The 55,649-nt window shown below is 67.3% G+C and carries 50 protein-coding genes and 2 tRNA genes; 32 read left to right on the top strand and 20 right to left on the bottom strand.

Annotated features, from left to right (window positions below):
• Window positions 1-432 precede the first annotated feature (432 nt).
• The 4 genes from GU920_RS18725 to ypfJ all read right to left on the bottom strand — a co-directional run bounded on the left by GU920_RS18725 (window position 433) and on the right by ypfJ (window position 3,364).
• A complete protein-coding gene (locus tag GU920_RS18725; RefSeq protein WP_235933414.1) occupies window positions 433-720 on the bottom strand; it encodes a hypothetical protein in 288 nt (95 codons plus the stop codon).
• A gap of 179 nt (window positions 721-899) precedes the next feature.
• Entirely contained in the window at window positions 900-2,066 is a 1,167-nt protein-coding gene (locus GU920_RS18720; protein ID WP_161768633.1) for a DUF6538 domain-containing protein, read from the bottom strand.
• A 61-nt stretch (window positions 2,067-2,127) separates the two neighbouring features.
• A tRNA-Leu gene (locus GU920_RS18715) sits at window positions 2,128-2,211 on the bottom strand.
• 304 nt (window positions 2,212-2,515) lie between these two features.
• On the bottom strand, window positions 2,516-3,364 hold the full coding sequence (gene ypfJ, locus GU920_RS18710) for a KPN_02809 family neutral zinc metallopeptidase (RefSeq protein WP_161768632.1): 849 nt from the start codon (window positions 3,362-3,364) through the stop codon (window positions 2,516-2,518).
• Window positions 3,365-3,547: 183 nt separating this feature from the next.
• Between ypfJ and GU920_RS18705 the strand changes: the two genes are divergently transcribed.
• Entirely contained in the window at window positions 3,548-4,033 is a 486-nt protein-coding gene (locus GU920_RS18705) for a disulfide bond formation protein B (RefSeq protein WP_161768631.1), read from the top strand.
• Window positions 4,034-4,055: 22 nt separating this feature from the next.
• On the opposite strand, the gene GU920_RS18700 is transcribed toward GU920_RS18705, so the two are convergent.
• Window positions 4,056-5,231: a deoxyguanosinetriphosphate triphosphohydrolase gene (locus GU920_RS18700; RefSeq protein ID WP_161768630.1), complete on the bottom strand. Its 1,176-nt coding sequence runs from the start codon at window positions 5,229-5,231 to the stop codon at window positions 4,056-4,058.
• Window positions 5,232-5,314: 83 nt separating this feature from the next.
• Between GU920_RS18700 and erpA the strand changes: the two genes are divergently transcribed.
• The 4 genes from erpA to GU920_RS18680 all read left to right on the top strand — a co-directional run bounded on the left by erpA (window position 5,315) and on the right by GU920_RS18680 (window position 7,754).
• The gene (gene erpA, locus GU920_RS18695; protein ID WP_161768637.1) at window positions 5,315-5,641 is read left to right on the top strand and encodes an iron-sulfur cluster insertion protein ErpA; all 327 of its coding nucleotides are present in this window, start codon (window positions 5,315-5,317) and stop codon (window positions 5,639-5,641) included.
• 78 nt (window positions 5,642-5,719) lie between these two features.
• Window positions 5,720-6,436 carry a hypothetical protein gene (locus GU920_RS18690; protein WP_161768629.1) on the top strand — a complete coding sequence of 239 codons (717 nt, stop codon included), beginning with the start codon at window positions 5,720-5,722 and terminating at the stop codon, window positions 6,434-6,436.
• 68 nt (window positions 6,437-6,504) lie between these two features.
• Complete coding sequence (gene xth, locus GU920_RS18685) at window positions 6,505-7,287, top strand: exodeoxyribonuclease III (RefSeq protein WP_161768628.1); 783 nt, start codon at window positions 6,505-6,507, stop codon at window positions 7,285-7,287.
• A 140-nt stretch (window positions 7,288-7,427) separates the two neighbouring features.
• A complete protein-coding gene (locus GU920_RS18680; protein ID WP_161768627.1) occupies window positions 7,428-7,754 on the top strand; it encodes a hypothetical protein in 327 nt (108 codons plus the stop codon).
• A 78-nt stretch (window positions 7,755-7,832) separates the two neighbouring features.
• Here GU920_RS18680 and GU920_RS18675 read toward each other — a convergent pair whose 3' ends face one another.
• A complete protein-coding gene (locus GU920_RS18675) occupies window positions 7,833-9,149 on the bottom strand; it encodes an ATP-binding protein (protein ID WP_161768626.1) in 1,317 nt (438 codons plus the stop codon).
• A 49-nt stretch (window positions 9,150-9,198) separates the two neighbouring features.
• Here GU920_RS18675 and GU920_RS18670 point away from each other — a divergent pair, with 49 nt between their 5' ends.
• The 3 genes from GU920_RS18670 to GU920_RS18660 all read left to right on the top strand — a co-directional run bounded on the left by GU920_RS18670 (window position 9,199) and on the right by GU920_RS18660 (window position 12,439).
• Window positions 9,199-10,095, top strand: coding sequence for an MBL fold metallo-hydrolase (locus GU920_RS18670; RefSeq protein ID WP_161768625.1), 897 nt, complete (start codon window positions 9,199-9,201; stop codon window positions 10,093-10,095).
• A gap of 69 nt (window positions 10,096-10,164) precedes the next feature.
• Window positions 10,165-10,239, top strand: a tRNA-Asn gene (locus tag GU920_RS18665).
• A gap of 379 nt (window positions 10,240-10,618) precedes the next feature.
• Entirely contained in the window at window positions 10,619-12,439 is a 1,821-nt protein-coding gene (locus GU920_RS18660; RefSeq protein ID WP_161768624.1) for a hypothetical protein, read from the top strand.
• Window positions 12,440-12,511: 72 nt separating this feature from the next.
• Here GU920_RS18660 and GU920_RS18655 read toward each other — a convergent pair whose 3' ends face one another.
• The 4 genes from GU920_RS18655 to GU920_RS18640 are packed head-to-tail and all read right to left on the bottom strand — an operon-like array spanning window position 12,512 to window position 15,718.
• Window positions 12,512-13,231: a glycosyltransferase gene (locus tag GU920_RS18655; protein WP_161768623.1), complete on the bottom strand. Its 720-nt coding sequence runs from the start codon at window positions 13,229-13,231 to the stop codon at window positions 12,512-12,514.
• On the bottom strand, window positions 13,222-13,776 hold the full coding sequence (locus GU920_RS18650; RefSeq protein WP_161768622.1) for a DedA family protein: 555 nt from the start codon (window positions 13,774-13,776) through the stop codon (window positions 13,222-13,224). Before GU920_RS18650 ends, GU920_RS18655 begins: the two co-directional genes overlap by 10 nt.
• Window positions 13,777-13,781: 5 nt before the next feature.
• Complete coding sequence (locus tag GU920_RS18645) at window positions 13,782-14,885, bottom strand: ceramide glucosyltransferase (protein ID WP_161768621.1); 1,104 nt, start codon at window positions 14,883-14,885, stop codon at window positions 13,782-13,784.
• The gene (locus GU920_RS18640) at window positions 14,885-15,718 is read right to left on the bottom strand and encodes a UDP-2,3-diacylglucosamine diphosphatase (protein ID WP_161768620.1); all 834 of its coding nucleotides are present in this window, start codon (window positions 15,716-15,718) and stop codon (window positions 14,885-14,887) included. Before GU920_RS18640 ends, GU920_RS18645 begins: the two co-directional genes overlap by 1 nt.
• Window positions 15,719-15,949: 231 nt before the next feature.
• On the opposite strand from GU920_RS18640, the gene nanR reads away from it, so the two are divergent.
• Window positions 15,950-16,678 (top strand): transcriptional regulator NanR, encoded by a 729-nt coding sequence (nanR, locus tag GU920_RS18635; RefSeq protein ID WP_161768619.1) that lies wholly within the window; start codon window positions 15,950-15,952, stop codon window positions 16,676-16,678.
• A 10-nt stretch (window positions 16,679-16,688) separates the two neighbouring features.
• On the opposite strand, the gene GU920_RS18630 is transcribed toward nanR, so the two are convergent.
• Entirely contained in the window at window positions 16,689-18,056 is a 1,368-nt protein-coding gene (locus GU920_RS18630) for a four-carbon acid sugar kinase family protein (RefSeq protein ID WP_161768618.1), read from the bottom strand.
• Between the two features lie 85 nt (window positions 18,057-18,141).
• Between GU920_RS18630 and GU920_RS18625 the strand changes: the two genes are divergently transcribed.
• The 4 genes from GU920_RS18625 (at window position 18,142) to GU920_RS18610 (ending at window position 22,461) form a co-directional block, all read left to right on the top strand.
• On the top strand, window positions 18,142-18,972 hold the full coding sequence (locus tag GU920_RS18625) for a phosphogluconate dehydrogenase C-terminal domain-containing protein (RefSeq protein ID WP_161768617.1): 831 nt from the start codon (window positions 18,142-18,144) through the stop codon (window positions 18,970-18,972).
• A 176-nt stretch (window positions 18,973-19,148) separates the two neighbouring features.
• Window positions 19,149-20,783, top strand: a complete 1,635-nt coding sequence (locus GU920_RS18620) for a hypothetical protein (protein ID WP_161768616.1) — start codon at window positions 19,149-19,151, stop codon at window positions 20,781-20,783.
• Between the two features lie 26 nt (window positions 20,784-20,809).
• Entirely contained in the window at window positions 20,810-22,069 is a 1,260-nt protein-coding gene (locus tag GU920_RS18615; protein WP_161768615.1) for a ribulose-bisphosphate carboxylase large subunit family protein, read from the top strand.
• A gap of 125 nt (window positions 22,070-22,194) precedes the next feature.
• On the top strand, window positions 22,195-22,461 hold the full coding sequence (locus tag GU920_RS18610; protein WP_161768614.1) for a hypothetical protein: 267 nt from the start codon (window positions 22,195-22,197) through the stop codon (window positions 22,459-22,461).
• On the opposite strand, the gene GU920_RS18605 is transcribed toward GU920_RS18610, so the two are convergent.
• Entirely contained in the window at window positions 22,431-23,705 is a 1,275-nt protein-coding gene (locus tag GU920_RS18605) for a flavin-containing monooxygenase (protein ID WP_161768613.1), read from the bottom strand. The genes GU920_RS18610 and GU920_RS18605 overlap by 31 nt on opposite strands.
• 124 nt (window positions 23,706-23,829) lie before the next feature.
• Window positions 23,830-24,483: a TetR family transcriptional regulator C-terminal domain-containing protein gene (locus GU920_RS18600; protein ID WP_161768612.1), complete on the bottom strand. Its 654-nt coding sequence runs from the start codon at window positions 24,481-24,483 to the stop codon at window positions 23,830-23,832.
• Between the two features lie 152 nt (window positions 24,484-24,635).
• On the opposite strand from GU920_RS18600, the gene GU920_RS18595 reads away from it, so the two are divergent.
• From GU920_RS18595 to GU920_RS18555, 9 genes are all read left to right on the top strand, one after another.
• Window positions 24,636-25,859, top strand: a complete 1,224-nt coding sequence (locus tag GU920_RS18595; protein ID WP_161768611.1) for an aromatic ring-hydroxylating oxygenase subunit alpha — start codon at window positions 24,636-24,638, stop codon at window positions 25,857-25,859.
• 46 nt (window positions 25,860-25,905) lie between these two features.
• Window positions 25,906-27,009 carry a polyamine ABC transporter substrate-binding protein gene (locus tag GU920_RS18590; protein ID WP_161768610.1) on the top strand — a complete coding sequence of 368 codons (1,104 nt, stop codon included), beginning with the start codon at window positions 25,906-25,908 and terminating at the stop codon, window positions 27,007-27,009.
• A 2-nt stretch (window positions 27,010-27,011) separates the two neighbouring features.
• The gene (locus tag GU920_RS18585; protein ID WP_161768609.1) at window positions 27,012-28,109 is read left to right on the top strand and encodes an ABC transporter ATP-binding protein; all 1,098 of its coding nucleotides are present in this window, start codon (window positions 27,012-27,014) and stop codon (window positions 28,107-28,109) included.
• Between the two features lie 4 nt (window positions 28,110-28,113).
• Window positions 28,114-29,052: an ABC transporter permease gene (locus GU920_RS18580; protein WP_201744251.1), complete on the top strand. Its 939-nt coding sequence runs from the start codon at window positions 28,114-28,116 to the stop codon at window positions 29,050-29,052.
• Window positions 29,049-29,888 carry an ABC transporter permease subunit gene (locus tag GU920_RS18575; RefSeq protein WP_161768607.1) on the top strand — a complete coding sequence of 280 codons (840 nt, stop codon included), beginning with the start codon at window positions 29,049-29,051 and terminating at the stop codon, window positions 29,886-29,888. The genes GU920_RS18580 and GU920_RS18575 overlap by 4 nt, the downstream gene beginning before the upstream one ends.
• Window positions 29,881-30,750, top strand: coding sequence for a dimethylsulfonioproprionate lyase family protein (locus tag GU920_RS18570; RefSeq protein WP_161768606.1), 870 nt, complete (start codon window positions 29,881-29,883; stop codon window positions 30,748-30,750). Before GU920_RS18575 ends, GU920_RS18570 begins: the two co-directional genes overlap by 8 nt.
• Entirely contained in the window at window positions 30,747-32,372 is a 1,626-nt protein-coding gene (locus GU920_RS18565) for an amidohydrolase (protein WP_161768605.1), read from the top strand. Before GU920_RS18570 ends, GU920_RS18565 begins: the two co-directional genes overlap by 4 nt.
• A 15-nt stretch (window positions 32,373-32,387) precedes the next feature.
• Window positions 32,388-32,747, top strand: coding sequence for a cupin domain-containing protein (locus tag GU920_RS18560; RefSeq protein ID WP_161768604.1), 360 nt, complete (start codon window positions 32,388-32,390; stop codon window positions 32,745-32,747).
• Window positions 32,748-33,222: 475 nt separating this feature from the next.
• Entirely contained in the window at window positions 33,223-33,621 is a 399-nt protein-coding gene (locus GU920_RS18555; protein ID WP_235933413.1) for a hypothetical protein, read from the top strand.
• A 15-nt stretch (window positions 33,622-33,636) separates the two neighbouring features.
• On the opposite strand, the gene modA is transcribed toward GU920_RS18555, so the two are convergent.
• The 4 genes from modA to GU920_RS18535 all read right to left on the bottom strand — a co-directional run bounded on the left by modA (window position 33,637) and on the right by GU920_RS18535 (window position 38,686).
• Window positions 33,637-34,407, bottom strand: coding sequence for a molybdate ABC transporter substrate-binding protein (gene modA / locus GU920_RS18550; RefSeq protein WP_161768602.1), 771 nt, complete (start codon window positions 34,405-34,407; stop codon window positions 33,637-33,639).
• Between the two features lie 65 nt (window positions 34,408-34,472).
• Window positions 34,473-35,528: an S-methyl-5-thioribose-1-phosphate isomerase gene (gene mtnA / locus GU920_RS18545; protein WP_161768601.1), complete on the bottom strand. Its 1,056-nt coding sequence runs from the start codon at window positions 35,526-35,528 to the stop codon at window positions 34,473-34,475.
• Window positions 35,529-35,602: 74 nt separating this feature from the next.
• Entirely contained in the window at window positions 35,603-37,825 is a 2,223-nt protein-coding gene (locus tag GU920_RS18540) for an NADP-dependent isocitrate dehydrogenase (RefSeq protein ID WP_161768600.1), read from the bottom strand.
• A gap of 177 nt (window positions 37,826-38,002) precedes the next feature.
• Entirely contained in the window at window positions 38,003-38,686 is a 684-nt protein-coding gene (locus GU920_RS18535; RefSeq protein ID WP_161768599.1) for a fumarylacetoacetate hydrolase family protein, read from the bottom strand.
• A gap of 179 nt (window positions 38,687-38,865) precedes the next feature.
• Here GU920_RS18535 and GU920_RS18530 point away from each other — a divergent pair, with 179 nt between their 5' ends.
• The 9 genes from GU920_RS18530 to GU920_RS18490 all read left to right on the top strand — a co-directional run bounded on the left by GU920_RS18530 (window position 38,866) and on the right by GU920_RS18490 (window position 47,609).
• Window positions 38,866-39,540: a FadR/GntR family transcriptional regulator gene (locus tag GU920_RS18530; RefSeq protein ID WP_161768598.1), complete on the top strand. Its 675-nt coding sequence runs from the start codon at window positions 38,866-38,868 to the stop codon at window positions 39,538-39,540.
• Window positions 39,541-39,628: 88 nt separating this feature from the next.
• Complete coding sequence (locus GU920_RS18525) at window positions 39,629-40,591, top strand: ABC transporter substrate-binding protein (RefSeq protein WP_201744250.1); 963 nt, start codon at window positions 39,629-39,631, stop codon at window positions 40,589-40,591.
• Between the two features lie 78 nt (window positions 40,592-40,669).
• A complete protein-coding gene (locus GU920_RS18520) occupies window positions 40,670-41,431 on the top strand; it encodes an ABC transporter permease (protein WP_161768597.1) in 762 nt (253 codons plus the stop codon).
• Window positions 41,418-42,215 carry an ABC transporter ATP-binding protein gene (locus tag GU920_RS18515; protein WP_161768596.1) on the top strand — a complete coding sequence of 266 codons (798 nt, stop codon included), beginning with the start codon at window positions 41,418-41,420 and terminating at the stop codon, window positions 42,213-42,215. The genes GU920_RS18520 and GU920_RS18515 overlap by 14 nt, the downstream gene beginning before the upstream one ends.
• A 3-nt stretch (window positions 42,216-42,218) precedes the next feature.
• Window positions 42,219-42,974: an ABC transporter permease gene (locus GU920_RS18510; RefSeq protein ID WP_161768595.1), complete on the top strand. Its 756-nt coding sequence runs from the start codon at window positions 42,219-42,221 to the stop codon at window positions 42,972-42,974.
• Window positions 42,975-43,009: 35 nt separating this feature from the next.
• Window positions 43,010-44,542, top strand: coding sequence for an acyl--CoA ligase (locus GU920_RS18505; protein WP_161768594.1), 1,533 nt, complete (start codon window positions 43,010-43,012; stop codon window positions 44,540-44,542).
• 21 nt (window positions 44,543-44,563) lie between these two features.
• Window positions 44,564-45,541 (top strand): 2-dehydropantoate 2-reductase, encoded by a 978-nt coding sequence (locus GU920_RS18500; RefSeq protein ID WP_161768593.1) that lies wholly within the window; start codon window positions 44,564-44,566, stop codon window positions 45,539-45,541.
• 41 nt (window positions 45,542-45,582) lie between these two features.
• Window positions 45,583-46,488 (top strand): fumarylacetoacetate hydrolase family protein, encoded by a 906-nt coding sequence (locus GU920_RS18495; RefSeq protein WP_161768592.1) that lies wholly within the window; start codon window positions 45,583-45,585, stop codon window positions 46,486-46,488.
• 113 nt (window positions 46,489-46,601) lie between these two features.
• The gene (locus GU920_RS18490) at window positions 46,602-47,609 is read left to right on the top strand and encodes a serine hydrolase domain-containing protein (RefSeq protein ID WP_161768591.1); all 1,008 of its coding nucleotides are present in this window, start codon (window positions 46,602-46,604) and stop codon (window positions 47,607-47,609) included.
• A 21-nt stretch (window positions 47,610-47,630) separates the two neighbouring features.
• Here GU920_RS18490 and GU920_RS18485 read toward each other — a convergent pair whose 3' ends face one another.
• The 3 genes from GU920_RS18485 to GU920_RS18475 all read right to left on the bottom strand — a co-directional run bounded on the left by GU920_RS18485 (window position 47,631) and on the right by GU920_RS18475 (window position 53,888).
• The gene (locus GU920_RS18485) at window positions 47,631-50,771 is read right to left on the bottom strand and encodes an efflux RND transporter permease subunit (protein ID WP_161768590.1); all 3,141 of its coding nucleotides are present in this window, start codon (window positions 50,769-50,771) and stop codon (window positions 47,631-47,633) included.
• A gap of 11 nt (window positions 50,772-50,782) precedes the next feature.
• A complete protein-coding gene (locus GU920_RS18480; RefSeq protein WP_161768589.1) occupies window positions 50,783-51,955 on the bottom strand; it encodes an efflux RND transporter periplasmic adaptor subunit in 1,173 nt (390 codons plus the stop codon).
• A gap of 196 nt (window positions 51,956-52,151) precedes the next feature.
• Window positions 52,152-53,888: an alpha/beta hydrolase gene (locus GU920_RS18475; RefSeq protein ID WP_235933412.1), complete on the bottom strand. Its 1,737-nt coding sequence runs from the start codon at window positions 53,886-53,888 to the stop codon at window positions 52,152-52,154.
• Window positions 53,889-54,068: 180 nt separating this feature from the next.
• Between GU920_RS18475 and GU920_RS18470 the strand changes: the two genes are divergently transcribed.
• The gene (locus tag GU920_RS18470; RefSeq protein WP_161768588.1) at window positions 54,069-55,331 is read left to right on the top strand and encodes an imelysin family protein; all 1,263 of its coding nucleotides are present in this window, start codon (window positions 54,069-54,071) and stop codon (window positions 55,329-55,331) included.
• The last annotated feature ends 318 nt before the right edge of the window (window positions 55,332-55,649 follow it).

Genomic DNA, 55,649 nt, shown 5'->3' with positions numbered 1-55,649 from the left:
CAGGCCCCGTAGGACAAAACGTGCCTGTTGACCGTGACTCCAGCCCTTTGCTACCCCTTGTTTTACTGAGGCCATCAACGGCAGAGGTGCCCGTAACGGGAACATAACAACAGACCCTGGGCACCAGCTTAGCCGATATCCCATTGATACGCCTCGGTTTCTTGACGAAACTACGCGGGCGTAGGACATGGCGGGTTCTATCGAGGCTTGCCAGCCGCCGTCCCCGAGACAAGACGACTAAAGACGACGATTAGACTAAAGAAGACCGACGTTATCTGCGGAATAGGAGCCACGGAACTTCGCAATTTCATGAAGAGACGCAGGGGACTGCTAGCCGAAGACCTTGCTTCAGCATTCTCGCTGTCACCTATGGCAGCAAAGGAGAAACTGAACGAACTGGCCATGGCGGGATAAATCGAGTTCGACCGCACGCTACCGGACGGCAGAGAACTCTTTAGCCGCACGACAACAGGCAATGCGCTCGCTAAAGCCAAGTTCATAAAGCCAGTTTCTAGGGCAACGGCGGAGGTCCTGCTTAAAGGGGTGCTTGAGCGTGTGGCAGAGATAAACAGCAGCCCAGCCTTCATTCATTTCGTCGACCGAGTATCTGTTTTCGGCAGCTACCTCTCCGAGGCTTCGGAATAGGGCGATATCGACCTGATCGTTGAAGACAGCTTCAAGAGCGACCTCGGCGACCAGTGGGAAGTTACCGAAGAACATGCTAGAAGAAGCGGTCGGCAGTTTCGCCATTGGCTTGACGCAGGGATGTATCCCAGGCTTCAGATCGAAATGAAGCTACGGAAAAGGTCACCCTATCTCGACATTCAAACCGCTGATCAGGTCGAACTGCTGGGTCTCAAGCCGGTGACAGTATTCGAACGAAGCGCCTAGCTTTGCAGCTAGGCGATCCGGCGCATCCAATTAGCCTTAACGGACAGAGGGTATCCCCTGCCATAACCTTGGCCTACACCCTCTGTCTGCCAACCGCCGATCTGATCCACAATGTCAGATGGGCATTCAACCGCACGAAGGCGGTCCCGCATGGAGTGCCGGAAGCTATGCATCGAACAGCGTTCTGGCACCATGGGCTTCATCCATTTGTTCAGCGCCGCACTGGCGGAGTTGGAATTCGTCTCGTCTGACTTGTTGTAACGCGGAAACGCAAATGGGCTTGCGTCTGTCTGTGCGAGGATCCGTTTCGCAGCCCACAGAGCCGCTCCAACAAGCGGAACCTCCCAAGCACTGGTCGGCGTCTTCAGTCGCCGCCAAGGGTGCTCTTTGACTACAATTCGGGGCATCTGATCATCCAGGACAATGTCCTCCCGTAGAAGTCCGGCAGCTTCAGCGAGACGCAGTCCGGTATCCGAAACGAGGGCTACCAGCCATCTTAGGTCATCATCGATGCGCTTGCATTCGGCCTGAACTTTGCGAAGCACATCGTCAGGCAGCGGCACACGATCCTTAACGCCAGCTAGCCGGTCAAAGTAGACGTTCCCAAATGGGTTCGCCATGGTGACCTCCAGCTCACTTGCACCGAAGTTCACTACAGATCGAACAGTGCCGAAAACGCGCGTTATACTGCTCCCCGACAGACCACGCTCGATAAGGGAGTCCCGGAAACGGTTTGCATCGGCCTTCGAGTAGGCCTGAAGATCCTTGTCACCGCAGATATCGATCACGTAGCCGCAGGAACGCTCAGCGGCCCTCTTGAAGGTTGCGGGACGTCCCTTGCCCTTGAGCTTCAGATAGATCCCAACTGCCTCGGAGAGCTTCACGGTCTCCTGCAAAGGCTTAGTCGGCGGGTGTGATTGGTTGCTGGCGGCAATCCGCAGCCGATGCTTCCCTGGCAGGGCCGTGTCTTTGATCCGCAAGTGGTACCGGTACTCGTCCAGTTGATCTGCCGCCCGACGAGCTCGTGACGCAGCCACCGTCGCAGACCGCGTTCTCAACGAGTAGGCGATCTTCTGGGTGTCGTAGTGATGCTGAACGTCCCGAGGGATTCTGCGTTCGAAGTAAAAGACGCCGTCTTTAAGGAACGAAAAGGGGACCGATTGGTCATACGCCATGTCCTACGCCCGCGTAGTTTCGTCAAGAAACCGAGGCGTATCAATGGGATATCGGCTAAGCTGGTGCCCAAGGTCGGACTCGAACCGACATGCCTTGCGGCGACGGATTTTGAATCCGCTGCGTCTACCATTCCGCCACTCGGGCCACCTGCCTGCGGTCTATCCGCTGTGCGCTGCCGCGTCAACGGCGGGCGGACAGGCGGATGTCCCATAGATCCGTGCCCGACGGCGCATCGCCCACGCACGGCCCGTGCCGAAGATCCCCCGGACCCGCATAACCCTGCCCCGGGCCATCCTTACATCGGGCCAGTGCCGCACCGCTCCCAGATCGGGAAGCCGCCCGGATCCGCCAGACCCCGTTCCTGCGCCCCCCCCCGGCCAGACCCGCGCAGCAGACGCCCCGCCGAAAAGGCACCGCCGCGCGGCGGCAAGACCACGCGCTCCGCCCGCTACAGGCGGGCGGCCGCGAAGGTATCGCAGTTTTCGATCTGACCGCTGTTCTGCCCCGCCAGGAACCAACGCATCCGCTGCTCGCTGGACCCGTGGGTAAAGCTGTCGGGCATCGGGCGGCGCCCGGCCTCGCGCTGCAGCGTATCATCGCCGATCTGGGCGGCGGCATTCATCGCCTCTTCGATATCGCCCCTCTCGATCGACCCGAACCGCGCCGCCGCCTCATGCGCCCAGACACCGGCAAGGCAATCCGCCATCAACTCCACCCGGACGGAGATTTCGTTCGACTCGACCTCCCCCACTTGCTGGCGCAGCCGCGTGGTTTCTCCAAGGATGCCAAGTTCATTCTGCACATGATGACCGATCTCATGGGCCACCACATAGGCAGCGGCAAAATCGCCGCCTGCCCCAAGCCGCTCTTCAAGCACCGTGAAAAACCCGGTATCGAGATAGACCTTGCGATCCGCGGGGCAGTAGAACGGCCCTGTCGCCTCGGACGCGCCGCCGCAACCGGACTGGGTATAGCCTTTGAACAGAACGAGTGTTGCGGGCCGGTATTCCCGGCCCAGCTGCGTGCGAAACAGCGCCGCCCACACCTCTTCCGTGTCGGCCAGAGTGACGGAAACGAACTCGCCCATCGCGCGATCCTCGGCCGTCATTTCGGTCGGCGCAACCGCCGACCCGCCCGGCTGACCCTGCAACAGCGGCGTCACGTCCACGCCGAGGAACCACCCCAGAAGCAGCACCACGATCACGCCCGCGCCGCCGATCCCCGCCCCGCGGCCACCGCCGCCCATGCCACGACGATCCTCGATGTTCCGGCTGCCCCGGCGACCGCGCCATTCCATCCGTGCCTCCTCCCTGTTCCACAGCGGAAGCTTAACACCCGCAAACCCTGCGGCCAAAGCCCATTCTTCCCTTCGCATCGCGCAGCACCCAAACCGCACCGCCCCGCTTCACGATCCCGTAACGGCGGCTTGCCTTCCGCGCCGCGATGGTCATCCTGCCCGCGGCCAAGAAGGGAGACCGCCATGACCACCGACCGCCGCACCCTTGCCGTCCTGATCGCGGCGGGCGGCTCTGCGTCCGTTCTGGCCGCGGCCTTCGCCTTTCAGTATCTGGGCGGGCTTGCACCGTGCCAGCTTTGCCTCTGGCAGCGCTGGCCCCATGCCATCGCCGTTGCGATCGGCCTGCCCGCCCTCATGTTTGCCCGCGGTGTACTTGGGCGCCTTCTCCCACTGGCGGGCGCGCTGGCCGCACTGGCCAGCGCCGGGATCGGCGCCTTCCATGTCGGCGTCGAACAGAAATGGTGGGAAGGACTGGCCTCCTGCACCGCAGGATCCATCAGCGGCATCTCCACCGCCGATCTGCTGAACCCGGATGTCGATGTCGGCGCCGTCGTGCGCTGCGACGAGATCGCCTGGTCCATGTTCGGCCTGTCCATGGCAGGTTGGAACGTCGTCCTCTCGGCCCTGCTTGCCCTGGTCTGGATCACGGCCTATCGCCGCGCGTCCTGACCGCACCGCTGCGCCCGAAAGGTCAGGCCCCGCCCCCGCACAGGCGCGCATGTTCCTGAATGGCGAAACGGTCGGTCATCCCGGCCACGTAATCGGCCACGATCCGCGCCAGCGTCACCTCATCCCGCGCCGCCTCGATATCCGCGCGCCATTCGGCGGGCAGCAATTCCGGCCGCGCCAGAAACAGCGGGAACAGGTCATTGATCACCCGGGTGACCTTCGCCCGTTCGGCCATCACCGATGGCGCGCGATACATGCGGTGGAACAGGAAGGACCGGATCGCCTTCAACTCCTGATACAGCGGCTTGGAAAAGCGGATGATCGTCGTGCCCATGTGGCGGATGTCATCCACCGATTTCGGTTGCGCCGCCGTCAGCCGGTTCTGCGCGACCGCGATCACATCCTCCACCATCCGTCCGAACACCCGCCGCAGCGCCTCATGCCGCCGCCGCATCTTGTCCAGCCCCGGATAAAGGCGGTCAACCTCTTCAAAGGCAGGCCCCGTCACGGGCAGGCCCATCAGGTCCTCTTCGGAAAACAGCCCGGACCGCAACCCGTCATGCAGGTCATGATGCGAATAGGCCACGTCGTCGGCAATCGCCGCCACTTGCGCCTCGGCGCTGGCATGGGTGGCCAGTTCCAGATCCCACGCCGCATTCACCTCGGCCAGCGCATAGGGCAGCGGCCCCTCGTGCTTCTTGTCGGCGTTGGGGCCGATAACAGGCCCATTATGCTTGGCGATCCCTTCCAGCGCCTCCCATGTCAGGTTCAGCCCGTCGAAATCGGCATAGTGCCGCTCCAGCCGCGTTACGATCCGCAGTGCCTGGGCATTGTGGTCGAACCCGCCATAGGGCTCCATCAGCAGGCCCAGCGCATCCTCCCCGGTGTGGCCGAATGGGGTATGCCCAAGGTCATGCGCCAGGGCTATGGCCTCTGCCAGATCGGTGTTCAGGCCAAGCACGCCCGAAATCGTGCGCGCCACCTGTGCCACCTCGATGGAATGGGTAAGCCGCGTGCGATAGTAATCGCCCTCATGTTCGACAAAGACCTGCGTTTTGTGCTTCAGCCGACGGAAGGCGCTGGAATGGATGATCCTGTCCCGGTCGCGCTGGAAGGGCGACCGGAAGGACGACATGCGTTCCGGGTGCAGCCGCCCGCGCGACGCATCGGGCTGGCAGGCATAGGGGGCAAGGGTCACGCGGTTCTGCCTGTTCTTGTTGAACCTTTGCCGCCATCCTATATGCTGCACGTCTGCCAAGGAAACCGGATTCCGTCATGGACCTGACCCTTCCCCCCAAAGTCACCGACCGCGCCTTCGCCCGGCTGAAAGAAATCTGCGAGGCGACGGGTGAACAAAAGGCCCTGCGCGTGGCGGTGGAGGGCGGCGGTTGCTCGGGCTTTCAGTATGACATCCGGCTCGATGATCCGGCGGGCGATGACCTGATCCTCGAACAGGACGGGGCGCAGGTGCTGGTGGATGCGGTGTCGTTGCCCTTCCTGCAGAACGCCGTCATCGACTATACCGAGGAACTGATCGGCGCGCGTTTCGTCATCCAGAACCCGAACGCCACTTCTTCGTGCGGTTGCGGCACGTCATTCTCGATCTGATCTGCATATTTGCATTTTTCCCTCGTCCTGCGGACGCACCGCCCTACCCTCCCCGTCAGCGATGGTGGAGAGATTTGAATGACCTGCGTCCTTATGCTGGGCTCCGGCCCATCGGTCACCGAGGCCGCCCAATGGCCCCGCGCCCCCTTTGACCATGTGGTCGCCATCAACAACGCCCATGCCGTGCGGCCGGACTGGACGCATCACATCTACCCGTGGGATTTTCCCCAAGACCGCCGCCCACAGCCGGGGCCGGGCCAGACGGCCGTGACAGAGACGGATTTCGTCCCCGCGCAGAATGCCTTTGGCGGGTTCGTCTATGCCGGCGGCACCATGGCCTTCACCGCCGCCTATTGGGCGCTTCATGCCCTGAAACCGCGCGTCCTTGCGGCCTTCGGCTGCGACATGCACTACCCCAAGGGCCAGACCCATTTCTACGGCGCAGGCACGGCCGATCCCTTGCGCCCCGACATCACGCTCCAGTCGCTCGAGGCGAAGTCCGCCCGCCTGATGATCCTCGCCGCGATGGAGGGTTGCGCGATGGTCAACCTCTCCTTCGGCCCCTCGCGCCTGATCTTCCCCCGCGTCACCCGCGACCGCGCCGCCCATGCCCGCCCGGCCCCCTTCGATCTGCGCCTTGCCGATGAAGCGATGAAACGCGAAGACGCGCTCGGCTATCACGTCCCCACAGGCCGCTACTGGGAAGAGGTCCATCGCTTCGATCCCGCCGAACTTCGCCGGCTTGACATGCTGTGGCTCACTGCCGCCCGCAGCGGCCTCGCCGCCACAGCCTGATCCTTGACGCCGCGACTTGTTTCCCCCCGCCCCTCCGGCCTAGAACGGAACCGGACAGGGAGACGCGCATGAAACTTGCCACCTTCAACATCAACGGCATCAAGGCCCGGATCGAGGCCCTGCCCGCATGGCTGGCGCAGGCAAAGCCCGATGTCGTCTGCCTGCAGGAAATCAAGTCGGTCGATGAGGCCTTCCCGCGCGAAGTCTTCGAAGACATGGGCTACCGCGTCGAAACCCATGGCCAGAAATCCTTCAACGGCGTGGCGATCCTGTCCCGCCTGCCGCTGGAGGACGTCTCGCGCGGCCTGCCGGGGGACGAGGCCGACGAACAGGCCCGCTGGATCGAGGCGACCGTGATCGGAGAGCAGCGCGCCATCCGCGTCTGCGGCCTCTACCTGCCCAACGGCAACCCCGCGCCGGGCCCGAAATACGATTACAAACTCGCCTGGATGGCGCGGATGGAGGCGCGGGTGAAGGCGCTCCTGGCCACCGAAGAGCCGCTCGCCTTCTGCGGGGATTACAACGTCATCCCCATGGCGCAGGACGCCGCCAAGCCCGACGCCTGGATGACGGACGCGCTCTTTTTGCCCGAAACCCGCGCTGCCTTCCGCCGCATCGTCAATCTCGGCCTGACCGATGCCTTCCGCGCCCGCGATCCGCGCCCCGGCCAATACTCCTTCTGGGATTATCAGGCGGGTGCTTGGGAGCGGAACAACGGCATCCGTATCGACCACCTGCTTCTCTCGCCGCAATGCGCCGACCTCTTGCGCGAGGCCGGGATCGACAAGGATACGCGGGCCGGCGAAAAACCCTCTGACCATGTCCCTGTCTGGGTGGAACTGGCCGCCTGACCACGCCCCGATCACGCATCCGTGATGCCTGCAGACCACAGGTCGAACATAACACATTCCATTTCGCTGATCTTTCTAGGCTCCTGCCCGGCCTGCGCCTAGCCTCCCTGTCGGTCTCAACCGCTGCCAAGGATGTTGCCATGCGCCTCTTCCCCGCCCTCAGCCTTTCCGCCGCGTTGGCCTTGGCCAGCGCCGCCCCAGCCCTGTCGCTCGACCGCCGGGTGACGATCATCAACAATACCGGTTTCACCATCGTCCGCTTCTACGGGTCCAACACCGGCTCCGACAGTTGGCAGGAAGACATCCTCGGCCAGGATGTCCTTCCCTCCGGCTCCTCTGTCGTCATCAACTTCGATGATGCCACCGGTTACTGCATGTTCGACTTCCGCGCCGAGTTCGAGGATGGCGATGTGCTTGAACGCGGCGGGGTGAATGTCTGCGAAACCGCGACCTTCACCTACGAATAGCCCCGTCGCGGCACTGAGGCGGGTACCGGCCCGCAGCAGTGCCGCACCCCCAGAACCCGTCCCCAGAAGCTGTCCGCGTCACCGCGCCAGCAGCAGTTCCGCCTTAAGCCCGCCCAACGTTTCGCTGCGCCCCAGCCGCAATTCGCCGCCATGGCTGCGCGCGATATCGGCAGCGATCGACAAGCCCAGCCCCACGCCCCCGCCCCGGTTCGGATCGCGGGCCGCATCCAGACGGCTGAACGGCACCACCGCCTCGGCCCGCCGCGCCTCGGGGATGCCCGGACCGTCATCCTCGACCGTATAGCGCAGCCAGTTGGCCCCCATTTCCAGCGCCACCTCCGCCCGCCGCCCATAGCGCAGGCCATTGTTCACCAGATTCTCCAGCGCCCGCGTCACCGCCTGCGGGCGCAGAGGCACGGCAGGCACGCGATCGGGCGCATGAAAGGCCACACGCCCCCCCACGCGCTGCGCATTCTCCACCACCCGCCGCGCCAGCGCGGCCGGGTCCACAGGCTCCACTGCCTCGGTCGCATCGCCCCGCGCAAAGGACAGAAACTCGTCCACCAGCCGCTCCATTTCGGCCACATCGCCCAGCAGGGCGCGCGTCTCCTCATCTTCGGGCAGCATCGCCAGGCCCAGCCGCAACCGCGTCAGCGGCGTGCGCAGGTCGTGGCTGACGCCTGACAGCATCAGCGTGCGCTGTTCGATCTGCCGCTCGATCCGCGCCCGCATGTCCAGAAAGGCATGCCCCGCCGCCCGCACCTCTGTCGCCCCACGCGGATGGTAGGGGATCACCTGACCCTTGCCGAACGCCTCGGCCACCCGCGCCAGCCGCGCGATGGGCCGCAGCTGATTGGACAGGAACAGATAGGCAATCACCGTCATCAGCACGGAGGTCACGATCATCAGCACCAAAAGCTGATGCGGATTGGTCGCCGACATCCTCGCCCGGTTGATCGTCACCACCATCTCGCCCCAGCGCGTCGGGTGATGCAGGCGCACCATCCCGTCGCCCTCCACCAGATCGACCGGCTCCAGCGCGGGAAACTCCTCCCGCAAGGTGCGGATCACCACACGCCCCGAAAGATCCAGCCATTCGGTGCGATCCGCCGCAGGCGCCGCGCTGCGCGCAGGCAGCACCACCTCCACCTCCAGCGGCCCCGCGATCTGGGCCAGCCGCGCCGCCGCCGCCCCCACCGTCGCCGCCGCCTCGGCCTCTTCCAGCAGCAGCCGAACCTCGGCCGCCACCCCACCCGTCAATTGCTGCGTCACCCGCTCGAAATGCCGCTGGATGAAGGTGACCGACACCACCAGCTGGATCGTGACGATCGGCACGATCAGGATCAGCGCGGCGCGGCCGAAAAGACCACGGGGGAGGAAGGACTTGCGGGCCATGGGGCCAGAGCCTAGCCTGCCCCCGCCCCGGAGGAAAGAGGACGTCGCCATGCCCCCGCCCCACCCCGCCCGCCTCCCATCCAACCCGCCGCGCCTGCGCAGCCTTCTGGCCCCGAACCCCTCCCCCCTCACCTTTCGCGGGACGAACACCTACCTTCTGGGCAGCGGCAATGTCGCCGTCATTGATCCCGGCCCCGACGATGCTGCCCATCTGGCGGCAATCCGCGCCGCACTCGACCCGGACGAGCGCATCAGCCACATCATCGTGACCCACGCCCATCGCGACCATTCCGCTTTGGCGCCAACCCTTGGCGCCGCGACGGGCGCCCCCATCCTCGCCTACGGTCTGGCCGACGACGGACGCTCACCCATGATGCAAAGGCTCGCGGATGATGGCCTCACCGCCGGGGGCGACGGGCTTGACCGCGCCTTCACCCCAGACCTGCGACTGGCAGATGGCGAAAGCCTGTCCGGCCCGGACTGGCAGATCACGGCCCTGCACACCCCCGGCCATCTGGGGGGCCATCTCTGCCTCTCCGCGGGGGATTGGCTGTTCTCGGGCGATCACGTGATGGGATGGAGCACCTCCGTCATCTCTCCCCCCGACGGGGACATGCAGGCCTACATGGCCTCCCTCGCCCGGCTCGACCGCCCCGACTGGTCGCTTTTCCTGCCCGGCCACGGTGACCCGATCCCAGACCCGCAAACCCGCGTCCGGGCGCTGATCACCCATCGCGAAGCGCGCGCCGATCAGATCCGCGCCGCACTGGCCCAAGGCCCCGCCGACGCGGCCACCCTTGCCCAGCGGCTCTATCCAGACCTCGCCCCGCCGCTTCTCCCTGCAGCACGGCAGAACGTGCTTGCCCACCTCCTTGATCTTCTTGAAAAAAAGGAAGTCAGCACTCAGGGTCCTGTCTCTGCCCAAGCCCGCTTTCACCAGATCTGACCCTACCGCAACTTTTCTGCGACTATCCCCTTGCCGCCCCCAAACACCCTTGCTATACGGCCCCCGTGTTCCGGCGTAGCTCAGCGGTAGAGCAGTTGACTGTTAATCAATTGGTCGTAGGTTCGATCCCTACCGCCGGAGCCAAAAATCCCCAAACCTGAAGCGACAACAGTCCGCGCGCGGGATTTCGTGCCGCTTGACCGGTCTCGCCACAAACGCCCTCCACCCGATGCCACGCGCCGCACGCGCGGTCGGCTGTCGCCTACCTGCCCGGGGAAGGGCCCTGCTGGTCAGGCCGCGCTCGCCTCAAAGTTGCCACAGTGATTCGATCCGCGCGCCCCTTTCGCACCGGCATCCGGCACGATCATCACGCAAACGTAAACAATCGTTAACGCTGGGAAGCATAGGTTCCAGAACACGCCTAAACATCCGTAATTTGGGCGAAAATTTGACAGCATTAAGGCTGGTTAATATCCGAAAGCGGCAACACAAAGGCACCCCCGCCACATCCAAAAGGCTAGCCATGTCCCGTTCCGCTGCCCCCCTTTCGGCCCTTCTCCTCGCCTGTCTCCTTCCCGTTGGCGCCCAAGCTGCCACTGGTGCGGGAGGGCTCTGCGCTGATGCAGAGCGGGATCCCCTCGCCTTCATCGCGGCGCCGAACTTCGCCGATCGCATCCTGCGCATGTCCACCCGCTGCCCGGAACTGGCGCTGGCCTTGACCAACACCGCCACGAACTCCGTCGTCGCCACAACGGGCACCGACAAGAAAAGCAAGGAAAGACCCACCGCCGATTTCAGCGATCTGATCGACCGGCTGCACACGGCAACGCGCAATCTCGGCGTGGCCACCGCAAATGTGCAAAAGGCACAGGTTGCGCTGGATCGCAGCATCCGCCGGGCCACGCGCACCGGCCTTTCCGAGGCCGAACTGCAGGCGCTCTACGCGATGGAGCCGGACACCGCCGAAACGCTGCTGCCCGACTTCAACACCGCCAAGCGCAAGGCCCTCGAATCCTATGTCGAAGCCCGCGACCGTCTGGCCGAAGCCGAGGAAAAGCTTGATCAGGCCAACGAAAAGGCCAAACCGCTGGTGGAGCGCGCGCTGGAACTGGCCGGCAAGGCCGACATCGCCGAAGCCGAACTCGGCGCCGCGCTGGGTGGGCTGACCAAGGATGAAAAGCAGGCCCTGCTCGACAAGGCGCTCAACGATGCTAAGGCGTCGCTGGCCGAACTCGAGGGCCGCATCGCCGCGGCCGAGGCCGCCTTCGACGCCGCGACGAAGGCGCTCAACTCCGCGATGGACGACAAGCGTTACAAACGCGCCGCACGGGAAGTCGAGGAAGAGACCAAAGACTACGCCCGCGCCGCCAAGAACCTCAGCGAGGCCGAAGAGAAGTTCGCCGCCGCCGAAGCGCGTTTCAAGGAACAGCTCGCCAAGGATGACAAGTGCAAGGGCAGCGATTGCCGCAACGCCAAGCTCGACGCCTTCCGCGCCGGCGGTCAACTCGCCGCCGCAAAGCACGAAATGGAACAGCAGACCGACGATCTGGAAGACGCGCAAAAGGATCTGGCCAAGATCGAAAAGGCGCTCGGCCTTGCAAAGCTGAACGAGGACTACACCACGCAGGCCGCCGCACTCGCCGCAGCACAGGCGGCCGAGGCCATCGCCCGCGAACTGGCCGATGCCACCTCGCGCCAGTCGCAGGAACTGGCGGATCTGCTGTCCTCAGCCGCCAAGGCGCTGGCCGAGGCGCAGGCCGCATCGGATGAGGCCAAGGCCGCCACCGCCGCCGAAGAGGCCGAGGTCGCCGCTGCAAGCCTTGCGCTGGAAAAGGCCCTTGCCGATGCCAAGGCCGCCCTCGCCGGCAGCCCCGAGGAATGGGCGGCGGTCGAAGCCGTGAACGATGCCAAGGTCGAACTGCAAAAGGCGCTCGCGGCGCTCGGCGTGGCGCAGGAAGAGGCCGACGCCCTGGCCGAAGAAGTGGCCGCCCTGCCCGACGTTCCCGCCGAGGTGCAAGACGCCGCCGACGACATGTCCGATGCGGCCGATGCGGCGGAAACCGCCGCCGCTGGCACCGATGAAAGCCTGCATGCGGCGGGCGAGGCGCTGAACGAAAACTGGAACGCGGGCGGTGATCTGCACGACGCGCTGGCCGCCGATGGCCACACCGACACGTCCGCTGCCGACACCGACGGCACCTCCGAAGGTGAAAGCGCCGATGGAGATCAATCCGCCGAAGCGGCAGGCGACGCAGGCAGCGAAAGCGATGCCGGGGGCCAGGACGGACAGGGCGATGGCGCCGATGGCGGCGCCGACGGTGGCGAAGGCCAGGCCAACAGCTGATCCTGTCGCATCGCAAATGCATCACGGCAAGGGGCGCGGTTCCAAACCGCGCCCCTTACCCATCCGCCAGCGTCACTCGCCCTCGGCCCATGCGGCCACCGGCCGCCCTGCGCGTTCGTGCAGGCGCAGCCGCCGCAGGCCGATGATCTGGCGCAGCACCTGCATCCCGCCGACCGTCGCCCCGATATCGCGCAGCATCCCGACATCCGCACGCAAGCCCCGCCAAAGCCCCTGCTTGGCCGCCTTCGACGGGCTCGCCGCAGCCAGCCCGACCACCGCCAGCCGCACACGCTGTGCCAGCCAGAGGCGGTTGAGGAACACTTCCAGACCAAATCCCTTCAGCCCGGCCATCCGGTCCAGATAGGGCAGAAGCATCGCGCGCGGCATCACCCGCTCGCCCGAGATGTAGTCAAGCCCGATCCACCGCCACAGCCATGGCGCATTCTGGCGCAGGCTGATCGCCGCATCCGCCCGCCCCGACCGGACCGGCAGCAGCAGGTCCATCACCGCCATTGGCGTCAGCCCGATCAGATCGGCATCCAGAAGCAGCACCAGATCGCCCCGCGCCGCCGCGACGCCCGCCGCCACCGCCGCCGATTTCCCGCGATTGCGCTCCTGCCGCAGCACCGCAGCCCCCAGCGACCGCGCCACCGCGGCGGTGTCATCGGTCGATCCGTCATCCACCACGATCACCTCGTCGATGGCCGGATGGCCCAGCACCGCCCGCAGGACCACGGGGAGACGTGCCGCCTCGTTCCAGGCCGGGATGATGCAACTCACGCTCACGCGCATCTTCGCCTCCACATCGTCAGACCCAGCGCCGCGATCCCCGCCGCCGCGATCACGCCCATCAGGATCAGCCCCAGATCCCCCGCCCCGACCGACATCCCGAACACCCAGCCCAGTGCCGCCAGCGCGGCCACCTTGGGCAGGCTCGCCATGACCGAGAACAGGACGAACCGCCCCACCGCCATCCGCGCAAAGCCCGCCGTCAGGATCACCGCAAAGCCCGCGACATGGGTCAGCTTGCCGATCAGCAGCAGCCATCCGCCACGCCGGGCGAACATGGCCTGCAACCCCGCGGGTTGCAGCGGCATCCGCCCCGGAAACAGCCGCTGCGCCAGACCGGGGCAGAACCGGCCAAGCGCATAAAGCAGGATATCCCCCACCAGATCGCCCGCCAGCGCCACCGCCAGCACGGCCAGCGGATCAAACAGCCCCGCCGCCGCCAGCGCCCCCGCGACCACGGTCGCAACCGGCCCCTCGATCACGGCCAGCACGAACAGCACGGCCAATCCCTGCTCCTGCAACAGCGCGCGGATCGCTTCCGTCTCCATCCGGATCAGCCCGCCATCTTGCGCAGGGCACCGGGCGCCATCGCATTGCCCCGCCATTCAAAGGTGGTGTTGCCATAGCTCGCCACCCACAGCGCGGGCAGCATCAGATCGCGCAGGGGCAGCATCACCAACGCTCGCCCCGGCCGCACCCAGCCGCAGGCCAGCGCCAGCGCCATCTCGGCCCCGTACCAGACCACCGCCACACCCGCCGCAACCCCCGCGCCGCCCCCGGCCAGCGCCGCCACCAGCGCCACCAGCGACCCGTTCAGCACCTCGCCCGGAAACAGCAGCGGAAACCCCTCGCGCCGCACCTTGGCCCAGCGCAGCTGCCGCGCCCAGACCTGCCGCAATGTCCGCCGCCCGATGGGCTGGGCAAAGGGCCGCTGCGTCAGCGCCACCCGCTTGCCCGCCCCCCGCACCAGCCGCGTGGACGCCACATCCTCGGCCAGCCTCTGCCCCAGCGGCGCCAGCCCGCCCCGCGCGGCGAGAAACGCCCGCTCCCACATCAGCGTCTTGCCCTGCGCAAAGCCAAAGCCCAGACTGTCGGCCAAAAGTTGCAATCGCGCCTGATTGCTGTTCAGGAAGGCACATTCCAGTTCGGCCCAGGCGCCCTCGGGCCGCACGCCCACCGGGGGCGAAGAGACCAGCCCCACCTCCGGCCCGCGGGCGGCCAGCAACTGCCACAGATAATCGCGCCGCAACAACAGGTTGCTATCGGCCATCACCACCCACGCGCCCCGCGCCGCCTGCCAGCCCTTTTCCAGATTGTTCAGCTTGGGGTTCGCGCTCACCCGCGCCTCCCCGATCAAAAGCCGCGCCGCCACGCCGGGATGGGCCGCGATCAGCCCCTCCACCAGAGGCACCACCGGATCATCGGCATCGGCCACGCAGAAGATCACCTCGAAGGCCGGATAATCCAGCGCAAAGCTCGATCCCAGCGTTTCGGCATCCAGCGGGTCCAACCCGCAGACCGGGCGCAGCAGGGTCACGAACGGCGCCGCGTCCACGCGCGGCGGCAAGGGGCGGCGCAGGCGCCATCCCACCACCGCACAGGACAGAAGATGCAGGCCCAAAAGAACCCCGGCCAGCCCGATCAGCGCCAGTTCCATCACAAAACCTCCGCAATGGCGGGCGGACGCGCCGGCTGCATCTCCGGGGCCGCAGCCACCCCTTCCCCGCCCCAAGACAACAGGCGCAACCGCCCGTCATGGCCTTCCACCACGGCGGTGCAACTGTCCGTCCAATCACCGCAATTCACATAGCGCCGCCGCAGATCGTCATGCAGCGCCGCCAGATGGAAATGCCCGCAGACGATGCCATCGCACTCCGCCGCCTCGGCCAGCGCCACCAGCCGCCGCTCATGGGCATGGCTGCGGTAAAACACGCCGTTCAACCCGCGCAGAAGCATTTCGATCGGCCCCCGCGCCTCGCGGCCAAAGCGCAGGCGCAGCGCCCGCAGCCCGCTGTCGATCAGCCGCAGGATCCCGTCGATCCGGCTGCCCACCCGCGTGCAGATGTGGAACCGCAACAGCCGCGCATCGCAGACATCGCCATGCAGCACCAGATAGCGCATCCCGTCCGCCGCCCGATGCACCGCCTGCCGCAGCGGCTCCACCGGCAGGCGCACCCGCGCGGGCCAATTCGCGGCCGGCAGACGCATCAGCGCCCGGTCGTGATTGCCCACCAGATAGACCAGCCGCCGCCCCGCCGCGGCCCGCGCGCGCAGGATCTCGACCACCCGCTCCTGCCGCGCCCCCCAATGCAGGATCAACGGATCCCAGATGTCGAAGATATCGCCCACCAGATAGATCGTCTCGGCATCGTTGCGCTCCAGAAAGCCCAGGATCGCCTCTGCCCGGCACCCATGGGCACCCAGATGCAGATCCGACAGGAACATCGTGCGATGCACCTCCGGCGCTGCCTGTCCCGCCTCTGCCTGCATGCTTCGCCTCCTGCGCCGCCCAGACCTGTGCCGCGCGCAAGCCGCGCCGCGTCGCGCATACTCTGCCGCCGCGCGGTGACGCCTGTTTGAAGGTCTTGAAACATTTCGGTAAAATCACCCCGCCCGTAGCGGAACGGAATGTGACAGCCACAGCACCTAGTTGCCGCGCCCTGCCCGTGCTATAGCGTGCCGTGCAACGGTCCCGCACGACGGGGGGCCACGGGGGCAAAGGTGGACGTCCGGCACTCACGACAGCAGAACCCCGATCGCATCATCCGGCGAAAGCTTTCCGATCAGGTGCTTGACCGGCTGCGCGACATGATCCGCGCGGGCGAATTCCGCCCCGGTGACGCCCTGCCCTCGGAACGTGCCCTGATGGATCGCTTCGGCGTGGGCCGCCCCGCCGTGCGCGAAGCGCTGCAGGCCCTGCATCAGACCGGCCTCATCTCCATCGCACAGGGTGAACGCAGCCGCGTGAATGCCGTGGATGCCGGCACCTTCTTTGACCAGAGCGACGACATCGCCCGCCTCGTCCTCAACATCGCGCCCGCCAACCTGCAGCACCTCAAAGAGGTGCGCCAGATGTTCGAACTTGGCCTCACCCGCATCGCCGCCGACCGCGCGACCGATGCCGACATCGCCGATCTGCGCGCCGCCGTGGCCCATCAGGCCGCCCAGCGCGGCGGCGATCCCCTGCCCTTCATCCAGGCCGACATGGCCTTTCACACCCGCCTTGCGGCGATCTCGGGCAATCCCATCATCATCGCCGCGTCACAGGCCATGCTGCGCTGGCTGTTCGAATATCACACCGCGCTTTTGCACTGGTCCGGGCACGAGGATGTGACGCTCGCCGAACACGCGGCCATCGTCGATGCCATCGCCGCGCATGATGCCCCCGCCGCCGTGGCGCGGATGCGCGCCCATCTCGACCGCGCCCGCGATCTTTACGCCCGGCCCTGACAGCCGCGCCTCAGGCGGCCGGGCGCGGCCCGCCCCCCGCGCGGATCCAGCCAAAATAGTCCTCCGTCCCCATCTGCCCGCCCTTCAGCGCGATCTCCAACCCGTCATGCTGCACCGCGCCATGGGCGCGGCACAGCGCCGCCCCCGGCACGGTGGGCGCCAGCGCCACCAGCGCCTGCAAACCCAGCGCCTCCATCCCGTGGCCGGATGTATCGCCCCCCGATATCACCGCCCGCCGCAGCCCCGTCGCCGCCAGAACCCGGTCCAGCACCCGCCCCAGCGCCGCGCCGATCCGCCGGTTCGCCGCGCCCGCCTCCAGCCCGCAGCCCGACAGCGCCGCGCGAAACCGCGCCACGCCCGGATCATCCGGCCCCGCCGCCGAATGGACAAGCGGGCTCATCCCCGCTGACGCCGCCCGCAGGGCAAGGTCCACCACCCGCGCCTCCTCTGCCGCCAACCCATCCTCGGGCCCGCAGACCGCCGCCGCGTCAAAACCGATCCGCGCAAAGCCGTGCGCGCCCGCCCACCCCAACTGCCCCGCCGTCACGGGCGATACCGATCCCGACACAGCCGCGATCTGCGCCACCGCCCCGGCCGACCCCACCTCCGGCGCAGGCCCGATCAGGCCCGTCTCCCGCCAATGGCGCACCAGCGCATATTCCACACCCTGGCTGCCCAGAACGACCGGCATCTCCCCCCGGTTCTGCCAGATCAGCCGCCCCGCCGCCGCCTCGGTCACCGCATCCATGCTATCCACCGACAGCACCCGCGCGCCCCCCGCCACCAGCGCCGCCAGCCGCGCCTGCCCGTCCCCCGCCAGATGCTCCAGCGAGATCAACCCCCCAGGCAGATTCGTCTGCCCCGCCAGATGCCGCAGCAGATCGGCCTCCGCCATCGGCGTCACCGGGTGGCGCGCCATCACCGGATGCCGGTCCAGCCGGAACACGCCCTCCGCCATCCCCGCAAACAGATGCCCGAACACCTGATAGCGCCGCATCACCGGCGCCGCCGTCAGCATCAGCGCCGCCCGCGCCGCCCGCGCCTCCAACAGCACCTCCGCCGCACAGCCGATGCTGCCCATCTCCGGCGCGGAATCGAAGGTCGAGCAGATCTTGTAATGCAGCAAACCCGCCCCCAGCGCCTCCAGCCATGCCACCAAAGGCGGCAGCGCCGCGCGCATCTCTGCAGGTGCCTGACTGCGCAGCGTCGTGGCGATCCCCACCCCGCGCAGGCCAGCAAAGCGCTGCGCCAGCGCCGCATCCGGCAGGCCCGTGAACAGCACCGAGGGCAGGCCCGCGAAGGCCAGCACCTCCATCACCGCCGCCGACCCGGTGAAATCATCCCCGATCCACGTCAACCAAGGGCCGTCACCCGCCATCCCTGCCGCTCCCGTCACTGCTTGACGCCCATCTTATCAACATGTCATACCAGTTACCACCCACTTCCCAGGAAAGGACGGCCCCATGACCAAGATCGCCCTCTTCGGTGCTGGCGGAAAGATGGGCGTCCGCTGCGCCACCAATCTTCTGCGCACCGACTTCATCACCGCCCCGGTCGAGGTGAGCGAAGCCGGCCGCACCCGCCTGAAAGAGGCGACAGGTCTGGATTGCCTCCCCGCCGAACAGGCGCTGGACGGCGCCACCGCCGTCATCCTTGCCGTGCCCGATACCCATATCGGCCGCGTCGCCGCCGAGGTCGTCCCCAAGGTCGCCCCCGGCACCATCATCGTGATCCTCGACGCCGCCGCCCCCTATGCGGGCCACCTGCCCGAACGCGCCGACATCACCTATTTCATCACCCATCCCTGCCACCCGCCCATCTACAACGATGAGGTGACACCCGAGGCAAAGGCCGACCATTTCGGCGGCATCGCCGCCAAACAGGCCATCGTCTGCGCCCTGATGCAGGGGCCACGCGACCATTACGCCACGGGCGAACAGATCGCCCGCGCCATCTACGCCCCCGTCATGCGCAGCCACGAGGTGACGGTCGCCCAGATGGCCATGCTGGAACCGGGCCTGTCCGAAACCGTCGCCGCCTCGCTGATGACAGTGATGCGCGAGGCGATGGATGAATGTGTCCGCCGCTCGGGCGTCAGCCACGACTGCGCCCGCGACTTCCTTCTGGGCCATATGAACATCCTCGGCGCGGTCATCTTCGAGGAACGCGTCGGCGTCTTTTCGGATGCCTGCAACAAGGCCATCCAGTATGGCATCCCCGTGCTGATGAAGGATGACTGGAAGCGCGTCTTCGACTGGGACGAAATCACCGCCTCCATCAAGCGCATCACCTGATCCGGGGGCGGCAGGGGAAGGGGGACGACCGATGATCAACCACGGCTCTTTCCGCGCCGTCAGCCATCCCCACGCGTCCGGCAGGCCGACCGCGCCCCCGACTGCGCCCCCGACCGCGCCCCTTACCCGCGCCCATCCCCGCCCGGCCATCGCGGCCACACCCCCCGGCACCCGCCATGCCTGACGGTCACATCCTCACCCTCGGCCCCCTCACCGCTGCCCTGCGCGATGGCGGTCTCGGCGCCGTCACCTGTCAGGGGGTCGAGGTGCTGCGCGCCCTCACCTATCCCGTCCGCAACCGCGACTGGGGCACCTTCCTCACCCAAACGCTGGCCGAGGAAACCACCCCCACCACCTATCGCCGCCAGTTCCGCGATCCGGGCGACGCCTTCCACGGCACCTTCGAGGCCCGCCTCACCACCCCCGCAACGCTCGCGGCCGAGGTCACCTTCACCTTCCGCCGCGCTGCCCAGATCAATCGCGCGGGCTTCACCCTGCTCCACCCGATCCGGGGTGTGGCAGGCCAACCCCTCACCCTGCACCACCCCGATGGCAGCACGACCGCCACCACATTTCCCGCGCGCATCAGCCCCGCCCAGCCTGCCCGCACCCTTGCAGGCCTTGCCCACAGCATCGACGGCCTCGCCCTGCACATCACCCTCTCGGGCGACGTGTTCGAGATGGAGGATCAGCGCAACTGGTCCGACGCTTCGTTCAAGACCTACTGCCGCCCCCTTGCGCTGCCCTTCCCCTTCGCCGTGGCGGAAGGCGAGGTCATCCGCCAGCACGTCACCCTGAAGCTCACCCCCGGCACGGCCAGCGCCGCCGCCCCGTCCGCCGCCACAACCACACGCGCCCGCCTGCCGCAGGTCCTGCTGGCCCATGAACACGGGCCCTGCACCCCCGCCAGCCCCGCGCACCCCGCCGCCCTGCCGCTCCTTTTCCGCCTCACCCCGGAAACACCCGACGTCACCCTCACCGCCATGGCCCGGCACGCCCCCCCGGCGATCGAGATCGTCTGCGACGACCTGCCCGACCTTCACCGCCAGATCGCCCGCATCCAGCGCGCGGGCATCCAACCCGCCCGCGTCACCGCCCTGCCCCGCCCCTTCCTGAAAAGCCATCAGCCCGATGGTCCATGGCCGACCGGCCTGCAACCCGCCGACATTCCCCCCCATCTCCGCAGGGCCTTTCCCGCCGCCCTGATCGGCGGGGGCAGCCTGACCAACTTCACCGAATTGAACCGCCACCGCCCCGATCCCGCAGAGGTGGATTTCATCACCTTCGGCAACACGGCCATCGTCCATGCCGCCGATGATCTCTCTGTCCGCCAGACGATCGAGGCGCTGCCCGACATCTTCGCCACCGCCCGCACCATCGCGGCGGGCAGGCCCCTGCACCTGGGCCTCTTCTCCATAGGCATGCGCTCCAACCCCTATGGCGATGCCACGGCCCCCAACCCGGACGGCCTGCGCCTGCCCATGGCCATGGCCGATCCGCGCCAGCCCACCGCCTTTGCCGCCGCCTATGCCGTGGCCATCCTCGCCGAAGCGGCCTGCGCCGGTGTCGCCAGCCTTGCACTCGCCATGACCGACGGCCCCCTCGGCCCCACCGGGCCGCTGAGCGATGTCCTCCGCGTGGCCCATGCGCTGGCCGGGGCCGAGGCGACGATCACCGCGCAGGCCGGCCATATCCTGATCACCACCGATCACGGCGGTCTGGCCGCCAACCTCACGCCAGACCCAGCCCCGCCTCCAAAACGCGGCCAGCCCAGCCCCGCCCCAGACAGCGCCCTCGTCTGGCTGCGCTGACCGCCCCGCCCCCGGAAAGGAACCCCATGTCCCCGCGCCTTGAGGCCGACTACATCCTCGAAACCCCCGTCGCGCTGGAAAAGGCGGCAGCCACCATCGCGGGGGAACAGTCATCCGGCACCTTCCGCCCCGTCCCGGGCGAGACCGCGGAACTCAAGGCGCGCTCCGCCGCCCGCATCGAGGCGATCACCGATCTTGGCCCCATCCCCGGCCCCGCCCTGCCCGGCGCCGCCACGCCCCACGCCCCCCACCGCCGCGCCCGCCTCACCCTGTCCTGGCCGCTGGCCAATACCGGCCCCAGCCTGCCCAACATCCTCGCCACCGTCGCGGGCAACCTGTTCGAACTGAACTGCGTCGCCGCCCTCCGCCTCACCGCGCTGCGCTTTCCGCCCGAACTCGTCGCCGCCTGCCCCGGCCCCGCCTTCGGCACGACAGGCACCCGCACGCTGGCCGGCGTGCAGGGCCGCCCCCTGATCGGCACCATCATCAAACCCTCCATCGGCCTCTCACCCGATGAGACCGCCGCCATGGTGGCCACCCTCTGCCAAGCGGGCATCGACTTCATAAAGGATGATGAATTGCAGGCCGACGGCGCCGTCTGCCCCTTCGACGCCCGCGCCCGCGCCGTGATGGCCGTCATCAACGCCCATGCCGACCGCACCGGAAAAAAGGTGATGTATGCCTTCAACCTGACGGGCGAGGTCGATGAGATGCGCGCCCGCCACGATCTGATCCTGTCCCTGGGCGGGACCTGCATCATGGCCAGCGCCAATTCCATCGGCCTGACGGGCATGCTGGCCCTGCGCCGCCACGCCCAGCTTCCCATCCACACCCATCGCAATGGCTGGGGTTACCTGTCCCGCCATCCCGGTCTTGGCTTCGACTATGCCGCATGGTCGGCGCTCTGGCGGCTGGCGGGGGCCGATCATCTGCATGTCAACGGGCTCGCCAACAAGTTCTGCGAAGCCGACGGCAGCGTGATCGCCTCGGCCCGCGCGCTGGCCACACCGCTTTCGCCCGGCCGCCCCGCCACCGCGATGCCGGTCTTCTCGTCGGGCCAGACGGCGCTGCAGGTCCATGGCACATGGGCCGCGCTGCACACGCCCGACCTCATCTTCGCCGCAGGCGGCGGCATCATGGCCCATCCCGACGGCCCCGCCGCCGGGGTCCGCGCCCTGCAGGATGCGTGGGCCGCGGCCATGTCTGGCATCCCCCTCGACCTTGCCGCCAAAGACAGCCCCGCCCTTGCCGCGGCGGTGCGCGCCTACGGACCGGGCGGCGCCTGACGCGAAATGCCGGAGGGGGCGGTATGGCTCAGACCTTCGCCACCCCCTGCCATCCCTAAGGATGGATAAATCCATCCTCGCCCCCGTCGTTTTCTCCAGTACCCAGACAACAGGAGGATAGCGCGATGAACGATCAGAAATGTGATTGCGAAACCTTCGGCCGCCTGCTTGGCGTGGCCTTCCTCGGCCTCCACCTGCCGCTTCTCACGATCGGCCTTGCCCATTTCCTCGGCGGCGTCTCTGAAACCGGCGACCTCATCCTCGCCGCCCTGACCGGCACGCTCGGCGCGGCCGTGATCACCCTCGGGATGATGTGGCGCATCATCGGCCCCCGCGTGATCGCCCAGTTCGGCCAGAACGGCTACAAGCCCGGCCTGCTCTCCCCGAACTGAGCTTCGGCCAGCGCATCCTCCCGACGGCGGGCGATCTGCCCGGCCAGATGCTGCGCGTCCGTCCAAACCCCCCAGATGAAGGCTGACGCGCGGCGCGACAGCCACGGCAGGCCCAGGAAATACAGCCCCGGCACCGCCGACACCCCCCGCTGATGGCGCGGGCGCCCTTGCGCGTCGAAGACGTCGATCTTCATCCAGCCGTAATCCAGCACATAGCCCGTGGCCCAGATCACCGCCGCCACGCCCTCTGCCGCCAGATCCAGCGACAGGACAGGATCGGTCATGCAGGCGGGATCCGGCCCGATCACACGCGCCTCCGGCTCTTCGGGCAACGTCAGCCCTTCGCGCGCCACAAAGGCATCGGCCTCATCCAGCACAGAAAGGTAATTCGCATCCCCCCGCGCGATGTTCGCCGCCAGATCGGGGGCAAAGCGCAGACGCCCTGCCGCGAACCCCTCCGTCCGCCCCACCAGCACCATCCCCCGCGCCGCCATGCGCCGGAAATCCACCGTCTGCCCGCCCTCGGCCCCGCTAACGGCAATCGTCACATGCTCCATCCCCGGCGTGATGGCGCGGGCATCCCACTTGCCCAGGGCCCCCAGCCACCAGACGAAATCCCGCCCCCGATAGGCGCGCGGCGGCCGGTCATGCGGCCCGACGGACAAAAACACCTTCCGCCCCGCCCGCAGCAGCTCATCCGCGATCTGCGCGCCCGATGACCCCGCCCCCACCACCAGAACCGCCCCCTCGGGCAATTGGCCCGGGTTGCGATAGGCGCTGGAATGGATCTGCATCACCCCCGCATCCGCGGGGATCATCCAGGGGAATACCGGCTTCTGGAACGGCCCCGTGGCCGACACCACGTTGCGCGCCACGATCACCCCGCCCGCCGATGTTTCGGCCCGGAACTGCCCGTCCGGCATCCGCTCCAGCCGCCGCACGTCCACCCCGCAGCGGATGGGTGATCCGTTCTGCGCGGCATAGGTCTCGAAATACCGCACGATCCGATCCTTCGGCGCAAAGGCATCGCCGTCGATGTCATCAAAGGTCAGATCGGGGAAACGGTCATGCCAGGCCGGGCCATTGGCCACCAGCGAATCCCACCGCTCCGTGCGCCAGCGCTCGGCGATGCGGTGGCGTTCCAGCACCAGATGCGGCAGGCCCAGCCGCCCCAGATGCGCGCTCATGGCAAGCCCCGCCTGCCCGCCCCCGATCACCAGCGTCTCGACCGTCTCCACCGCCATCACCGCCCCCTGCCGCCTGCCGCCTGCGGGCCAGCCCCGCCCCCTTGGTCTAGGCGACAACACCCCCCGGCAGAAACACGCATTTCGCTCGGCCCTGATTAGGCATGGCCTAACCAACCGCGCATCAGACAGTCAGCCGCCCCTCGGGGCCAAAATGGCGCGGAAAGAACGCCGCCGCCACCGCCCAGACGGTGGCCAGCGCCTCGTCCCGGTCATAGGGCGCCTGCATCGTCATCAGATCGAGCCAAACACCCTCGGTCGTCACCCGCAGCACCCGCGCCATCCGCACCGCATCGCCGGGATACCCCCCAAGGGCCAGCAACTCCCGACACAGCCCATCCAGAAGCCGCTGATACTCCGCGTCATTCGATCCGCAATGCGCCTGATAAAGCGGACGGCTCTGCGCCTCGCCCCAAAACGCGCACCACGCCGCCAGCCGGTCCGGCGTGCAGATCACCGGGGCGAAATCCGCTGCAATCAGCGCGGCAATCCGGTCTGCCGGATGCGGCCCCGCCACGGCCAGCGCCGCCTGCCAATTGGCGCGGTACTCGTCCGACAGATGATCCAGTGTCGCCGCCAGCAGCTTTTCCTTCGACTCGAAATGGAAATTCGCCAACCCATGCGACAGCCCCGCCCGCCGCGCCACCTCGCCCAGCGTGGTGCGCGCAAACCCGTTCTCGGCAATCACCGAAATCGTCGCCTCGATCAGTTGCAAACGCCGCTCCTCGCGGCTCAGCTTGCGGCGCGGCAGGTTTGCCGGATCGGTGATATCGTCCATCGGAACTCCCTGCAGGGGGCGTCGTCGGCCCGGTCGATAGCCGATCCCATCTGGAAAACAAGGCCTTTCCCCCAGCTTCATCATTTTGATTGACAGTTCAATCAGAATCTTGCGACCATCCGCCCCACCGCCCCAGCACGAAGGCATGTCGCATGACCACCCATCCGCTGTCCTCACTCCCGATCCCGAACGACTGGGATCGCCGTGGCCTGCCGGGTTGGACGTACCACTCCCCCGCCCTGTTCGATCTGGAAAAGACCCATGTCTTCCTGACCCATTGGCAGGTCGCGGGGCATGAATGTGACCTGCCCGCCCCTGGCGACTGGATCACCTTCGACATGCTGGGCGAACGCGCCGTCCTCATGCGCGGCGCCGATGGCATCGTGCGCGCCTTCCACAACCTGTGCCGCCACCGGGGCGCGCGCGTCGTCGATGGCGCGCGCGGCCAATGCCGGGGCGCCATCATCTGCCCCTTCCATGGCTGGGTCTACAACCTCGACGGCACGCTGCGCGGGCCTGCCCAACCGGGCAGCTTCGGCGATATGGACCGCACGAAGTTCGGCCTGAAACCCATTGAACTGCAATCCTTCCACGGCTTTCTCTTCATCCGCTTCCAGCCCGGCCCGCAGCCCGATATCGCCGATCTTCTGGCCCCCTATGATGCCGACTTCGCCGCCTATCGCACGGCCGACATCCTGCCTGTCGCCACCCCCTACTGGTCCACTGACCTGCCGGTGAACTGGAAATCCGTCCGCGACGTTGACAACGAAGGCTATCACGTCCCCCTCGCCCATCCTGGCCTGCAGGATCTCTACGGCCGCGACTACCGCGACATCTTCCTTCCAAACGGCCTGAACATCTCGGTCGGCCGCTACGGGGACACCCCGGGTCGGCTCTGGTCGGTGCGCCAGTACAACCGCCTGTCACAGGCGCGCGACCACCTGCCACCGCACCTTGCCGGGGCATGGACGTACTACGGCGTCTTTCCCCAAATCGTCTTCTCCTTCACCCCGGAAAGCATTCAATTCTATCACGAAATCCCGCTCGCCCCCGGCCGCACGTGCCTCACCGGACGCCTCTACCGCAACCCGGAAGAGACGCGCCGCGAACGGCTCGCCCGCTACCTCGCCATGCGGATCGACCGCGACACCTCGGCCGAAGACCAGCAGCTTTCCATCTGGTCAAACGAATCCATGCGCTCCTCGGCCTTTGACGGCTTCCACCTGTCCGATCTCGAATGGGGCCTGCGCCGCCATCACGACGACCTGCGCGCCCTTCTGCCTGTCCTCACCCTCGATACAGCCCCGCCCGAAGACCGCATCGCCGCCCTCAATCAGGAAATGCTTGTCGCCCAAGGACAAGCAGGCATAGCCTGAATCCCACAGACCGGATCAACCGGCCAGACACCACAGGGAGACCGCCATGAAACTGACCCGCCGGAACGCCCTTCTCACCCTCGGCAGCACCTTGGCGATCCCCTATGTCCGCCCCTCCTGGGCGCAGGCCGGCACGGTGAATGTCTACAACTGGTCCGATTACATCGGCGAAACCACGCTCGCGGATTTCGAGGCCGAAACCGGCATCGGCGTGGTCTACGACCTCTACGCCAGCGCCGAGGAAATGCAGGCCAAGATGCTGACCGGCTCCACCGGCTATGACGTGGTGGTGATGGCAGGCCTCAGCCTGCCGCAATTCGTGGCCGCAGGCGTCTATCAGAAACTTGACCGCGCGCGCTTGTCGGGCTGGTCCAATCTCGATCCGCAAATACTGAAAATCGTTGAAGGTTTCGACCCCGGCAACGCCTACAGTGTGCCTTACATGTGGGGCTCTGTCGGCATCACCTACAATCTCGACATGGTGCGCGAACGCCTGCCCGATGCCGATCTCGACTCGCTCGACACGCTGTTCAAACCCGAAAACGCCGCCGCGCTCGCCGATTGCGGGATCTCCATCCTCGACAGCCCCACCGACATCGGCTTCATGGTCCTCAGCTATCTGGGAATAGACCCCAACACCGCAGGCCCCGCCGAATACGCCAAGATGGCCGAGGCCTTCGCCCCGATCCGCGACTACATCGCCACCTTCGACAATTCCAACTACCTCCCCGCCATCCCGAATGGCGAGCTTTGCGCCATAAACAACTGGTCGGGCGATTACGGCGTGGCCAAGGCCCGCGCCGCCGAGGCGGGGATCGAGATGAACCTCTCCTACCACGTCCCAAAGACCGGGGCGCCGGCCTGGTTCGATCTGCTGTGCCTGCCCTCCGACGCGCCGAACCTGGACAATGCCTATGCCTTCGTCGATTACCTCCTGCGCCCCGAGGTGATCGCCGCCTGCACCAACTTCACGGGCTATGCCAATGCCAACAAGGCGGCGACGCCCTTCGTCGATCCCGCCATCGCCGCCGATCCCGCCGTCTATCCCGATGCCGAAACGCTGGCGCGGATGTACACCCCCACCCCCCAGACCGAAGAACAGGACCGCGAGATCACGCGGATCTGGACCACCATCAAATCCGGCGGCTGATCATGCCCGCATCTCCGGCGCCGTTCCTGCGGATCGAAGGCGTTTCCAAGAATTTCGGCACCTTTCAGGCCGTGCGTGACGTCTCTCTCACCATCGACCGGGGCGAAATCTTCGCCCTGCTCGGCGGCTCCGGCTGCGGCAAGACCACGCTCCTGCGCATGCTGGCAGGGTTCGAAGACCCCTCCGCAGGCCGCATCTTCCTCGATGGGCAGGACATGACCGGCGTCCCGCCTTGGGAACGGCCCGTCCATATGATGTTCCAAAGCTATGCGCTCTTTCCCCATATGACGGTGGAAAAGAACGTGGGCTACGGCCTGAAACACGACGCCATGTCGGCGGCCGAACGGGCCGACCGCGTCCGCGCCATGCTCGATCTGGTCCAGCTTGCCCCCTTCGCCCAGCGCAAGCCGCATCAGATCTCGGGCGGCCAGCGCCAGCGCGTGGCGCTGGCCCGCGCCCTGGCCCGGCAGCCGAAACTCCTCCTGCTCGACGAACCGCTCGCCGCGCTGGACAAGAAGCTGCGCGAACAGACGCAGTTCGAACTGATGTCGATCCAGGAACGCACCGGCGTCACCTTCATCGTCGTCACCCATGATCAGGAAGAGGCGATGACACTGGCCGACCGCATCGCCGTGATGGATCGGGGCCAGGTGCAGCAGATCGGCCCCCCGGCCGAGGTCTACGAACACCCCGCCACCCGCTTCGTCGCCAATTTCCTGGGCTCCATCACCCAGTTTCCGGCCACCGTCACCGCCGTCTCCGGCCCCCGCGCGCGCCTCACCGTGCCCGCCTTCGGCACCGAGGTCGAGACCATCGCCCTGCCCGGCCTTGCCCCCGGCGAAAGCCTCACCCTCGGCCTGCGCCCCGAAAAGGTGGCACTCCACCGCGACCGCCCCGACGGCCCCAACGTGATCTCGGGCGAGGTGAAGGATCTGGCCTATTTCGGCAAGGACAGCCTCTATCGCATCACCCTGCCCGGCGGCAGCTTGATGGCCGTGCATGCCGTCAACGCCCGCCGCGATGGCGAGGCCCGCCCCGACTGGTATGATCGCGTCTGGCTCAGCTTCGAGCCGGCCTCCGCCATCCTCCTGCGGGATTGACCGGATGCGCGCCCGCCTGACGCACTGGCTGAACGGCAGGGGCTTTGCAGGCATCCTGATCGGGTTGCCCTATCTCTGGCTCCTGATCCTCTTCCTGCTGCCCTTCCTGATCGTCGTCGCCATGAGCGTGGCCACCCGCACCCCCACCGCCCCGCCCTTCGGCTTTGGCGGTGAAAATCCGCTCGTGAATCTCGATGGTTACGCGCGGCTCTTCACAGATGATCTCTACATCCGCGCCTTCACCACATCGCTTCTGAACGCCGGGGTCGCCACGCTTTTGTGCCTCCTGCTCGGCTATCCCATGGCGCTTGGGCTGACGCGGGTCTCCAAGGGGTGGCGCAACATCCTGCTGATGCTCGTCATCCTGCCGTTCTGGACGTCCTTCCTGCTGCGCGTCTACGCTTGGATGGGGATGATGGGCCGCAACAGCTGGTTCAACCAGATGCTCACCGATGCATGGAACTGGCTCACCCCGGAAGGCTGGGCCGTCACCTCGCTGCCGCTCATGCATTCGAACTTCGCGGTCGTGCTGGTGATGGTCTACACCTACCTCCCCTTCATGATCCTGCCGCTTTACGCCAGCCTCGAACGGCTCGACCCCGCGCTGGACGAGGCGGCGATGGATCTCGGCTCCCGCCCCTTCCGGGTGTTCCTCGATGTGACCCTGCCGCAATCCATCCCCGGCATCGTGGCGGGCGCGCTTCTGGTCTTCATCCCGGCGGCGGGCGAACTGGTCATCCCCACGCTGGTGGGCGATGCCGCCAGCCCGATGATCGGCCGCGTGATCTCGGACGAGTTCTTCTCCGCCCGCGATTGGCCCATGGCCTCTTCCGTCGCCGTGGCGCTCCTTCTGCTGATGGTGGTGCCCACCATGCTCTACAGCCGCGCTCAGGCCCGCGCCGACGGGGCCGAGGCGAAACCGGGGGGGCAGACACAGCCATGAAGCGCCGCCCTTGGTTCCTCTTCACCACCCTCGTCTTCGGCTTTGCCTTCTTCTACGTGCCGATCCTGTCGATGATCGTCTACTCCTTCAACGAAAGCCGCCTCGCCACGGTCTGGGGCGGGTTCTCGACGAAATGGTATGTCTCGCTCCTGTCCAACCGTCAGGTTGGCGCCGCGCTGATGCTGTCGCTGCAGATCGCCGTCATCTCGGCCAGCGTGGCCACCATCCTCGGCACCATGGCGGGCATCGCGCTCGCGCGCTACACCCGTTTCAAGGGGCGGCTCCTCTTCTCCGGCCTCGTCACCGCGCCCCTTGTGATGCCCGAGGTGATCACCGGCATCTCCGCGCTCATGCTCTTCATCCTGATGGCCGATTGGATCGGCTGGCCCGGCCAGCGCGGCTTCACCACCATTACGCTGGCGCATATCACCTTCTCCATGGTCTTTGTCACGACCATCGTGCAGGCCCGCATGATGCAGGCCGATCGCGCCATCGAAGAGGCGGCGATGGATCTCGGCTCGCGGCCGTGGCAGGTGCTCTGGGACATCACCCTTCCCACCATCTTCCCTGCCATCCTGTCGGGCTGGCTCTTGGCCTTCACCATCTCGCTCGACGATGTGGTGATCACCTCCTTCACCACCGGCCCCGGCAACACCACCTTGCCGTTGCTGATCTGGTCCAAGGTGAAACTCGGCGTCACCCCCGATATCAACGCGCTGGCCACCCTGACCGTGCTTGTCGTGGGCACCGGCGTGGTGATCGCGGGCATCCTCTTGAACCGGGCCGAGGCGCGGCGCATCCGCGATGAACGCATGGCCTACCGCTCCCATGACTGACACGCCCGACACCCTGCTTCACCTGCCCCCCGGCACCCCCGGCGCCGGGCGCATCCGCTATGGCGCGGCCATGGCGCTCTATCAGCAGGGCAAGCTGTCCGCCGCCACGCTCGAGGCCTTCCGCATCGCCTCCGCCTCCGACACCCGCCCGGTGGACGAGGTGCTGGCCGCCCACGGCCTGCCGCCCCACTCGCTGGCTCCAACCTCCGCCACCACCGCAGGGCAGCGCCTGATGGATGAGGTGCGGGCCTACCTCGCCCCCCTCACCTGCCCCGGCGCCGCCGAACTGCGCCGCCTCATCGCGCAATCCGATGCAACCGCCACCCCGCCCGCACCCCAGCCGCAGCCCGTGGTCGCCACCCACCTTCCCGCGGCCCTCGCCGCGCTCGCCCCCACGCATCCCGCCCTTGCCAAAGCCATCGGCGCGGCGGCCCCGCATCTGCCATGGGCCAGCCATGACCCCGCCCCGCCCGATCACACCGGCCCCGCCTGCGCCGGCGGCCACGCCTTCTGCCCCCTGATCACGCCCGACACGGGCCTTGGCCGCAGAGACGCCGAATTCGGCCTCGTCCTGATGGCGCCGCACATCCTCTGCCGCGACCACAGCCATCCCGCGCCCGAGCTTTACCTTCCCCTCACCGGCCCGCATGGCTGGCGCTTCGGCCCCGCGCGCCCGCTGATCACGAAACCCGCCCATCGCTCCGTCTGGCACGACGCGCACCGCCCCCATCTCATCAAGGTCGGCCCCACCCCCTTCCTCGCCTTCGTCTTCCGGACGCGCGACAGCGCCGCCCCCGCCCGCATCCTGCCCGCGCCCGATTGGCCCGCGCTCGAGTCCCTGCGCCTGACGGCCACGCCATGACCCGCACCCTGCTCACCCATGCCCGCATCCAGACGATGAACCCCGCCCAGCCCGTGGCGCAGGCGCTGGTGATCGAAGACGCGCGCATCCTCGCGCTGGGGGACCACCCCGCCATGGCCGCCCTTGCCGGATCCGGCGCCAAGGTGATCGACGCCCAAGGCCACCTCGTCCTGCCGGGCTTTCAGGATGCCCATATCCACCTCTTGAACGGCGGCACGGATCTGGTGGAAACCGCGCCCCTCTACGACTGCACCACCACGGCCGAGATTTCCGCCGCCATGGCCGCCCATGCCGCCCGCCATGATGGCCCCATGCTCTGGGGTGCGGGCTGGCAATGCGGCTTTTTCGGCGATGAGAACCTCACCCATGCGGTGCTTGATCCGGTCACCCCGGATCGCCCCTGCCTGATCTATGACGGCAACTTCCACAATGCCTGCCTCAACGCCCGCGCGATCCGCATGATCGGGCTGACCGACGACACCCCCGATCCGCCCAATGGCCATTTCGTCCGCGATGCCGCAGGCCGCGCCACCGGGATGCTGCACGAAGACGCGATCTACTGGGCGCTCGACCGCCTGCCAAAGACGACCGAGGCCACCTTCCGCGCGGGCCTGCGCGCCGGTCAGGCCCATGCCAACCGCCACGGCATCACCGGCGTGCTGGACCCCTTCATCCAGTCCCACCATGTGGGCATCTACGCCCATGCCGCCGCCACCGATGCCCTGACCCTGCGCGTGGCGGGCGCCATGTCGGTCACCGCCGCCGACACGGTGGACAGCGCGCTGTCCCGCCTAACCGCGCTGCGCGATGCCCATCGCGGCGACGGCTTCCACCTCCACTCCGCCAAGTTCTTCCTCGACGGCGGGCTGGAGAACCGCACCGCCGCCCTTATCGACGATTACGCCGATGCCCCCGGGGGCAATGCCCCCCTGATGTTCGCGCCCGACCAGATCGCCGCGCTCTTCACCGCGCTCGATGCCGCGCGCTTCCAGATCCATGTCCATTGCATCGGCGACCGCGCCACCCGCGCCGCGCTCGACGGTTTCGCCGCCGCCCGCGCCGCCAACGGCCCATGGCCCGCCCTGCACCAGATCGCCCATTGCCAGCTGGTCCACCCCGATGACCGCCCCCGCTTTGCCGCCCTGGGCGTGATGGCGAACCTTCAGCCGCTCTGGGCCTGCCACGATCCCGTCATTCCCGATGACACCATGGCCATGATCGGCCCCGCCCGCGCGGCCTGGACCTACCCCTTCCGCAGCCTGATCGACGCGGGCGCCCCGTGGTGCATCAATTCCGACTGGGCGGTGACCACGCTCAACCCGTTCGAAATCATCGGCACCGCCATCACCCGCGAACCGCCCCGCCACCGGGGCCGCGCAGCGCCCTTCTTTCCGGCCGAACGCATCACAAGGGCCGAGGCGATCCAGGGCTACACCACCCAGGCCGCCGCCGCCTGCTGGCGCAGCCACCACACCGGCACCCTGCGCCCCGGCTTTTCCGCCGATCTGATCGTGCTCGACCGCGACATCCTCACCTGCGACCCCTATGCCATCGCTGAAACGCAGGTCCTGCTCACCCTCTTCCAAGGCCGCGCCGTCCACCGCGCCGCCCCCTTCACCTGACAGAAAGGCCATCCCATGACCGACACCGCCCCGACCCGCCGCATCGCCAACATCCACAAGGCGCCCTTCACCCCCTTCGTCTATCCCGATGGCGTGGCGCTCGGGGATGCCATCCTGCAGCTTGATGCCGACAAACCCTTGGGCGAGGGCTTCCACGTCTATCGCATGCCCGCCGGGATGCGCACCCGCCGCCACATCCACAACGGGCATGAACAGTTCCTGATCCTCGAAGGCCAGCTGATCGAAGATGACGGCACCGTGTTCAACCCCGGCGATCTGGTCTTCTACGCCGACGGGACCGAACACAATTCCTACACCCCCGACGGCTGCCTCCTCGCCGTCCATATCGTCGGCCCCGAAACCCCGACGGAATGATCCCAAGCGGCCGTCCTGCCGCCGAATCACATCGCATCCGGGGCGGAAACAGGCCGCGCCCGGATGGCGATAGGGCCAAAATCATTAACAATTATTGATTTTTCCACCCCCGCCGCGCGCATCGTTTCCAATCCGTGAAAAGCCGCGCGACACGGCCCAGGATTGACGCCCAACCCCAGCGGCGCCATTCCGATTTCCTTGCTTGGTGGCAGAAATGTGGTAACAATTTGACTAAAGGTATGGCCCTTCCCAATCAAAGGGTGGGCATGCGGTGGGGGCCGCATGATCGCCCGACGGAAAGCCAGCCTGTGACCGAACCCAAGCTGCCGGGGTGTGTAATGAGTGTCTGTTTGAACAAGGCCGCCGCGCGCGGCTCTGCCCTGGTCTGCCGATCCCCGCAGGCCCAGCACGGCGGGGCGCTGTGATGGGCATCCTGATCCCTCAATCCTCCCTGTCCGCACCATTGGCCTCGGCCATGCCCGTATCCGCCGCCCCGGCGGTCGAGGCGACGATGCTGTCGCAAGGGCTTCGCCTGCGGGTCGGCCCCCTGCCCGGCGACCTTTGCGCCGTGGAAGACATCTCCATCGGCGATCCGATCTGGGATCTGGCCACAAGCCGCCTGATCGACGTCGACGGCATGGCCTGCGCCACGCTGGTGCCGCATCTTCTCGATGACATGGGCCTGCGCGCCATGCCCGTGGAAACAGCCGTGGGCCATGGCTATCTCGCCCTCGCCTCCGCCCGCATCGTCACGCCCGTGCAGCGCCCGCAACCGGCCTTCGGACCGACGGTCTTCTTCCGCTTCTGGCCCGAATCCCGCCTCGTAGCCGAGGTCGAGGGTCGCCCCGTCCTGCTGCGCGGCACCCACGCCTGAGGCAGCCGCGCGCCCTCACTCCGGCACGACAAACCCCTGCGCGGCAAAGGCGGCATCCGCAGGCCCTGCCGTCAGCGCCTCCAGAAATTCCCGGTCCCCGTCATCCGCCGCCCCGGTCAGCAGTGCGGCCGGATAGATGATGGGCGGATGGCTGTCGGCGGGAAAGGTCGCCACCACGGTCACATTATCCTCGGCCACCGCATCGCTGCCATAGACGATCCCATAGGGCGCCTCGCCCGACGCTACCAAGGCCAGCGCCGCGCGCACATTTTCAGACTGCGCCACCGCCCCCTCGACCGAAGGCCAAAGCCCAAGGCTCTCCAGCGCCGCCTTGCCGTATTGCCCCGCCGGCACGGCATCCACCATCGCCATCGACAACCGCCCCCCGCCCAGCATCCCGGCCAGATCCGTCCCGGCCCCGATCTCCACCGGCGCCGCCCCCTTGCCATGCGCGATCAGCACCAGCGTATTGCCAAGGATATCTGCCCGCGTGCCGGGCACCACCAGTCCCGCCTTCTCCACCTCATCCATCCAGTTCACGGCGGCCGAGATGAAGATATCCGCAGGCGCCCCTTCGATGATCTGCTTGGCCAGCGCATTAGACCCGGCATAGCTGATCACCACCTGATGCCCCGTCGCCGCCTGAAATTCTGCCGCCACCTGATCCAGCGCCGTCTTCAAGGACGCGGCGGCAAAGACCACCACCTCATCGGCCATCGCCGGCAGCGGCAGGGAAAGGGCGCAGGCCAAGAGGGCCGCGCGGGGGGTGACAGGCGATCGGATCATGGGGGCCTCCCTCGGCGATATGTTCTACAAAACATATCACCCGGCCCCGCCAGACAAGGCAAGCGTTATTTCCCACAAGAAACAACGCGCCCATCCCGCCCCGCCAACAGCGCCCGCAGGTTCACATCAAACGGCGGCCGCACGATCCCGAACTCCGTGATCAGCCCCGCGATCAGGCGGTTCGGCGTCACGTCGAACGCCGGGTTGAAGGCCGGCGCGCCCTCGGGCGCAACCCTCTGCCCCCCGATCCGCAGCACCTCGTCCGCCTCGCGCTCCTCGATCTCGATCCCGTCGCCATCCGGCGTGGCCAGATCAATGGTAGAGGATGGGCAGGCCACATAGAACGGCACCCCGTTATCCTGCGCAGCCAGCGCAAGGTTATAGGTGCCGATCTTGTTCGCCGTATCGCCATTCGCGGCAACGCGGTCACAGCCCACCACGGCCATATCCACCCGCCGCCGCCGCATGATATGGGCCGATGCCCCATCCACCACGATGGCATGGGGCACGCCATATTCCATCAGTTCGAAGGATGACAGCTTCGCCCCCTGCAACCGGGGCCGCGTCTCATCCAGATAGGCAAAGACCTTCCGCCCCGCCTCATGCGCCCGCCGGATGATGCCCAGCGCGGTGCCAACCCCCACCGCCGCCAAGGCGCCCGTGTTGCAATGGTGAAAGAACGTCACCTCCTGCGGCAGGATGGCCAGCGCATGGGCGGCGATGGCCTCGTTCACGGCGATATCCTCGCGCTCCATCACCTGCGCCTCAGCCAAGAGCTGCGCCGCCCCCGCGCCCGCCCGCCACAGCCCGGCCATGCGGTCCAGCGCCCAGAACAGGTTCACCGCCGTGGGCCGCGATGCCCGCAGCACCCCATCCGCCGCCTCCAGCGCCGGGATCAGGGGCCGCCCCGCCGCCTCGGCCAGCAGCGCCGCCTGCGCGATACCGAAGGCGGCAGACACGCCGATGGCCGGCGCGCCCCGCACCGTCATGTCACGGATCGCGCCCGCCACCGCCTCGGGCGTGGCAAGGTCGCGATACTGCACCACCTCCGGCAGGAACCGCTGGTCCAGAAGGCGCAGCGTCGCCGTCGCCCCGATCCATTCCATCGTCTGAAAGGCCATCGCGCATCCTTCCGCAAAACAAAGGCAGGGCCCCGCAGCGCAGGGCCCCGCCTCACCTCATCCCGCGCTCACGGTCAGCCGATGATCGCGTTGAACGTGGGCGACGGCCGCATCACCGCCGCCGTCTTGGCCGGATCGGTGTGGTAATACCCGCCCAGATCGGCCGCCTTCCCCTGATCTGCCGCCAGTTCGGCCACGATCTTCGCCTCGTTCTCGGCCAAGGCCTTGGCTATCGGCGCGAAATGCGCGGCCAGCGCGGCATCCTCGCTCTGCGCGGCCAAGGCCTGCGCCCAGTACAGCGCGAAATAGAAATGGCTGTCGCGGTTGTCGGTCTGGCCCACCCGCCCTTTGGGCGACTTGTCATGATCCAGCACGCCCTGCGTGGCCACATCCACCGCCCGGCCCAGCACGCGCGCCTTCTCGTTCCCGCTCAGATCGGCCTGAAACTTCAGGCTCTCGCCCAGCGCGCAGAACTCGCCCAGCGAATCCCAGCGCAGATGGCCCTCTTCCATCAACTGCTGCACATGCTTGGGCGCCGAACCGCCCGCGCCCGTCTCGAACAGCCCGCCGCCCTGCATCAGCTTGACGATCGACAGCATCTTGGCCGACGTGCCAAGCTCCAGGATCGGGAACAGGTCCGTAAGATAGTCGCGCAGCACGTTGCCCGTGATCGCGATCGAGGTTTCGCCCTTGCGGATCGTCTCCAGCGACAGCCGCGTCGCTTCACGCGGGGCAAGGATCTGGAACTTGTCCGCCACCCCTGCCGCATCCAGAATCGGGCGCACATAGTTGATCAGCTGCGCATCATGCGCCCGCGTCGCATCCAGCCAGAAGATCGCCTGGCAGCCCTCGGCCTTCTGCCGCGAAATCGCCAGCCGCACCCAATCCTCGATGGGTGCCTTTCGCGTGGCCGCCGCGCGCCAGATGTCGCCCTTCTGCACCTTGTGCTGATGCAGCACATCCCCATTCGCCGCGATCAGCCGCACCGTGCCATCCGCCGGGATTTCAAAGGTCGTCGGGTGCGATCCGTATTCCTCGGCCTTCTGCGCCATCAGGCCGATATTCTGCACCGTGCCTGCCGTCGCCGGGTCCAGCGCGCCGGTCTGCTTGAAATAGGCCACCGTCTCGTCATAGACCGCCGCATAGGAACTGTCCGGGACCACGCAATTGGTGTCCTGCGCCTTGCCATCCGGCCCCCAGCCCTTGCCGCCCGCCCGGATCAGCGCCGGGATCGACGCGTCGATGATCACATCCGACGGCACATGCAGGTTGGTGATCCCCTTGTCGGAATTCACCATGTAAAGCGGCGGCCGCTCGGCCATCACCGCCTCGATCTCGGCAAGGATCGCCTTGCCCTCGGGCATCTCGGCGATCCGCTCAAGCATCACGCCAAGCCCAGCATTGGGATCGGCCCCCGCCGCCGCCAGCGCCGGCCCATGCGCCTCGAAGACCGGCGCAAGGAAGGCCCGCACGGCATGGCCAAAGATGATCGGGTCCGACACCTTCATCATCGTGGCCTTCAGATGGACCGAGAACAGCACCCCCTCGCGCTTCGACAGCGCGATCTGTTCAGCGAGGAACGTCCGCAGCGCCGCGACCGACATGAAGGTGGCATCCACCACCGTGCCCTCGTGATAGGTCACCTTGTCCTTCAGCACCGTCACCGTGCCATCGGGCGCGACATGCTCGATCCGCGCCGCCCCCGCCTGCGCCGCGCTCAGCGTGACCGAAGTCTCGTTCGACCGGAAATCCCCGCCCGACATCGTGGACACGCGCGTCTTGCTGTCGGGCCGCCACTCCCCCATCGAATGGGGGTTGGCCTTGGCATAGTTCTTCACCGCCACCGCCGCGCGGCGGTCCGAATTCCCCTCGCGCAGCACCGGGTTCACCGCCGATCCCTTGATCGCGTCATAACGGCGGCGCGCCTCGCGCTCGGCCTCGGTCTTCGGATCCTCGGGGTAATCCGGCAGATCATAGCCCTGCCCCTGCAATTCCTTCACCGCCGCCAGCAATTGCGGCACCGAGGCCGAGATGTTGGGCAGCTTCACCACATTGGCCGTGGGCGTCGTCACCAGCGCCCCCAGTTCCGCCAGATCGTCCGGCTGGCGCTGCGCCTCGGTCAGCCGCTCGGGGAAGGCCGCGATGATCCGGCCCGCCAACGAGATGTCGCGCACCCCCACCGACACGCCCGCCGCCGCGGCAAAAGACCGGATGATCGGCAGAAGCGAGGCCGAGGCAAGCTGCGGCGCCTCGTCCACCTTGGTGTAGATGATGTCGGGAATCGGTCGATCGGTCATGGGAAAGCCTGTGTTCTCTTGCAGTTACGGCCCGTGGCCAAGCAAAAGGGCGACGCACGGCCCTGCCGCGCGCCGCCCCTTGATTTGCAACCTAGTCAGACTAAGCGGGAAACGAAAGCGCCTCTGTGCCGCGCCGCGCATTTGCCGCGCCCGCCGCAGCACAGACCGCGCGCCGCGTCAGACGACGGTCACGCGCAGCGTGCCGACACCGTCGATCACGCAATCCATCACGTCGCCCCGCTCCACGGCACCCACACCCGACGGCGTGCCTGCCATGATCACATCGCCCGCCTGCAGCTCGAAATACTCCGACAGATAGGAAATCATCTCCGGCACCTTCCAGATCATCTGGTTCAGGTCGCCCTCCTGCCGCGGCTGGCCGTTCACCGTCACCGCGATGCGGCCCTTGTCGGGATGGCCGACCTTCGCCACCGGCTGCACCGGCCCGACCGGGCCGGACAGCTCGAACGCCTTCCCAATCTCCCACGGGCGGCCCATCTTCTTGGCCTCGCCCTGCAGATCGCGCCGCGTCATGTCCAGGCACACGCCATAGCCGTAGACATGCGACAACGCATCCTCCAGCTTGATGTTCGTCCCGCCCGATTTCAGCGCCACCAGCAACTCCACCTCGTGGTGCACATCCTTGGTGTGCGGCGGATAGGGGAAACGCCCCGAAGCATCCAGGTTGTTGGGGTTTTTCTGGAAAAAGAACGGCGGCTCGCGGTCGGGGTCATGGCCCATCTCCACCGCATGGGCGGCGTAATTGCGCCCAATGCAATAGACCCGGCGCACCGGGAACGCGCCGCCACCTTCGACGGGAATCGTCGGCACCGCCGGCGCGGGGATCACAAAATCAGCCATTTCTCACCTCTTCCAGAGCAGGGACTGGTCGCTGCATAGCTCATGGATTGGTTCAAATCAATCCCGCATTACGCCAAAGATTCCCGGCCAATCAGACCAATTTCGGATTGATATCGCGATTTTTTGATGTATAACTCGAAACTGAGCCTGATTGGTCAACCAATCGCAAGGAATGGTCCATGGATGTTCCCACGACAGACCCGGTGACGCGCCTGCGCAGCTACATCCTCGACGGTGGCTTCGGCAGCGGCGGCAAACTGCCGCCCGAACGCCAGCTGTCCGAAGAACTCGGCCTCTCGCGCGCCACCATCCGCAAGGCGCTCGATGTGCTGGAACGCGACGGTCTGATCTGGCGGCATGTGGGCAAGGGCACCTTCGTCTCGGAAGACACTGCCCTCAAACCCACCAACGCCGCCGTCGAACTGGGCCGTCAGCTTACGCCCTTCCGCATGATCCGCGCGCGCCTCGCCATCGAACCCGCCATCGCCCGCGAAGCCGCGATCAACGCCTCCGGCGAAACCCTCACCCGGATGCAGCGCGCCATCGACCGGGCCAAGGCCGCCACGACCTGGAACGAATACGAAATCCAGGACGACAATTTCCACCGCGCCGTGGCCGAAGCCGCCGACAACCTGCTTCTCTTGTCGCTCTTCGATCACCTGAACGAGGTGCGCCGCGCCGTCGCTTGGGGCAGCGTGTCGCGCGACACCGCCCACCCCTCGCCCGACCACACCAGCTTCGCCGAACACGACCAGATCGCCGAAGCCATCGCCAACCGCGACCCCGCCGCCGCGCATGACGCCATGCGCAAACATATCGGCTCCGTCGCGCGCCGCCTTTTCGGAGAGGTGTAAGAGCAGAAAGAACCACCCCGGCCACCCACGCGACACCAAGATCGCAGCGCCGGACCAAATAGGACTGAGTTCTCAGGGAGGAGAAATCATGAAGACCCTACGCACCAGCCTGGCAGCCCTCGCCATGGCCGCTTGCTTCGGCGCAACCGCCGCGCAGGCCGAAACCATCCGCATCGCGCTGGCCGAACAGCCGTCCGATGAAATGGCGGCCTTCTTCGTCGCACTCGACCGCGCCAAGAAGGCGGGCCTCGATTACGAATGGACCGCCTTCGCCGAAGAAGAACTGGCCATCCAGGCCGTGCTCAGCGGCGACATGGACATCGCCTTCGGCACCCCCTACGCCGTGATGCAGCGCTCCAAGGCGCCCGTCCGCATCATCTTCCAACTGTCGCGCCTTGTCTTCTTCCCGGTCGCGACCAAGGATTACGCCACGCTCAAGGATCTCGACGGCGTGCCGATCATGCTGCACTCGCGCGCGGGCGGCACCGACTCCATCGCCAACGTGATCGAGGATCGCGAAGGCATCACCTTCGGCGAACGGTCCTATGTGCCGGGTTCCGACAACCGCGTCGTGGCCATGCTCGCCGGTCAGGCCGAGGCGACGATCCTCGATCTGTCCAACCGCAACAAGATCATCGCCGAGGCGGGCGACCGCTTCAACTCGCTGCCCATGTTCGAGGTGAAGGCCAGCGACGAGGCGCTGTTTGCCAATCTCGACTGGATGCAGGAAAACGAAGAAGCCGTGAACATCTTCGTCGATGCCCTCCACAGCGTCTGGACGGACATGTCCAAGGACCCCTCGATCATCAGCCGCGAAACCGATCCGAACGGCCCCATCGGCCAGCTTCCGGCCGAGGTTCTGGCAGGCATCGACAAATTCTACAGCGAAGCCGTGGCCGGTGGCCTCTATGATCCCAACGGCGGCGGGCGCGAGGCGGCGATGGCCGATCTCGAATGGTACACGATGGCGGGCCAGCTTGAAGGCGATCCCGCATCGCTCAACCCCGATGACTTCTGGTACTTCGCGCCGCTCGACGCCGCGATGAAGTAACCCGCCCTTCTGGCCGCCGCCCGCATCCGGCGTGGCGGCCAGACCCTCCGTTTCATCCGATGCTGCAAAGGGTCCTCGATGAAGAACCGCTCCCTCATGCTCAAGCTTCTCTCGGCCCTGATCGTCTTCGGCGCCTGGGAGATTGCAGGCCATATCCCCATCTCCTACGCCTTCCCCACCTTCCTTGAATCCATGGCCGCGCTGGCGCGCATGACATTCGATGGCACGATCTTCGTGGCCTATGCCGAAACCCTGCGCCCGCTGGTCGTGGGGGTGGCGATCTCGGCCGTCCTCGGCATCGGGCTCGGTCTCTGGATCGGCCTGTCCAAGGGTTTCGAATGGCTGTTTGCGCCGATCTTCATCGTCATGCAGGCCGCGCCCTTGGCCGCGCTCATCCCAATCCTCGTGATGATCTACGGCATCGGGCTCACCTCCAAGGTCTTTGTCGTCTGCATCATGGCCATGCCGGTGATCGTGCTGAACACCGCCAGCGCGGTGCGCAACACGCCCGCCTCGCTGAAAGAGATGGCGACCTCCTTCATGGCCGCCGACCGCGACGTCCTGCTCAAGATCATCCTTCCCGCCGCCTCGCCCGTCATCTTCTCGGGGCTGCGCCTCGGAGTCTCGGCAGGCTTCATCGGCGCGATCCTGTCAGAACTCAAGATCACGCCCACGGGCGTGGGCGACATCATCACCTACAGCCGCTCCATCGCTGACTACCCCAGCATGTATGCGGCGATCTTCTCCATCATCCTTCTCGCGGTTCTCTTCCTGAACCTGCTCGAAGCTCTCGAAAACATGCTCTTTGAAGGGAACAACCGTGGATATGTCTCAGATTAAGCCAGACGCCCGGCACGTCACATCCGCCACCGACAGCGCCGTCTCCGTCCGCAACGTATCCAAGGTCTATGGCGACGTTCAGGCGCTCAAGGATCTGACGCTGGATTTCCCGCGCGGCGAACTGACTTCGCTCCTCGGCCCCTCGGGCTGCGGCAAGACCACGCTGCTCAAGATCATCGCAGGCCTCCTTCCCGCCACCTCGGGCGAGGTGCTCATCAACGGCAAGGCCGTCTCCGGCCCCGGCCCCGACCGGTCCTTCGTGTTCCAGGACTTCGCGCTGATGCCCTGGGCCTCGGTCATCCGCAACGTGGCCTTCGGGCTCGAACTGCGCGGCGTGGCCAAATCGGAACGCGAAGCCGTGGCCGAGAAATACATCGCCGCCGTGGGCCTTGCCGGGTTCGAACAGAAATTCCCGCATCAGCTTTCGGGCGGCATGCGCCAGCGCGTGGGTCTCGCCCGCGCCCTGTCCGTCAATGCCGAGGTGCTGCTTCTGGATGAACCCTTCTCCGCGGTGGATGAACAGACCCGCCGCAAGTTCCAGGAAGACATGCTGGAACTGGTGCAGAAGGAAAAGAAGACCTTCATCTTCGTCACCCATTCCATCGAAGAAGCGGTCTACGTCTCCGACCAGATCGCCATCCTCCTGCCCCGCCCCAGCCGCGTGTCGGAAATCATCCGCCCCTCCAGCTTCCGCGACAAGGGCGTGGACAACATCCGCCGCGATCCCGAATATCTCGACATCGTCGATGGGATCTGGGCCTCGCTGCGCAGCTATGTGGAGTAAGCCATGACGCTCTTCGGCTACAAACTCCCCGCGCTGTCCTCGCTCCTGCTCTGGGCGATGGTGTGGGAACTGGTGGGACAGCTGCAGCTGACCTTCTTCGTCCCCCCGTTCTCCGAGGTGATGACCACCCTCGTCTCGCTCCTGCCGACGCCCGCCTTCCTGCAGGCGCTCAGCGTCACGGCAGCCGCCTTCGGCACGGGCGTGTTCTTCGCCATCGTAATCGGCATCCCGGTGGGCATCCTGATGGGCAAAAGCCGCATCCTCGATGAACTGCTGCTGCCTTGGGTCAACATCTTCCTTTCGGCCCCGCTCACCGCACTGGTGCCGGTGCTGATGGTGCTCTTCGGCTTCGGCGCGCGCACGGTGATCATCACCACCTCGCTCTTTGCCATCTGGATCATCATCCTGAACGCCCGCGCCGGGGTGCGCCAGATCAACCGCTCGCTGGTCGAAATGGCCCGCAGCTTCGGCGCCTCGCCGCTCGATGCCTTCTTCAAGGTCTATTTCTGGGCCGCCCTGCCCGAAATCCTGGGCGGTGTCCGCATCGGGGTGATCCGCGCGGTCAAGGGCGTGATCATCGGCCAGCTCCTGATCTCGATCGTGGGCTTCGGGGCCTTGTTCGAGCTTTACTCCAGCAAGTTCCTGATGGCGGAATTCTGGGCCGTGCTGATCGTGCTCTTCGGCCTCGCCTTTGCCCTGTCGGAGTTTCTGGCCTATCTCGAAGGAAAGGTATCCTACTACGCATCCTCGCGCGGCTGATCCCCAGCCGCGCCCCCGCCCTCCGGAGGCTTGACATGACCCGAACCCTTGCCGCGCTGATTGCATCCCACGGGGAGGATACCCCCGCCATCGGCGCGCCGGGCCGGGACTGGCTCACCTTCGGGGGGCTGCGCCAGCTCTCCGCCGATGTGGCCGCCCAGTTGCGCGGCTTCGGCATCGGGGCGACCGACCGCGTCGCCATCGTGCTGCCCAACGGGCCGGACATGGCGGCCACCTTCGTCACCATCGCACAGGCCGCCGTCACCGCCCCCTTGAACCCCGCCTACCAGCAGGCCGAATACAGCTTCTACCTCGAAGACCTGCGCGCCCGCGCGCTGGTGGTGCTGGACGGCTATGACGGCCCCGCACTCGCCGCCGCCACCCCCCTGAACATGGCCATCCTGCGCCTGCACGCCGATCCCGCCGCCCCCGCAGGCACCTTCCGCCTGACCGGCCCCGCCGCGGCCACCCCGGCTCCTGCCACCCTGCCCGGGCCGGATGACACCGCGCTGATCCTGCACACCTCGGGCACCACCTCGCGGCCAAAAATCGTGCCGCTCACGCAGGCCAATATCGCGGCCTCTGCCCAGAACATCCTCACCTCGCTCGCGCTCACGCCCACCGACCGCTGCCTGAACGTGATGCCGCTCTTCCACATCCACGGCCTGATCGCCGCCGTCTCTGCCTCGCTCGCCGCAGGCGCCTCGGTCGCCTGCGCGCCGGGCTTTGACGCGCTGAAATTCTTCTCCCAGATGGCCGAGGTAAAACCCACCTGGTACACCGCCGTTCCCACCATGCATCAGGCGATCCTGTCGCGCGCCGCCCGCAACGCCGAGGTGATCGCCGCCAACCCCCTGCGCTTCCTGCGCTCCTCCTCCGCCTCGCTGCCCGCGCAGGTGATGCTGGAACTGGCCGCCACCTTCAATGCGCCGGTCATCGAAGCCTATGGCATGACCGAAGCCACCCATCAGATGGCCTGCAACCCCCTGCCGCCCCGCGCCCAGAAACCCGGCTCTGTCGGCATCGCCGCAGGCCCGCTTCTTCGCATCGCGCATGAGGTAGAAGACAAACTGATCGACGGCACGGGCGAGGTCGTCATCTCCGGCCCGAACGTCACCCCCGGCTACGAGGGCAACCCCGAGGCCAACCGCAAGAACTTCTTCATGGCCGACGGCCTGCGCTGGTTCCGCACCGGCGATCAGGGCGCGCTCGATGACGAAGGCTATCTGCGCCTCACCGGACGGCTGAAGGAAATCATCAATCGCGGCGGCGAAAAGATCAGCCCGCTCGAGGTGGACGGCATCCTGCTCGACCATCCCGCGATCCAGCAGGTGGTGGCCTTCGCCATGCCCCACCCGAAACTCGGCGAAGAGGTCGCCGCCGCCGTCGTCCTGCGCGAAGGCCAGACCGCCACCGAACGCGAAATCCGCGATTTCTGCGCCACCCGCATGGCCGATTTCAAGGTGCCCCGCCGCGTGGTGATCCTGGATGAAATCCCCAAGGGCGCGACGGGCAAGCTGCAACGCATCGGGCTGGCCGAAAAACTGGGGCTCGCACCCGCCACCTGATCCCGCGATAGGAAAAGACCCATGAAAATCTGCATCTTCGGCGCGGGCGCCATCGGCGGCTACATGGCCGCAAAGCTGGTTCAGGCGGGGGCCGATGTCAGCATCGTCGCCCGCGGCCCCCACCTTGCCGCCATGCAGGACAAGGGCCTCACCCTGATCGAGGAAGGCCACGATCCCGTCACCCTGCCCGTCCGCGCCAGCGCCAATGCCGCCGATCTCGGCCCGCAGGATTACGTCATCCTCACGCTCAAGGCGCATTCCGTCCCGCCCGTTGTCGGCGCGATGCAGCCCCTCTTCGGCCCCGCCACCACGCTGGTCCATGGCGTGAACGGCGTGCCGTGGTGGTATTTCCACAAACATGGCGGCCCGCTCGACGGCACCCGCCTTGCCAGCGTCGATCCCGGCGATGTGCAATGGAACGGCTTCGGCCCCGACCGCGTCTTGGGTTGCGTCGTCTACCCGGCGGCGGAGGTCAGCGAACCCGGCACCATCCACCACATCGAAGGCAACCGCTTCTCGCTGGGCGAACCCGACGGCTCGAAATCCGACCGCGCCACCGCCCTGTCGCAGGCCCTGCAGGCGGCAGGCCTCAAGGCCCCCGTCCGCCCCCGCCTGCGCGATGAAATCTGGATCAAGCTCTGGGGCAACCTCTCCTTCAACCCCATCTCCGCGCTGACCCATGCCACGCTCGATGTGCTCTGCACCGATCCCGGCACCCGCGACGTCGCCCGCCACATGATGATCGAGGCGCAGACCATCGCTGAAAAGCTCGGCATCACCTTCCCCATCGACGTGGAACGCCGCATCGACGGCGGCGCCGCCGTGGGCGCGCACCGCACCTCCATGCTGCAGGACCTGACCGCCAACCGCCCGATGGAGATCGACGCGCTGGTGCGCGCGGTGCAGGAACTCGGTAGCCTCACCGACACCCCCACCCCCACCGTGGACACCGTCCTCGCCCTCGTCACCCTGCGCGCGCGGGTGGCCGGGCTTTACTGAACGACCGGCGGCGCAAAGCCGCCACATGGAAGGAGCACCCCATGCGTTTCATCGTCGGCACCCCCGAACCGGGCAAACCGAACGCCATCTTCCTTGTGCAGGGTGACCGCGCCTTCAACCTGACGCAGGCCCATCCCGGCATCGGCCATGATCTGATGCGCCTGATCACCGATCCCGCGCTTCTTGCCCGCATCCGCGCCGAAGGTATGGGCCAGCCCACCCTGCCCGTCACCGCCATCCAGCCCGCCCTGCCCGTGGCCCATCCCGGCAAGGTGATCTGCCTTGGCCTGAACTATGTCGATCACGTCAAGGAAGGCGGCTACGAAATCCCCACCTACCCCGCCCTCTTCATCCGCACGCTGTCCTCGCTCATGCCCGCAGGCGCGCCGATGATCCGCCCCGCCTGTTCCGAACGGCTGGATTACGAGGCGGAACTCATGGTCCTGATCGGGCGCGGCGGGCGGCATATCGACGAAGCCCGCGCACTCGACCACGTTTTCGGCTACACCGTCTTCAACGACGGCTCCATCCGCGACTATCAGCGCAAGACCCATCAATGGACGCCCGGCAAGAACTTCGATGCCACCGGTGCCATCGGCCCCGTCGTCGTGACGCCAGACGAACTGCCCCCCGGCGCCACCGGCCTGCGCATCCAGACCCGCGTGGGTGCGGAAATCCTGCAAGACGCCAACACCGCCGACATGATGTGGTCCGTCGCCCGCACCATCGCCACCCTGTCGGAATACACCACGCTGGAACCCGGCGACATGATCGCCATGGGCACGCCCCCCGGCGTGGGCCATGCCCGCACGCCGCCCCGCTGGCTCCGCCCCGGCGAGGTGGTGGAGGTGGAAATCGAAGGCATCGGCATCTGCGCCAGCCCCGTGCACGACGAGGTGCGCGCTCCCCTGCAAACCGCGCCAAAGACCCCCGCCACCGCGCATTGACAGGAACGTGACCCGGATGTGACAGGGTGTGACCGGCTTGCCCCCGGCGCCCCCCTTGCCGCGCGCCTTCGGGCGGTCATTCTCGGCGCGGATCCCAAACACAGGTCGCGCCCATGCCCACCCTCGCCCGCCGCAGTTTCACCCTCGCCCTGATGGGCGGCCTCGCCGCGCCCCTGCTCCTGCGCGCCCACCCCCTGCGCGCCCAAACCGATGCCGTGGCCGACCTGCGCCGCGCGGCGCTCGACCTGCCGCAACTCCATGCCATCCTCGTGCAGCGCGGCGATGAGGTGATCCTCGCCGAAGCCCCGCGCGGGCGCGGCCTTGACCGCGCGGCCAACATCAAATCCTGTTCCAAAAGCCTGCTCGCCCTGCTCCTCGGCACCGCCATCGCGCGGGGCGAGGTGCCGTCGCTTTCCGCCCGTCTCGGCGATGTCGCCCCGGATCTGATCCCCGCCGACGCCACCCAAGGCGTGGCCGATCTGACGATGAACGATCTCGTCACCCTGCGCGGCGGGTTGCAGGGCACCTCGGGCGGCAATTATGGGGCCTGGGTCTCATCGCCCAACTGGGTCGCCTATGCCCTGCGCCAGCCGCGCATCGCGCCCAATGGCGGGCGCATGATCTATTCCACCGGCACCACCCATGTGCTGGGCGCGGCACTGGTCACCGCCACCGGCACCACGCTGCGCGATCTGGCGCGCGAACGGCTGGGCGCACCCTTGGGCATCGACATCCCCGACTGGACCCGCGATCCGCAGGGCTTCCATTTCGGCGGCAACGAAATGGCGCTGACCCCGCAGGCCATGCTGAGCGTGGCGCTACTGATGCGCGACAACGGCCGCTACGGGGACGCACAGGTCATCGCCCCCGACTGGGTGACCGCCTCGCGGCAGGTGCAGACCCGCTCGCCCTTTTCGGGCCTCGGCTACGGGCTCGGCTGGTTTCTCAGCGATACAGGCTGGATCATCGCCCGCGGCTATGGCGGGCAGGTCATTGCCGCCCATCCCGACCGCGGCCTCGCCCTCGCCATCACCTCGGACCCGACACAACCCGCCCGGTCCGAGGGCTATTTCGGCGCCCTCATGCGCCTCATCGACGGCCCGGTTCTGGCTCTGGCCTGATCCATGACCCCGGTTCCGGCGCTATTCCGCCGGAACCGACCCCTCCCCCGTGGCCGCGTCCAACTCGCGCCGCAGCCGCGCCTCCTCTGCCGCCTTCGGCACCGACCACCCCGCCAGCAGCAGATAGACCACCGGCGTCAGATACAGCGTCACCACCGTCGCCAGACCCAGCCCCCCCACGATCACCCAGCCCAGCGCCTCGCGCGCCTCCGCCCCCGGCCCGGTGGACAGGATCAGCGGCACCCCACCCAGCACGGTGGAAACCATGGTCATCATCACCGGGCGCAGCCGGATCACCGATCCTTCAAGGATCGCCTCGCGCACGCCCTTGCCGGCATCGCGCAGCTGGTTGGCGAACTCCACGATCAGGATGCCGTTCTTCGCCATGATCCCCACCAGAAGCACCAGCCCGATCTGCGAATACACATTCAGGCTCCCCCCGCTCAGGATCAGCGCGAACACCGCACAGGCCAGCCCCAGCGGCACCGTGGACATCACGATGATGGCCGAGATGAAGCTTTCGAACTGCGCCGCCAGCACAAGAAACACGATCAGGATCGCAAAACCGAAGGTGATCAACAGCCCCGATCCCGTCTCGTTCAGCGCCGCCGCCTCGGCCAGGGGCACGATCCGGCTTCCGGGCGGTAGGATATCCGCCGCCAGCCGCTCCACCTCCGCCAGCGCAGGCCCCAGGGAAAGCTCCGGCGTCAGCCCCGCCGTGATCGGCACCGAACGCTGCTGCGCCTCGCGCCCCAGTTCCGGCGCCACCGCCCGCTCCTCCAGCCGCACGAAGGCCGAGACCGGCACATTCTCGCCCGAGGCCGACCGCATGAAGATGCGCTCCAGATCGCTGGGGTCGTTCACCGGATCGGCGGTCGATATCATCTGGATGTCATGGCTCCGGTCGCCGATGAACACCGTCCCCACCGTGCGCCCGTCCAGCACCGCCTGCAGCGCCTCGCCCAAGCCATCAATGCTGATCCCAAGATCCGACGCCCGCTCCCGGTCCACCTCGATGAACAGCTGCGGCTGCGTCGTGTCATAGCCCAGCCGCACCTGCCCGAAGGCCGGGTTCTGCTCCATCGCCTCCACCAGCGCGCCCGCCTGATCGGACAGCTCTTCATAGCTCGGCCCCACAAGCGCAAAGCTCAACCCCTGCCCCGCGCCCCGGATGCGCAGGCTGTTGGGCTGGATCGCAAAGGCCCGCACCCCGATCACCTGCCCCACATTGCGGTTGATCTCGCCCGCGATCTCCTGCTGGCTGCGCTCCCTCTCGCCCCACGGCGCCAGCGTCAGCACCATGAAGCCCGCATTGGCCGCCCCGCCCGATCCGGCGATGGCAAAGACATTGCGCACCTCGCCCGCCTCGACCAGGGGCGCGATGGCATCCTCCACCTCGCGCATCTTGCCAAATGTATAGTCCAGCGACACGCCCTGCGGCGCCTCGACCCGCATCAGCACGGTCGCCCGGTCCTCGGGTGGGGTCAGTTCCTGCCGGATCGTCCCCACCGCCAGCACCGCCGCCCCGGCAAACAGCGCCGATCCCACGACCACCACCACCGGCACCGCCAGCGCCGCCTCCAGACTGCGCCGATACATTCCCGACAGCGCCGCCCCGGCCTTCACGAACGGCCCCTGCGCCGCATCCCCCGCGGCCTTTGCCCCCGCCGCCTCTTCCTTCAACACACGGCTCGCCAGCACCGGGCACAGCGTCAACGCCACGACCGAAGACAGAAGCACCGCCATCGCCAGCGTAAAGCCGAACTCGCGGAACAGCCCGCCCGCCTCGCCGGGCAGAAAGGACAGCGGCACGAAGACCGCCGCCAGCGTGGCCGTCGTCGTCACCACGGCAAAGAACACCTGCTGCGTCCCCAGCACCGCCGCCGCCCGCGCGCCCATCCCTTCCGACCGGCGCCGCACGATGTTTTCCAGCACCACGATGGCATCATCGACCACCATCCCCGTCGCCAGCACCAGCGCCAGCAGCGTCAGGATGTTGATACTGAACCCCGCCATATAGATCGTGGCCAGCGTCCCGATCAGCGCGACCGGCATCGCGACGGCAGGCACCAGCGTCGCCCGCAGGTCAAACAGGAACGCATAGATCACCGCCACCACGATCACCGTGGACATGATCAGCGTCAGCACCACCTCGTTCAGCGCCCCCGCCACGAAAGTGGCATCATCCGACGTGACCCGCAGCGTCACATCCTCGGGCAGCAGGGGCTGCAACTCGGCCACCGCCGCGTTCACATCGGCCGAAATGCTCAGCGTGTTGGACGCCGCCGCCCGCAGGATGCCCAAACCCACCCCCGCCTCGCCATTCGACCGCAGGATGGATTCGCCCAGCGCCGGGCCAAGGCTCACCTGCGCCACATCGCCCAGCCGCACCCCGTCGCCCAGAATGATAGCCTCGAACTGCTCGGGCGAATTGATCGCCGCCGTCGTCCGCACCACCAGCGACTGCGACTCCGACGCCAGCGATCCCGCCGGGGCGTCAAAGGACACCGTCGCCACCGCCTCGCGCATATCGGCCAGCGACAGGCCCCGCGCCGCCAGTTGCTGCATGTTGATGTCGATGCGGAACACCTCGGCCCGGTCGCCGAAGATCTGCAGATCGGCCACCCCCTCCACCGACAACAGCCGCTCCTCCACCAGATCCTCCGCCAGTTGCGTCAGCTCCTCGGGGCTGCGCTGCGGCGATGTCAGCGACAGCCGCATCACCGCCTCGGCATTGGCATCGGCCTTCACGATCCGGGGCGGATCGGCCTCTTCGGGCAGGTCGTTCTGGATGCGCGCGATGGCATCGCGCATGTCGGTCGCCGCCACATCCAGATCGGTCGAGGTCGAGAATTCCACCGTCACCCGGCTGCGCCCGAACCGCGAACTGGACGAGATGTCGCTCACCCCCGCCACGCGCCCCGCCGCACCCTCGATCGCCGACGTGATCTCGCGGTCGATCGTCTCGGGCGCGGCGCCGGGATAATCCGTGCTCACCGTGATGACCGGGCGGTCCACCTCGGGCAGTTCCCGCACCTCGCCACCCAGATAACCCGCCACCCCCGCGATCACGATCAGCGCGTTCAGCACGAAGGCAAGGATCGGCCGGCGGATGAACAGCGCCGTCCCGGAAAGATGTGCGTTGCGTTCGGTCCGGTTCATCCCGCCCCCCGTCACAGCTTGGCAGGCGTCACCGCGCCCTCGCTTGCCCCGGCCGTCGCCGCCTCGCCCCGCACCTCCACCGGCGCGCCCGGGCGCACCGCCTGCACGCCCTCCACGATCACCAGATCGCCGGGCAGGAAATCGGCCTCCACCATCACCGCCGTCTCCGACCGCTGCAGGATGCGCACCGACAGCCGCTCCGCCGCCCCGTCGCGCACCACCCAGACAAAGGCGCCGTCCCGGCTCCACTGCACCGACAGCGGGTCCACCGCCGGCGCCGGTTCCCCCGGCAGATCGACCGAGATCGCAAACGACATCCCCGCCCGCAGCCGATCATCCCCGTTCTCCAGCCGCGCCTGCACCCGCAGCGTCCGGCTCGTCAGATCCACCCGGTTGTCGACCGCGCTCACCACGCCCGTGATCGACCCAAGCCCACCCGCAAGCGCCTCTGCCGTCACCGGATCGCCGGGCGCGATCCGCCCCACCATCCGCTCTGGCAGACGGAAATCGACAAGCAGCACCGAACGGTCGTCGATATCGGCGATCTCGGTCGTCGTGGTCACCTGCGCCCCCACCTCAGCGTTCAGGATGCCGATCCAGCCCGCGACCGGCGCCCGGATCTCGCGCAAGGACAGATCGAACTCCGCTTGCCGCACCTCAAGCTCGGCCTGCCGCAGCGCAAGCTCCGCCTCTCGCAACTGCACCGCCGTGCTGGCGCCCGATCCCTGCAACTGCTGCAACCGCTCCAGCGCCGCCCGCGCATCGTCCTGCATCAGCCGCGCGCGCTCCAGCGCGATGGTCTCGGCCTCGCTGTCCAGCCGCAACAGGACATCGCCCTCCTGCACACGCTGCCCCGATTGCACCAGCACCTCTGTCACCCGGCCCGGCGTCTCGGGCAGCACGGTCACCGCGCGGATGGCCTGCCCGTCGCCGATCGCCGCCACCCGGTCCGCGATGCGCGCCTCGCCCGGCGCCCGCGCCACCACCATGGGCGCCGCGCCCGCCGCGCGCCCGCCACCCTCCGCGCTCTCCGCCTCGGGCGCAGCCAGCCCCACCAGATCCAGCACCGGCCCCAGCCCGACCCCCCGCAACGCCAGATTCGCCGCAGGCAGCAGCGCCGCCGATCCGATCAGTGCCGCGATCAGAACGACAACACTCAGGCTGAGTTGCTTCCACATCGCCATGCTGCAAATCCTCAAATCGGGGTCGGATCACCGAAAGCCAAAAGATTGCGCGAAGAAGTGCCGCAGTTTGCGCGGCGCGCAACCCTCGGGCACCTGATATAACCTCACGATGGTGTCATCGCACGGCAGAAAGGCCCCCCGCGATCAGGAATTGGGCATCCGCGCCGCCACCCCGCGCCCCGGATCACCCCCCCGATCACTCGGCCACGCCCTGACATCCCTCTCCCATGGCCTTCCCGCAGCGCGCGATCAGCCGCGCGGTATCGGCGGCGGTCCAACCCTCGGGATCGGTCACCTGCACCCAGGGGCCGATATAGTCGCGTGCGAAATAGGCATGCCCATGGCCCGGCGGCGCCCCGAAGGACAGCGTCATGTCCAGCGCCAACTGGAACTGCGTCACCACCGGCATGAAGGTGAAATGATCCGACATGTCCGCCGCCGGCGCCTCGCGCATCCAGGGCGGCGCCCGCCACAGCGATGCCGGATCATAGAACACCACCGGATCGCTGGAATATTGCAGGAACATGATCCGCATCCGCCCCCATGACCCCCCGGCACCCGCACCGCCAGCCCCGGAACCATCGGCGGTTGCCGACGCATAGCGCACCAGCGATCCGTCCCCGATCACCGGCAACACCCAAGGGCTGCCCGGATTGCGCTGGTTCTGCACGTAATTCCAGAAGGCCGACGGAAAGGGCGGCCCCGCCCAGAACGCCCCGTGGATCGGATCATCCAGCAGCCGGAACAGGTTCGTCGCATACATCGACGACCACGCCCCAAGGCTCAAGCCATGCACATAAAGCCGTGGCCGCGCCTCGGGCGGCAGCGTCTTCCAATAGCCATGCACCACTTCCTGCAGGGCGGTCGCCTGCGCCAGCCCCGCATCCGTCTCAAGGATCAGCGCAAGCGGCGATTGCAGATAGGAATACTGCACCGTCACCGTGGCGATATCGCCCCCATGCATGTATTCCACCGGGTCCATCGCGCCCGGGTCCATCCATCCCGTCCCCGTCGGGCTTGCCACGATCAGCACCTGGCGCGCAAACGCCCCCTGCCGCTGCAATTCGGCCAGCGCCAGTTCTGCCCGCGCGCGCGGTGTCTCGGCATTGGCGCGCCCCACATAGACGCGGATCGGCTCCAGCGCGGGCCGCCCGGTAAAGGCCGCGATCGCCGCCGCATCCGGGCCGCCCGTCACATAATCCCGCCCCGGCGCCCCCATCGCCGCCCAATCCACCAGCGAGGCCGCGCTTCCCGTCTTGCGCGCCTCCGCAGGCGGCGGCGGCGCGCGGTCAAACAGCGCCTGCGCCGCCTCGTAACTCTCGTCCAGCGCCAGCACGACCCGATCCACGATCCCGTCCCGCGTCACCACGAACAGGATCACCACCACCGCAATCACGCCAAACAGATTGGCCCGCCGCGGCGGCATCACCCGGTACAGCCGCCCCCGGATCACGCGGAACATCCCCGCCACCGCCCGCCCCATCAGAAAGAACAGCGCAAACACCCCCGCCGCCAGCCCAAGGATCGTGGCCAGCCCCAGCGCCTCTTCCGGCGCCATGCCCATCTTCGCCCGCAGCGCGTTCTGCCAGCCAAGGCTCGCCCCCAGCACCCACAGGAACAGCCCGCCCGACGCCACCACCGCCACGCCCGACACCACCGCCGCCGCCCGCCCCCGCAGACAGGGCATGTCCGCCGCCCGCCAGATCAGCGCCACCACCTGCCAGCCCAGATAGCCCAGCGCCATCACCACGCCGCCCAGCACCCCCTGCACCTCCGGCCCCCGCGGGATCAGCGATGGCGTCAGCGACGCGGCAAAGAACAAAAGCCCCAGCGCAACCCCCGGCAGCGACGCAGGTCCGATCAGCCCGGCCAGAACGCGGCGCATCCCCATCTCCCTCTCCACGCCCCCCAACTCGCCCACAGCGTTACCCATTCCCGCCAAAAGACAAAGGCCGAAAGCACCGCCCCCCAACCGCCCCCCGAACCACCCACCCTACCCGCCCCACGATTTACCGATCAAAAAACTCAGACATTGCATATTCCGAGTAAATCAGTAAGTTTCCCGCAACATCCAAAGGCCCCCACGGCCGGACATCAGACAAAGGGACAGACCATGATCCGCACGCTTCTCGCCGGCACGGCGCTCACCGCCGCCTTCGCCGGGGCCGCCCCCGCGCAAGAGGCCTCCGCCGTGCTCGACACCTATGCCGACATCGCCGCCGCCAACTACGCCGACAGCCTCGCCGCCGCGCAGGCCCTGCAACAGGCCACCGCCGCGCTGATCGCCGCCCCGTCGGATGCCACCCTCGCCGCCGCCCGCAACGCATGGCTTGCCGCCCGCGTCCCCTATCAGCAGACCGAGGTGTTTCGCTTCGGCAATCCCATCGTGGATGACTGGGAAGGCGGCGTGAACGCCTGGCCGCTCGACGAAGGCCTGATCGACTATGTCGATGGCGGCTATGGCGGCCCGACCGACGAAAACCAGCTTGCCGCCCTGAACGTGATCGCCAACCCCACCTTCCCCCTCTCGGGCACAGAGATCGACGCCACCGCCATCACCCCCGCCCTCCTGCGCGACACCCTGCACGAGGCAGGCGGGGTAGAGGCGAACGTCGCCACTGGCTATCACGCCATCGAATTCCTGCTCTGGGGGCAGGATCTGAACGGCCATGGCGATGGCGCGGGCGCGCGCCCCGCCACCGATTTCGCCCGCGGCGCCGCCTGCACCGGCGGCCATTGCGACCGCCGCGCCGCCTATCTCGCGGCAGCGACCGACCTGCTGGTCAGCGATCTGGACTGGATGGTCGCGCAATGGGGCGATGACGGCGCCGCCCGCGCCGCCCTCATGGCCGACGAAACCGCAGGCCTCGCCGCCATCCTCACCGGCATGGGCAGCCTCTCCTATGGCGAGACGGCGGGCGAACGCATGCGCCTCGGCCTTATGCTGAACGACCCCGAGGAAGAACATTCCTGCTTCGCCGACAACACCCACAACGATCACTTCTACAACGGCGTGGGCATCCGCTCGGTCTATCTGGGCAGCTACACCCGCACCGATGGCACCACCGTTTCCGGCCCCTCGCTTTCGGATCTGGTGGCCGCCAAGGACCCCGCGCTGGATGCCGAGATGCGCGCCCGCCTCACCGATGCCGTCCTCGCGCTCGGACGCATCAAGACCGCCGCCGAAGCGGGCTTCGCCTATGACGAGATGCTGGCACCCGGCAATGCCGGGGGCGAGGCGCTGATCATGGGCGGGGTGGACGGCCTGATCGCCCAGACCCGCTCCATCGAACGCGTCATCGCTGCGCTCGGTCTCGATGGCATCGCCATCGAAGGCTCCGACAGCCTCGACAATCCCGACGCGGTCTTCCAGTAACCGCCCAAACGCACCGAACCGGGGCGGCGCGCGCAAGCCGCCGCCCCCGCCCGCGCAAAAGACCCGCCCATCATTACTCCAGCCTGCCACCCCGCCTGCCGACCCGCCAAAACGCCCCTATCCTGACCCCTATTCTGGCCCCTGTCCCGTCTGCCTCGCACTCGCCCCCGCCCAGAATAAAGGCTCGCCCATCTCGCCCCCCGCATCCTGCCCCGCCCCCCGATCCACCCCCCACGCCCTTTCCGGCCCCTATCCCTGACCCCACACTCTCGCCCCCACACGCCCCCACACGCCCCCCATCAACGCCAAAAGCCCGCC

Source organism: Paragemmobacter ruber (assembly GCF_009908315.1).
GTDB lineage: Bacteria > Pseudomonadota > Alphaproteobacteria > Rhodobacterales > Rhodobacteraceae > Paragemmobacter > Paragemmobacter ruber.
The sequence above is the reverse complement of the archived record's forward strand: the minus strand, read 5'-3'. Positions and strand labels throughout refer to the sequence as shown.

Bases quoted from the DNA above. Each gene is read 5' to 3' on its own strand.
- GU920_RS18570 (WP_161768606.1), top strand. From the start codon at position 29,881: ATGACTGACACGCCCGACACCCTGCTTCACCTGCCCCCCGGCACCCCC.
- modA (WP_161768602.1), bottom strand. From the start codon at position 34,407: ATGATCCGATCGCCTGTCACCCCCCGCGCGGCCCTCTTGGCCTGCGCC.
- GU920_RS18720 (WP_161768633.1), bottom strand. From the start codon at position 2,066: ATGGCGTATGACCAATCGGTCCCCTTTTCGTTCCTTAAAGACGGCGTC.
- GU920_RS18600 (WP_161768612.1), bottom strand. From the start codon at position 24,483: ATGGACGATATCACCGATCCGGCAAACCTGCCGCGCCGCAAGCTGAGC.
- GU920_RS18555 (WP_235933413.1), top strand. From the start codon at position 33,223: ATGCCCGTATCCGCCGCCCCGGCGGTCGAGGCGACGATGCTGTCGCAA.
- GU920_RS18580 (WP_201744251.1), top strand. From the start codon at position 28,114: ATGCGCGCCCGCCTGACGCACTGGCTGAACGGCAGGGGCTTTGCAGGC.
- GU920_RS18565 (WP_161768605.1), top strand. From the start codon at position 30,747: ATGACCCGCACCCTGCTCACCCATGCCCGCATCCAGACGATGAACCCC.
- GU920_RS18640 (WP_161768620.1), bottom strand. From the start codon at position 15,718: ATGCAGGCAGAGGCGGGACAGGCAGCGCCGGAGGTGCATCGCACGATG.
- GU920_RS18725 (WP_235933414.1), bottom strand. From the start codon at position 720: ATGTTCTTCGGTAACTTCCCACTGGTCGCCGAGGTCGCTCTTGAAGCT.
- GU920_RS18705 (WP_161768631.1), top strand. From the start codon at position 3,548: ATGACCACCGACCGCCGCACCCTTGCCGTCCTGATCGCGGCGGGCGGC.
- GU920_RS18610 (WP_161768614.1), top strand. From the start codon at position 22,195: ATGAACGATCAGAAATGTGATTGCGAAACCTTCGGCCGCCTGCTTGGC.
- GU920_RS18480 (WP_161768589.1), bottom strand. From the start codon at position 51,955: ATGGCGATGTGGAAGCAACTCAGCCTGAGTGTTGTCGTTCTGATCGCG.
- GU920_RS18675 (WP_161768626.1), bottom strand. From the start codon at position 9,149: ATGGCCCGCAAGTCCTTCCTCCCCCGTGGTCTTTTCGGCCGCGCCGCG.
- GU920_RS18590 (WP_161768610.1), top strand. From the start codon at position 25,906: ATGAAACTGACCCGCCGGAACGCCCTTCTCACCCTCGGCAGCACCTTG.
- GU920_RS18560 (WP_161768604.1), top strand. From the start codon at position 32,388: ATGACCGACACCGCCCCGACCCGCCGCATCGCCAACATCCACAAGGCG.
- GU920_RS18470 (WP_161768588.1), top strand. From the start codon at position 54,069: ATGATCCGCACGCTTCTCGCCGGCACGGCGCTCACCGCCGCCTTCGCC.
- GU920_RS18525 (WP_201744250.1), top strand. From the start codon at position 39,629: ATGAAGACCCTACGCACCAGCCTGGCAGCCCTCGCCATGGCCGCTTGC.
- GU920_RS18605 (WP_161768613.1), bottom strand. From the start codon at position 23,705: ATGGCGGTGGAGACGGTCGAGACGCTGGTGATCGGGGGCGGGCAGGCG.
- GU920_RS18510 (WP_161768595.1), top strand. From the start codon at position 42,219: ATGACGCTCTTCGGCTACAAACTCCCCGCGCTGTCCTCGCTCCTGCTC.
- GU920_RS18595 (WP_161768611.1), top strand. From the start codon at position 24,636: ATGACCACCCATCCGCTGTCCTCACTCCCGATCCCGAACGACTGGGAT.
- GU920_RS18615 (WP_161768615.1), top strand. From the start codon at position 20,810: ATGTCCCCGCGCCTTGAGGCCGACTACATCCTCGAAACCCCCGTCGCG.
- GU920_RS18680 (WP_161768627.1), top strand. From the start codon at position 7,428: ATGCGCCTCTTCCCCGCCCTCAGCCTTTCCGCCGCGTTGGCCTTGGCC.
- GU920_RS18670 (WP_161768625.1), top strand. From the start codon at position 9,199: ATGCCCCCGCCCCACCCCGCCCGCCTCCCATCCAACCCGCCGCGCCTG.
- xth (WP_161768628.1), top strand. From the start codon at position 6,505: ATGAAACTTGCCACCTTCAACATCAACGGCATCAAGGCCCGGATCGAG.
- GU920_RS18495 (WP_161768592.1), top strand. From the start codon at position 45,583: ATGCGTTTCATCGTCGGCACCCCCGAACCGGGCAAACCGAACGCCATC.
- GU920_RS18500 (WP_161768593.1), top strand. From the start codon at position 44,564: ATGAAAATCTGCATCTTCGGCGCGGGCGCCATCGGCGGCTACATGGCC.
- GU920_RS18585 (WP_161768609.1), top strand. From the start codon at position 27,012: ATGCCCGCATCTCCGGCGCCGTTCCTGCGGATCGAAGGCGTTTCCAAG.
- GU920_RS18515 (WP_161768596.1), top strand. From the start codon at position 41,418: ATGTCTCAGATTAAGCCAGACGCCCGGCACGTCACATCCGCCACCGAC.
- GU920_RS18540 (WP_161768600.1), bottom strand. From the start codon at position 37,825: ATGACCGATCGACCGATTCCCGACATCATCTACACCAAGGTGGACGAG.
- GU920_RS18655 (WP_161768623.1), bottom strand. From the start codon at position 13,231: ATGCGCGTGAGCGTGAGTTGCATCATCCCGGCCTGGAACGAGGCGGCA.
- GU920_RS18620 (WP_161768616.1), top strand. From the start codon at position 19,149: ATGCCTGACGGTCACATCCTCACCCTCGGCCCCCTCACCGCTGCCCTG.
- GU920_RS18505 (WP_161768594.1), top strand. From the start codon at position 43,010: ATGACCCGAACCCTTGCCGCGCTGATTGCATCCCACGGGGAGGATACC.
- GU920_RS18490 (WP_161768591.1), top strand. From the start codon at position 46,602: ATGCCCACCCTCGCCCGCCGCAGTTTCACCCTCGCCCTGATGGGCGGC.
- GU920_RS18520 (WP_161768597.1), top strand. From the start codon at position 40,670: ATGAAGAACCGCTCCCTCATGCTCAAGCTTCTCTCGGCCCTGATCGTC.
- GU920_RS18660 (WP_161768624.1), top strand. From the start codon at position 10,619: ATGTCCCGTTCCGCTGCCCCCCTTTCGGCCCTTCTCCTCGCCTGTCTC.
- GU920_RS18650 (WP_161768622.1), bottom strand. From the start codon at position 13,776: ATGGAGACGGAAGCGATCCGCGCGCTGTTGCAGGAGCAGGGATTGGCC.
- GU920_RS18535 (WP_161768599.1), bottom strand. From the start codon at position 38,686: ATGGCTGATTTTGTGATCCCCGCGCCGGCGGTGCCGACGATTCCCGTC.
- GU920_RS18690 (WP_161768629.1), top strand. From the start codon at position 5,720: ATGACCTGCGTCCTTATGCTGGGCTCCGGCCCATCGGTCACCGAGGCC.
- mtnA (WP_161768601.1), bottom strand. From the start codon at position 35,528: ATGGCCTTTCAGACGATGGAATGGATCGGGGCGACGGCGACGCTGCGC.
- GU920_RS18630 (WP_161768618.1), bottom strand. From the start codon at position 18,056: ATGGCGGGTGACGGCCCTTGGTTGACGTGGATCGGGGATGATTTCACC.
- GU920_RS18625 (WP_161768617.1), top strand. From the start codon at position 18,142: ATGACCAAGATCGCCCTCTTCGGTGCTGGCGGAAAGATGGGCGTCCGC.
- GU920_RS18475 (WP_235933412.1), bottom strand. From the start codon at position 53,888: ATGGGTAACGCTGTGGGCGAGTTGGGGGGCGTGGAGAGGGAGATGGGG.
- ypfJ (WP_161768632.1), bottom strand. From the start codon at position 3,364: ATGGAATGGCGCGGTCGCCGGGGCAGCCGGAACATCGAGGATCGTCGT.
- GU920_RS18575 (WP_161768607.1), top strand. From the start codon at position 29,049: ATGAAGCGCCGCCCTTGGTTCCTCTTCACCACCCTCGTCTTCGGCTTT.
- GU920_RS18645 (WP_161768621.1), bottom strand. From the start codon at position 14,885: ATGGAACTGGCGCTGATCGGGCTGGCCGGGGTTCTTTTGGGCCTGCAT.
- GU920_RS18485 (WP_161768590.1), bottom strand. From the start codon at position 50,771: ATGAACCGGACCGAACGCAACGCACATCTTTCCGGGACGGCGCTGTTC.
- GU920_RS18530 (WP_161768598.1), top strand. From the start codon at position 38,866: ATGGATGTTCCCACGACAGACCCGGTGACGCGCCTGCGCAGCTACATC.